The sequence below is a fragment of the Bacillus sp. TH50 genome (assembly GCF_016650565.1).
GTDB lineage: Bacteria > Bacillota > Bacilli > Bacillales > Bacillaceae_G > Bacillus_A > Bacillus_A mycoides.
In genome coordinates this window covers 1-57,671 of the sequence record NZ_JAEKFM010000008.1, presented here as the reverse complement: position 1 = coordinate 57,671, position 57,671 = coordinate 1, and the positions used below count along the sequence as shown (strand labels likewise).

Annotated in this window: 31 protein-coding genes, 17 pseudogenes and 2 riboswitches (1 of these 50 running past the window's edge); of the genes and pseudogenes, 32 read left to right on the top strand and 16 right to left on the bottom strand. The window is 32.1% G+C overall.

The window, feature by feature from the left end; translation table 11 throughout:
- The 3 genes and pseudogenes from JFU23_RS28315 to JFU23_RS28305 all read left to right on the top strand — a co-directional run.
- On the top strand, positions 1 to 306 hold the 3' portion of the coding sequence (locus JFU23_RS28315) for an alpha/beta hydrolase (RefSeq protein ID WP_201033539.1). Its footprint begins 1,209 nt before the window's first position; 306 of the gene's 1,515 nt are visible here — the last part of the coding sequence; its start codon lies off the left edge, out of view; the stop codon is at positions 304 to 306.
- A 107-nt stretch (positions 307 to 413) separates the two neighbouring features.
- Positions 414 to 1,400: a choloylglycine hydrolase family protein gene (locus tag JFU23_RS28310; RefSeq protein ID WP_201033346.1), complete on the top strand. Its 987-nt coding sequence runs from the start codon at positions 414 to 416 to the stop codon at positions 1,398 to 1,400.
- 600 nt (positions 1,401 to 2,000) lie between these two features.
- Positions 2,001 to 3,027 (top strand): annotated as a pseudogene (locus JFU23_RS28305) (serine hydrolase domain-containing protein).
- 233 nt (positions 3,028 to 3,260) lie between these two features.
- Here the strand turns inward: JFU23_RS28305 and JFU23_RS28300 are convergent.
- The gene (locus tag JFU23_RS28300) at positions 3,261 to 4,388 is read right to left on the bottom strand and encodes an FtsW/RodA/SpoVE family cell cycle protein (RefSeq protein ID WP_201033345.1); all 1,128 of its coding nucleotides are present in this window, start codon (positions 4,386 to 4,388) and stop codon (positions 3,261 to 3,263) included.
- A gap of 188 nt (positions 4,389 to 4,576) precedes the next feature.
- Positions 4,577 to 4,753: riboswitch (M-box (ykoK) riboswitch) on the bottom strand.
- 521 nt (positions 4,754 to 5,274) lie between these two features.
- Positions 5,275 to 5,442, top strand: a riboswitch (M-box (ykoK) riboswitch).
- 277 nt (positions 5,443 to 5,719) lie between these two features.
- Here JFU23_RS28300 and mgtE point away from each other — a divergent pair.
- From mgtE to JFU23_RS28285, 3 genes are all read left to right on the top strand, one after another.
- Positions 5,720 to 7,048 carry a magnesium transporter gene (gene mgtE, locus JFU23_RS28295; protein ID WP_201033344.1) on the top strand — a complete coding sequence of 443 codons (1,329 nt, stop codon included), beginning with the start codon at positions 5,720 to 5,722 and terminating at the stop codon, positions 7,046 to 7,048.
- A gap of 160 nt (positions 7,049 to 7,208) precedes the next feature.
- The gene (locus JFU23_RS28290; protein ID WP_201033343.1) at positions 7,209 to 8,306 is read left to right on the top strand and encodes a phosphodiester glycosidase family protein; all 1,098 of its coding nucleotides are present in this window, start codon (positions 7,209 to 7,211) and stop codon (positions 8,304 to 8,306) included.
- Between the two features lie 857 nt (positions 8,307 to 9,163).
- Positions 9,164 to 10,057, top strand: coding sequence for a cation diffusion facilitator family transporter (locus tag JFU23_RS28285; protein ID WP_201033342.1), 894 nt, complete (start codon positions 9,164 to 9,166; stop codon positions 10,055 to 10,057).
- Between the two features lie 977 nt (positions 10,058 to 11,034).
- On the opposite strand, the gene JFU23_RS28280 is transcribed toward JFU23_RS28285, so the two are convergent.
- The gene (locus JFU23_RS28280) at positions 11,035 to 12,684 is read right to left on the bottom strand and encodes an S-layer homology domain-containing protein (protein ID WP_201033341.1); all 1,650 of its coding nucleotides are present in this window, start codon (positions 12,682 to 12,684) and stop codon (positions 11,035 to 11,037) included.
- A 639-nt stretch (positions 12,685 to 13,323) separates the two neighbouring features.
- Here JFU23_RS28280 and JFU23_RS28275 point away from each other — a divergent pair.
- Positions 13,324 to 14,751, top strand: coding sequence for an S-layer homology domain-containing protein (locus JFU23_RS28275; RefSeq protein ID WP_201033340.1), 1,428 nt, complete (start codon positions 13,324 to 13,326; stop codon positions 14,749 to 14,751).
- Positions 14,752 to 14,900: 149 nt separating this feature from the next.
- Here the strand turns inward: JFU23_RS28275 and JFU23_RS28270 are convergent, their stop codons facing one another.
- A complete protein-coding gene (locus JFU23_RS28270) occupies positions 14,901 to 15,455 on the bottom strand; it encodes a helix-turn-helix domain-containing protein (RefSeq protein WP_201033339.1) in 555 nt (184 codons plus the stop codon).
- 197 nt (positions 15,456 to 15,652) lie between these two features.
- Between JFU23_RS28270 and JFU23_RS28265 the strand changes: the two are divergent.
- The 4 genes and pseudogenes from JFU23_RS28265 to JFU23_RS28250 form a co-directional block, all read left to right on the top strand.
- Positions 15,653 to 16,328 (top strand): annotated as a pseudogene (locus JFU23_RS28265) (D-serine ammonia-lyase); the annotation flags it as partial.
- A gap of 54 nt (positions 16,329 to 16,382) precedes the next feature.
- Positions 16,383 to 16,889 carry a DUF3902 family protein gene (locus tag JFU23_RS28260; RefSeq protein ID WP_201033338.1) on the top strand — a complete coding sequence of 169 codons (507 nt, stop codon included), beginning with the start codon at positions 16,383 to 16,385 and terminating at the stop codon, positions 16,887 to 16,889.
- Between the two features lie 73 nt (positions 16,890 to 16,962).
- A complete protein-coding gene (locus tag JFU23_RS28255) occupies positions 16,963 to 17,784 on the top strand; it encodes a peptidoglycan-N-acetylglucosamine deacetylase (protein ID WP_078204015.1) in 822 nt (273 codons plus the stop codon).
- Positions 17,785 to 18,203: 419 nt separating this feature from the next.
- Entirely contained in the window at positions 18,204 to 19,934 is a 1,731-nt protein-coding gene (locus tag JFU23_RS28250; protein WP_201033337.1) for a methyl-accepting chemotaxis protein, read from the top strand.
- A gap of 6 nt (positions 19,935 to 19,940) precedes the next feature.
- On the opposite strand, the gene JFU23_RS28245 is transcribed toward JFU23_RS28250, so the two are convergent.
- Positions 19,941 to 20,132 carry a hypothetical protein gene (locus tag JFU23_RS28245; RefSeq protein ID WP_201033553.1) on the bottom strand — a complete coding sequence of 64 codons (192 nt, stop codon included), beginning with the start codon at positions 20,130 to 20,132 and terminating at the stop codon, positions 19,941 to 19,943.
- Between the two features lie 747 nt (positions 20,133 to 20,879).
- Here JFU23_RS28245 and JFU23_RS28240 point away from each other — a divergent pair.
- From JFU23_RS28240 to JFU23_RS28170, 17 genes and pseudogenes are all read left to right on the top strand, one after another.
- Positions 20,880 to 21,722, top strand: a complete 843-nt coding sequence (locus tag JFU23_RS28240) for an arylamine N-acetyltransferase family protein (RefSeq protein ID WP_201033336.1) — start codon at positions 20,880 to 20,882, stop codon at positions 21,720 to 21,722.
- A gap of 293 nt (positions 21,723 to 22,015) precedes the next feature.
- Entirely contained in the window at positions 22,016 to 22,138 is a 123-nt protein-coding gene (locus tag JFU23_RS30975; protein WP_274606755.1) for a hypothetical protein, read from the top strand.
- 104 nt (positions 22,139 to 22,242) lie between these two features.
- On the top strand, positions 22,243 to 22,497 hold the full coding sequence (locus JFU23_RS31115; RefSeq protein WP_085313117.1) for a SunI/YnzG family protein: 255 nt from the start codon (positions 22,243 to 22,245) through the stop codon (positions 22,495 to 22,497).
- Positions 22,498 to 23,378: 881 nt separating this feature from the next.
- Positions 23,379 to 24,143: an ADP-ribosyltransferase gene (locus tag JFU23_RS28235; RefSeq protein WP_201033335.1), complete on the top strand. Its 765-nt coding sequence runs from the start codon at positions 23,379 to 23,381 to the stop codon at positions 24,141 to 24,143.
- 390 nt (positions 24,144 to 24,533) lie between these two features.
- Positions 24,534 to 25,901: a family 8 glycosyl hydrolase gene (locus tag JFU23_RS28230; RefSeq protein ID WP_201033334.1), complete on the top strand. Its 1,368-nt coding sequence runs from the start codon at positions 24,534 to 24,536 to the stop codon at positions 25,899 to 25,901.
- A 193-nt stretch (positions 25,902 to 26,094) separates the two neighbouring features.
- A pseudogene (locus tag JFU23_RS28225) lies at positions 26,095 to 26,202 on the top strand (IS6 family transposase); the annotation flags it as partial.
- A 315-nt stretch (positions 26,203 to 26,517) separates the two neighbouring features.
- Positions 26,518 to 26,704, top strand: a pseudogene (hfq, locus tag JFU23_RS28220) (RNA chaperone Hfq).
- A 585-nt stretch (positions 26,705 to 27,289) separates the two neighbouring features.
- Positions 27,290 to 27,574, top strand: a pseudogene (locus JFU23_RS28215) (integrase); the annotation flags it as partial.
- A gap of 66 nt (positions 27,575 to 27,640) precedes the next feature.
- Positions 27,641 to 27,892, top strand: a pseudogene (locus JFU23_RS28210) (helix-turn-helix domain-containing protein); the annotation flags it as partial.
- 128 nt (positions 27,893 to 28,020) lie between these two features.
- The gene (locus JFU23_RS28205) at positions 28,021 to 28,926 is read left to right on the top strand and encodes an alpha/beta hydrolase (RefSeq protein ID WP_063225932.1); all 906 of its coding nucleotides are present in this window, start codon (positions 28,021 to 28,023) and stop codon (positions 28,924 to 28,926) included.
- A gap of 1,375 nt (positions 28,927 to 30,301) precedes the next feature.
- On the top strand, positions 30,302 to 32,557 hold the full coding sequence (locus tag JFU23_RS28200; RefSeq protein ID WP_201033333.1) for an N-acetylmuramoyl-L-alanine amidase family protein: 2,256 nt from the start codon (positions 30,302 to 30,304) through the stop codon (positions 32,555 to 32,557).
- Between the two features lie 779 nt (positions 32,558 to 33,336).
- Positions 33,337 to 34,050 carry a response regulator transcription factor gene (locus tag JFU23_RS28195; RefSeq protein ID WP_002069741.1) on the top strand — a complete coding sequence of 238 codons (714 nt, stop codon included), beginning with the start codon at positions 33,337 to 33,339 and terminating at the stop codon, positions 34,048 to 34,050.
- Complete coding sequence (locus JFU23_RS28190; protein WP_016119293.1) at positions 34,047 to 35,126, top strand: sensor histidine kinase; 1,080 nt, start codon at positions 34,047 to 34,049, stop codon at positions 35,124 to 35,126. Before JFU23_RS28195 ends, JFU23_RS28190 begins: the two co-directional genes overlap by 4 nt.
- A 76-nt stretch (positions 35,127 to 35,202) precedes the next feature.
- The gene (locus JFU23_RS28185; RefSeq protein ID WP_201033332.1) at positions 35,203 to 35,700 is read left to right on the top strand and encodes a DM13 domain-containing protein; all 498 of its coding nucleotides are present in this window, start codon (positions 35,203 to 35,205) and stop codon (positions 35,698 to 35,700) included.
- A gap of 71 nt (positions 35,701 to 35,771) precedes the next feature.
- Positions 35,772 to 35,863: pseudogene (locus JFU23_RS28180) on the top strand (IS6 family transposase); the annotation flags it as partial.
- Positions 35,864 to 37,105: 1,242 nt separating this feature from the next.
- Positions 37,106 to 39,307: a M60 family metallopeptidase gene (locus JFU23_RS28175; RefSeq protein ID WP_201033331.1), complete on the top strand. Its 2,202-nt coding sequence runs from the start codon at positions 37,106 to 37,108 to the stop codon at positions 39,305 to 39,307.
- 138 nt (positions 39,308 to 39,445) lie between these two features.
- Positions 39,446 to 39,638, top strand: a pseudogene (locus JFU23_RS28170) (IS4 family transposase); the annotation flags it as partial.
- 319 nt (positions 39,639 to 39,957) lie between these two features.
- On the opposite strand, the gene xerS reads toward JFU23_RS28170, so the two are convergent.
- The 3 genes and pseudogenes from xerS to JFU23_RS31110 form a co-directional block, all read right to left on the bottom strand.
- Positions 39,958 to 41,031: a tyrosine recombinase XerS gene (gene xerS, locus JFU23_RS28165; RefSeq protein WP_002169382.1), complete on the bottom strand. Its 1,074-nt coding sequence runs from the start codon at positions 41,029 to 41,031 to the stop codon at positions 39,958 to 39,960.
- 2,446 nt (positions 41,032 to 43,477) lie between these two features.
- On the bottom strand, positions 43,478 to 43,708 hold the full coding sequence (locus JFU23_RS31280) for a DNA cytosine methyltransferase (RefSeq protein WP_372362960.1): 231 nt from the start codon (positions 43,706 to 43,708) through the stop codon (positions 43,478 to 43,480).
- A gap of 911 nt (positions 43,709 to 44,619) precedes the next feature.
- Positions 44,620 to 44,772: pseudogene (locus JFU23_RS31110) on the bottom strand (ABC transporter permease); the annotation flags it as partial.
- A gap of 162 nt (positions 44,773 to 44,934) precedes the next feature.
- Between JFU23_RS31110 and JFU23_RS28150 the strand changes: the two are divergent.
- The 3 genes and pseudogenes from JFU23_RS28150 (at position 44,935) to JFU23_RS28140 (ending at position 46,636) form a co-directional block, all read left to right on the top strand.
- Positions 44,935 to 45,167 (top strand): annotated as a pseudogene (locus tag JFU23_RS28150) (CGEA protein).
- 215 nt (positions 45,168 to 45,382) lie between these two features.
- Positions 45,383 to 45,628, top strand: coding sequence for a CGEA protein (locus JFU23_RS28145; RefSeq protein WP_085311207.1), 246 nt, complete (start codon positions 45,383 to 45,385; stop codon positions 45,626 to 45,628).
- A gap of 31 nt (positions 45,629 to 45,659) precedes the next feature.
- Positions 45,660 to 46,636, top strand: a pseudogene (locus tag JFU23_RS28140) (CgeB family protein).
- A 125-nt stretch (positions 46,637 to 46,761) separates the two neighbouring features.
- Here the strand turns inward: JFU23_RS28140 and pseI are convergent.
- The 9 genes and pseudogenes from pseI to JFU23_RS28095 all read right to left on the bottom strand — a co-directional run.
- Entirely contained in the window at positions 46,762 to 47,811 is a 1,050-nt protein-coding gene (gene pseI / locus JFU23_RS28135; protein ID WP_002169371.1) for a pseudaminic acid synthase, read from the bottom strand.
- Positions 47,804 to 48,364, bottom strand: coding sequence for a UDP-4-amino-4,6-dideoxy-N-acetyl-beta-L-altrosamine N-acetyltransferase (pseH, locus tag JFU23_RS28130; protein WP_201033330.1), 561 nt, complete (start codon positions 48,362 to 48,364; stop codon positions 47,804 to 47,806). The genes pseI and pseH overlap by 8 nt, the downstream gene beginning before the upstream one ends.
- Before the next feature lies 1 nt (position 48,365).
- Complete coding sequence (gene pseG, locus JFU23_RS28125; protein ID WP_201033538.1) at positions 48,366 to 49,451, bottom strand: UDP-2,4-diacetamido-2,4,6-trideoxy-beta-L-altropyranose hydrolase; 1,086 nt, start codon at positions 49,449 to 49,451, stop codon at positions 48,366 to 48,368.
- Positions 49,452 to 49,504: 53 nt separating this feature from the next.
- Positions 49,505 to 50,501 (bottom strand): annotated as a pseudogene (locus JFU23_RS28120) (glycosyltransferase family protein).
- A pseudogene (gene pseC, locus JFU23_RS28115) lies at positions 50,502 to 51,698 on the bottom strand (UDP-4-amino-4,6-dideoxy-N-acetyl-beta-L-altrosamine transaminase).
- A 12-nt stretch (positions 51,699 to 51,710) separates the two neighbouring features.
- Positions 51,711 to 52,674, bottom strand: a pseudogene (locus tag JFU23_RS28110) (dTDP-glucose 4,6-dehydratase).
- A complete protein-coding gene (locus JFU23_RS28105) occupies positions 52,671 to 53,696 on the bottom strand; it encodes a polysaccharide biosynthesis protein (RefSeq protein WP_201033329.1) in 1,026 nt (341 codons plus the stop codon). Before JFU23_RS28105 ends, JFU23_RS28110 begins: the two are co-directional and overlap by 4 nt.
- Positions 53,697 to 53,924: 228 nt before the next feature.
- Positions 53,925 to 55,329 (bottom strand): annotated as a pseudogene (locus JFU23_RS28100) (CDP-glycerol glycerophosphotransferase family protein).
- A gap of 6 nt (positions 55,330 to 55,335) precedes the next feature.
- Positions 55,336 to 56,099 (bottom strand): annotated as a pseudogene (locus JFU23_RS28095) (glycosyltransferase family 2 protein); the annotation flags it as partial.
- 309 nt (positions 56,100 to 56,408) lie between these two features.
- Here JFU23_RS28095 and JFU23_RS28090 point away from each other — a divergent pair.
- Positions 56,409 to 57,671: pseudogene (locus JFU23_RS28090) on the top strand (glycosyltransferase family 2 protein); the annotation flags it as partial.

The window sequence follows — 57,671 nt, the reverse complement described above, 5'->3', positions numbered from 1 at the left end:
GCAGTATTTTGGGATTCTATCCGTAAAATTAAAGCAGCAGAAATGTCAAAAGAACAAAAGACACCGCTTCTTATTATTCAAGGAGAAAGAGACTATCAAGTTCAATCAAAAATCGAAATTCCTCTTTGGAAAGAACAATTAAAAGAACGAGATAACGTTGATTATCGACTATATCCAAAGTTAAATCACTTCTTTACAGAAGGAGATGGGGAATTAAGTAAACCGGATGAATATTATAGTCCTGCTAATATCCCTGAGTATGTTATAAATGATATTGCTGCTTGGGTGCAAGGAAGATCGAAATAAAATTAGCAACCATATTTTTTAATAGAGGTCACGATGCATGCCTATCAACTTAAGGATAGAAATTAAATGGTTTTTGTTCATATAAACTAAATAAAGGGGTGTTCTTTATGTGTACCAGTTTGACATTACAGACAAAAAGCGGTCAGCATCTTTTTGCAAGAACGATGGATTTTACATTAGATTTCAATCAAGAAGTAATAATAGTTCCTCGAAGTTATCAATGGAACAATATAACTGGTGAAACCATCGATGCGAAACAAGCTGTTGTCGGGATGGGGATTAACCATCAAGGAAGGATCATCCTGGCGGACGGAGTAAATGAATCAGGTATGACATGTGCAACACTCTATTTTCCAGGATTCGCTAGTTATAGTAACAGTATAGATGACAATAAAACGAATCTGGCTCCATTTGATTTTGTGGCATGGAGTCTCACACAATTCAATTTTGTCGAAGAGTTAAAGAACTCTGTAGATAGTATTTCCTTTTTGGATGTACCATTACCTGTTTTAGGAGTTACTCCACCGCTACATTGGATTTTAGCGGATAAATGGGGAGATTGTATTGTACTAGAGCCGACAACTGAAGGACTAAAAATATATGATAATCCTCTTGGGGTAATGACCAATAGTCCTGAGTTTAACTGGCATTTACAAAATTTAAGACAATATATCGGTCTTAAATCGCAGCCATATGCGCCAACACAATGGGGGGATGTACCATTAAGTGCTTTTGGACAAGGTTCAGGTTCGATGGGACTCCCTGGGGATTTCACCCCACCATCAAGGTTTGTTCGGGCAGCGTATGGCAAACAAAATATTCAAGGTATAGATAACGAAGAAGAGGGCATATCGGCCATTTTTCATATCTTATCAAATTGTGAGGTTCCAAAAGGTGGAGTGATAACGGAAGAAGGTACATTAGATAATACCATTTATACAAGCGCAATGTGTATGGAGTCTGGTACATATTATTACCATACCTATGATTGTAGACAAATTATAGCTATTCATTTATTTCATGAAAATTTAGATACAGATGAAATTAAAACCTATCCATTTCAGCGTAAACAAAAGATATTTTATAAAAACTAATTAGATTTGGAATATCATATAAAAAAGCAAACTTAATTAAGTTTGCTTTTTTATAATAGGCGATACGACTCATGCTATGACTTTTATGCCAGGAATTGTTGGTGGTAAATCTATGTTGGGGGGCATACCGGCTGATTCAATAGTTAATAAATTGTTCCTCTTATAAAGAAGCCTTCATCTTCATTTCTATTATGATCATCGTATTGTTAGTTGAGAGCTTCAATTTTGATGAACAAGGAGCACATTCACCAAAGGTGGAGCGGCTTGTGGATGGTCAAATTGTTTAGAAAATATTGTGGGGACAATATGAAAAACTGTAAACTTATTCTAACAAGGATATTACAATGACCTTTAAAATAGAATTTCGATTGTCAATGGGGAACTTACAGATGATGCAGGGAATCACTATCCAATCCTGCATTTGAAACTACAATGAAAAATAAAGAGTTGGAAACCCTCTGCTTTTTTGAATTTAGTTTAAATGTAGTATTTTTTGTTATTTGGAGTAGAAATACAAAAGGGGTCCAATTGAATTCAATATGAGAAAGATAACAGGTCAATATATTTCTAATCATTTTAAGTGAAGGGTATGTGATTGAGATGAATAATACATATAATGAAAAGACACATACATCCATTAAACAATTATTTAACAAATTTTCACCAAAAGCTCCTGGCTTTGCATATATTGCTAGTTTCGATAGCGGAGTAACTTATAAAGGTGCAGTTGGCTTAGCTTCTAAAGAGGAAAATCTACCCATAACTACCAAAAACGTTTTTAATATTGCCTCAGTTTCTAAACAATTTACAGCGTTTTCTATATTACTCTTAGAACAAGAGGAGAAATTGAGTTTAGATGATTTAATTGTAAAGTTTGTCCCTTCTATAGAAGCATATGCTTAACCTGTAACATTGAGACACCTAATTCATCACACGGGTGGACTAGTTGATTATATGGAATTGGCTGAAGCAGCAAATATTAAATATACGGATACATTAACTGTGGAAGAATCGCTAGAACACCTTAAAAGTCATCAGATTGCAAGGTTCCCAGTTGGAACAAAATTTGAGTATAGCAATACAGGATATTTTTTATTATCACAAGTGGTAGAAAGGGTAAGTAGCAAGTCTCTACGTCAGTTTACAAAGGAGCGTATTTTTGACCCTTTAAATATGAGAGACACAACAATTGTGGATTACTACCCAACTACTATAGCAATTGCTAGTGGATATTCGAAGAATGAGCAAGGACTATGAAAGCCCTTGGGAACATTCAGGGGATGGGGCAGTTCATGCAACAGTTGAAGACCTGGTAAAGTGGGGAGAGAATTTAACTACAGGTACCGTAGGTGGAAAAGACCTTGTTAAAAGAATGAGCGAAATAGGTCCGAAAATTTCTCGAACTGGAGAGACGATTATTGACAATGAAGATTATGCTTTTGGGCTAAGGCTTGCAGAAGGTTTTTACTGTCGCTACCTGGAACATTCAGGAAGCTGGTCAGGTTATCGTTCACACTTCATGCGGTTTTCAAAAGAATATTTGTCTGTTGTGGTACTAAGTAACTATGATGAATTTGATTCTAAAAAATATGCTAATGAAATAGCAGAAATTGTTTTAGAAAAGTAAAAAAAAATAGAGCGTAGAAGACAGTATTTGGATTTGGTTTACCCCACGTTGTTTTAGGTGTAATTGATTTTGAGAACGAAAGGCAAGCATATATTAATGCCCGCCTTTTTTGGTATTAATATTAATACAATTAAAAACTTAATTAGAAATTCTTTGAATATAGATTGCTCAATGAGGTTAAATTTTATAATTTTTAAAAAATAATTATAAAAAATAGAATTACATATAAAAAATTATATATTATAATTATCAAACTTAATTTTATTGAAAATTGAAATATTAAGTAATATTCCTATTGCTATTAAATTAACCATTAAAGAACTTCCACCAAAACTTACAAATGGAAATGGGGTACCCGTAAGAGGAAGTATTCCCGTAATACCACCTAAATTAACAACAGATTGCATACCAATCATACACCCTATACCAATCGCTATAAAACTTCCAAATGGATCTTCACATAGTTGTGCAATTTTCAAGGAGCGAAGTACGATAGTCAAAACCCCAGCCAATATAATTAATACACCAATAAATCCTAGTTCTTCAGAAACTATTGCCATTATAAAATCAGTATGTGGTTCTGGAAGATAACCTGTTTTTTGAATGCTATTTCCGAACCCACGTCCAGTAATTCCTCCAGAGCCAATGGCAATAAAAGAATTTACAAGCTGATATCCATTTCCTTGCGCATCAACAAAGGGATTGAGAATCGTAGTAATACGTGTCTTTTGAACTTCTGACAAACTATATTGAATCAAAAAATATAAAATAGGTAACCAAAAAATAGAACCGATTATAGTTCTTTTGATTAATAGATTTATATTTATTCCAGAGCAAAGAAATATACTAAAACCTATACCTAATATTAAAATTGCAGATCCTAAGTTTGGCTGTTTATAGATTAGGGAAAAAATTGTAGCTAAAAAAAATAAAAGTTTTCCGCCTCCAATCCAAATTTGTTTAGCTGGTCCCTGTCGCAATGCAAAAAAACGGGCTGTTACAAGTATTGTTCCTAATTTAAGAAATTCAGCTGGCTGTATTCCAAAGATCCATGATTGAGCATTATTTACCACCTTTCCTTTCCATAAAACCATAATTAACAAAAAAATCCCCCCAATCATAATACAGATTGAGACTATTCGTTTTTTCCATATTTCATATGGGAGAATAGCACAAACTATTAGCCCAATTGTTCCTAAAAATAGCTTTGTTAATTGAGAATCAACAAAGTGCCTACTGTTATAACCGTAATGTTGAACAGCAACAATGGAGCTCGCGCTATACAACATGATAATACCTAAAGTACATGTTATGAATAGAGGGAGGAGCAATAGATAATCGAGTTTTAATATTTTTTTCATTTTAATATCCTCCTGATTTACATTAACACTTAATATTACATTTGCTAATGAATAGAATCTTGTTCTCACCAATTACTAAATAGTATTTTTGTTTTGAGAGATTCTATCGCTTACACCCTGTTTTCTTACGTAAAAATCCCCCCTAGTTACATACTAGGGGGGATTCAAAATGGCATGACTAAATAAAGCTTTTCTCCCCCTAGTAGAGCTTTGGCACTATACAACGTAAAGTAATGGGAATTCATTACTTAGCTATCTTAAGAAGAGCCTTAATCCGACAATTCCTGTTCTACCCATTGGCGTCTTTCGACATTTTTGGGCAATAGCCTGTGTTTGTATAGGAGCCTCACCTAACAGGTTTAGCAATATAAATTTTATGTATTTGTTTCGTGTAGCCAGCATAAATACTTTTTTTTTGCTTGTCAAGTAAACGTATTGCTAATTTTATATTCTTTATTGCTTTATAAATCTTTGAGAAATGATGTGAGAAATTGTATTTAATCGTCTCATATAGATACATATTTTCGACTTGGAGTGTATAATTTGATTAAGTAGTTTAACCATATAAATTTGATAAACAATAAAGAAGATTTTAAACATAACATAAGATTTTTTGAAGAATGTTCTTTTGAAGTCCGGTATGATTAATGATTCAACTTCTGCTATAAAGTTACAAATTTATTATAAACAATAAGTTTTTTATACAAAATTTCATATGTTTTATAACGTTTCTTCGAACTAATTGTATTTAAATTTTATATCTTTTAAGCAGAATTTCAAATTTATAATAGAATCTAATTACATTTCTCTAAAAAGAATTTTTTATGAATCGAATCGAAAGTTAGTTGACAAATATTAAATTCTGGTTTAAATTTTGAAGTAATTCAATAATCTTTGTTAGGTGAGGCTCCTGTATAGAGAAACGCTGCTGCCCAAAAATGTCGAGAGACGCCAATGGGTCAACAGGAACGGTCGGATTAAGGCCCTTTTTAATGTAGCTGGTTATAAAAACCTATGCTATACAGTGCTAAAACTCAACGAGGGAGTGGTATACGATTTGATAGAAAGGCACCTCTTTGATTTTTGCAGAGCTGTCTTAATAATCATTTATTTGTATTGTAAAAAACCTTTACTCCTTTTTGAGTAAAGGTTTTTTTGTTTAATGTTATTTAATTTTATCTTGTCTATATTCAAAAAGGAGGTAGTTCTAAATAATAAATTGATTGCAATGTAACTATTAATACTCTAATAAAAATTTTAGACAAATAAAATAACACAAAACCACTCATGAAACTCTAGAGTCTCCCTTAGCAGTATGAGGAGGAGTTAACATGAAGAAATTATTAAATGAATTACTTGTAACCCAAAATAATTTGGATGCAGAGAAAGTTTTACGTCATCCGTCGTATGATGTTGCGCAAGAAGTAAAACGGTTTTCAATTGAAGATCAAGTCATTTTACTAGATAAGATACCCGTATTAAAGAGCTCAAAAATTCTTCAACATTTGAGTACAGAAGAAAAATATAATATCTTAATTCACTTATCTGAAAACAAAGCTAAAAAGTTACTAAATTTACAACCGATTGATGAAACAGTAGATCTACTTCTAGCGGTTCACCCGGAAAAACAAGCTAAAATAATGGCGTATCTAAATAAAATTACAAAACATAATGTGAAAAAATTAATGGCATTCAAACCTGAAACGGCAGGAAGCCTTGTCACAAGTGATTTTGTTGCAGTTAGAGGGAATTGGTCAGTAAAAATGACATTGAAGTATATTAGGGAACATTCAGAAAATGTAGAATCAATATCTTATATTTATGTTCTTGATAGTCATGGTTATCTTAAGGGAATCGTTTCCATACATGAGTTATTACTAGCAGCAGATGAAGAGATATTATCTAATATCATGATTCAAGAGGTGATTTCGGTACACGCTGAGGTTGATCAGCAAGAAGTTGTAAAAAAGCTACTGAATTATAATTTAGCAGCAATACCCGTAACAAAAGCAAATAATGAAATAATTGGTATTATAACATTTGATGACGTAATGAATGTTATGGAAGCAGAAGCTACAGAAGATATCCAAAAGTTAGGCGGAAGTGAACCATTAAATCAATCTTACTTTGAATCTAGTATTTGGAGCATTTTCTTTAAACGTCTACCATGGTTATTGCTTCTTTTTGTTGCTGAGGCATATACAGGTACAGTACTAAAGTATTTTGAAGACGAAATTGAAACAGTAGTTGCCCTTGCTTTCTTTGTTCCATTATTAGTAGGTACTGGAGGGAATACAGGAACACAGGTTGTAGCAACAATTACTCGTGCAATCGGTATTGGAGAGGTGAAATTTAAAGACATTTTCCGTGTAATGAAAAAGGAATTTGCAATTGGCATGCTTCTCGGACTTGCACTTGGGGTAGCTGGGCTCATTCGTGCTTATATGTTAGGAGTTGGAACAGAAGTTGCACAAGTTGTAGCAATCACTTTATTATTTATTGTTATTTGGACTTCGCTTGTCGCAGCTGTTTTACCTTTGATTTTGAGAAAATTAAAATTAGATCCTGCAGTCGTTTCTGGTCCATTAATTACAACATTTGTTGACGGAACAGGGTTAGTAATATATTTCTTAGTTGCAAAAACATTATTAAATTTGTAAATATAAACTGAAATAAATAAGAAATGTAGAATAAGTATTTTGCCTTGCTTGTTAAGACATAGTGGGGAACTCGGGAATGAGGAAAACAAACACTTTTGTCTTTAGGTAAATAATATTTTAAAGGATTCATTGAATGTAATTAATGCCGGAGGATAAAACTATGAAACATCTAAGAATAATCTTCAAACGAATTTTGCTTCTTTTTTCTATTTTCTTGCTTATTGGCATAGGAATATTATTTGGTACTAACTATGGCCGAGATCTTCGTGTAACAATCGCTGGGAGTATACTAACTTCTCAGCATCCACAATATGCGAAATATACATTCCTATCCCAAAAGGAACTAGATAAATTACAAGATAGAATTAATCATCCAAAATGGTCAAATAGTGATGAGAATATTTATAAAAAAATAGCAGGAAAAAGATTAGAAGAATTAAAAAATCAGCCATTAAAAATTGACGTAGAAACGATTAAAAGTAACAAAGATAGTCGCTTTCTTTTCGAAGGAAAATTAGTCACTATTAGTAACCCTTTCAATGTTAAACTTGTTAGCCATCAAGGAACACAGGGCGATAAAAGAGGAGAAAAAATTAGCGTAATGGCAAAACGTAATAATGCACTTGTTGCTGTGAATGCAAGTGGATTTGCTGATGAAACAGGAAGGGGTGGAGGAAATATTGCAACTGGAATAGTAATAGAAAATGGGAAAGCAATTGATACAAATATAGATAAAAATACCCCTACAATTATTACGGGCTTAACAAAGTTTGGACAAATGATAACTGGGAATTATTCTACCCAACAACTTTTGAATAAACAAGTCGTTTCAGCAGCAGGATTTATGCCACAGTTAATTGTTAATGGAGAAAAAATGATTACAGAAGGAGACGGTGGTTGGGGCTCTGCTCCGCGAAGTATTATGGCACAAAAAGAAGATGGCACAATAATGTTTCTAGTGATTGACGGTAGGCAGACACATAGCATAGGAGCTACGTTAAAAGAGTGTCAAGATATTCTATATGAAAAAGGAGCAATAAATGCAATGGCTATGGATGGAGGTTCTTCTGCTACGCTATATTTAGGAGGAAAGGTTATAAATTCACCTTCTACATTATCCCATGAAGATCGTTATTTACCGAATGCTTGGATGGTAACAGCAAACCAAAAACAAGAAATAAGGGTGACAATAGATGGGGAAAAAATAGATACTAAAAAATCAGATGAATTTGATGCAAATATTTCAATTGATTTATGAATTCTTAAATAAATGAAGGTTTAATTAAAGTTTAAAAACTAACATACAAAGAGTGTAATGAAATTGAAAGTTCTATCATTTAACATTCATTAAAGAAAAGCGTATAGAGATACTCAATCATATGGAAAATCTCCAAGAAGTTAAAAGAAGGTTAAATAATGTATACAGCTTACACTCATACTCAATTATATGCTTTTAATCTTATAGTATTTGCTACAGCTATGTGAAATGGACAACCTGTAAAAATAATTGTTGTGATCAGATGAGTAAAGATTAATGCGCAGAATGAATTAGTAATCATACCTGAAGACATTTCATCAAACATCAAAGCAACACATTAGTCGCTTTGATGTTTGTAATGATAAAAGGGTGATAAAAAACATAAACAATAGGTGTATCAAGCAAAGGGATAATACACCTTAAAACTACATTGTTAAACAACATGCGTCATCGTGTAGTATATCTTATTTATCTTTAATTATTTTAGGTTCAGTATTACATCTTATAGATCGTTTTTTCTATGATCTCCTAATTTCCAACTCTCGTCTTTTTATTCAATCATAATTACTATTTTAAGGATGTTAAAGTAACTCCAATACTAAACGTAAAAGGAATAATAAAAGGCATCGCATTTTGTGTCACTCTTTTTTACACTTCATAACAAATAAGGATAAAAGAACAAAGTAAGTTATGCTTTTAACCTTTACTGATAGGAGAAAATGTTTGTATAGACCCACACACTTATTATTTGGTAATGTATGAAAGAAATTAAAATGATGAGACATAGACTTATAACTACACAATTGAATTAAACAATAATATTTTGAAACAAGAGTAAAGTTAAGGTGGGGATAACTATGAATGCTAACCAAAAAACGTCCTTATTGGCAGCATGGATTAGTGTAATTAGCAATATATTTCTGACTCTTATCAAAATTATAGTTGGTTTACTTTTCAAAAGTCAGGTATTATTAGCCGACGGAATTCATAATGCTGCCGATGTTGTAGCATCCGTAGCCTCATTGGGATCAATGAAAATTTCAAACCAGCCAGCTGATGAAGGTCATCCTTATGGACATGGTAAAGCAGAAGTTATATCATCAGGAATTGTAGCTGTGATTTTAATTTTAGCGGCTTTATTTATGGCTTATGAATCAATAAAGTCATTATTTGAACCAGCGACAGAACCCCATATAATTGCTTTTATAGCAGCGATTATTTCATTAATATGGAAGCGAATTTTATATGTATACACAATACGAATTGGTCGAAAAACAAGCAGCAAAGGGCTTATAGCAACTGCTTATGATCATCTTGCTGATGTTTATGCCTCAATTGCAGCTGTAATTGGAATTGGTATTGCTTTGATAAACAATATCTATTCCATTCCATATGCAGCTTATGGGGATCCTTTAGCTGGTATTATCGTTTCCTTTTTCGTATTAAAGTTAGCGATTAGTATGGGGAAAGAAGCAATATATATATTAATGGAAGGTGGTATTCCTACCGCGAAATGTAGTGAATATAAGAGAGTAATTCAGGCCCATCCTTTTGTAAAAAGAATTGATAGAATGCGCGCACGTGATCATGGTCACTATGTATTAATTGATATTAGAATTAGTGTTCCGGCACATTTAAGCATCCAGCAAGGACATGATATTTGTAGGGATATAAAAACTACTATTATAAATCAGAACCCAGAAATATATGAAGTACTAATTCATTTAAACCCATGGTATGAGGAGAAGTAGGTTTATTGAATTATAGATAGATATAAGTAAGTAGTTAAACCGTTCTTTTTAGATATTGGAGAATTGGTCGACTTGTATAATGTCCATAATTAAAAAACATTTATAGTTATGAGTACAATACATCTCAAATGCATTATTTATAGAAGAAAAAACGTCCTATTAAAATATAGGACGTTTTTTCTATGATTTACTAATTTCCCGACCTTCGCGTGTTTTCTCTAATTCAATTACCTTTTTAGAATCTTTTTTATACAAAGCATCAACAAAATCTGAAAGATAAATATCATTGAGGGGAATGAATTAATAATGGAAACTAGTCCTTTTTAGGATTGTACTTGTGCCTTAGACAGTGTAACTAATACTTATAAATTAAGCCATTCCTATTTTTTAAACTAGGAAATCAGCAAAATGGAATACTATAGAGGAATCTGCAACCGAAAGACCAGGATTCGTAGGATTAGAAAGGCCAGACCCACTGACTATTTACGTAGTCACAGCATATCAGAAGCCAAATCCATGGTGATGTACATCGCGCATACAATTTGCATGTCTTTCTATGTTGTACAAGTGTAGAAAGACATGCATCTCTATACTAAAGTCTCATGAACAATCGTTGATAAATAGCCATTATCATAAATTTTGTAGGTACTTTCATGTCTCAATAATGTGACATGAAAGTCTAAACTTTTTGAACTAGGGACAAGAAACCTTAAACTACTTAGCTTATAATAAAATATCCATGAAAATATTCTAAATAAATAGATTTATAGGGGATAAAATGTTCCATTTTAATAATTATAAATCCTATTCACTTTACAAAAGACAAGAAGCTTCTTAATTTTAAGAAGCCTTTTGTTTTTAGCTTTAGACAAAGCAAATTTATATCAATTTTAAATAACTAACACAACCATAGATATTAGAGAAATTGCATCTATATACTTATTAGTATGGGGATTTTCCCATTGGAAACCTAATATTTATTTTGCCAACTTTTCAATGATTGGAGCTTTAGCAGATAATTCATCATTTGATGGATTTCTCATAAAATCTGCACCATACATAGTAACCGTATCCCCAACTTGAATATTCTCAAGCACTTCAGAAGAAACAACAGCAGTAACGGTCAGGCCTTCAGTAGAAATTTGGATAGTGTCCTTTGTTTTATTGATTACATTTCCAGTGTGCATTTTATATTGGTTTTTTAACACGTTTTCTTCATTTTCTTTTTGAACAATTGCATATTTAGCTGTTGCTGGTTCACCTGGTATTGATCCTATAAAAACAGGAGCATAAATGGTAACGGTATCCCCAATCTGAATATCTTTAAGTATCCCAGGGGAAGAAACGATAGCATATACACTTGAGTTTTCACCGGAAACCAACAATCCGTCTTCTTTTTTTTCAATTACTTTACCAGAACGTTTTTGGTGTTGATTCAGAGCATTTTGTTCTTTTTTATCGAATTCTGATATAGAATTCGATTTATCTACACTTGTATTAGGAGTCACTGTCTTACTTGCCAACTTTTCGATGATTGGAGCTTTAGCAGACAATTCACCAGTTGCCATATTATTCATAAAATATGCCCCATAAATAGTAATGGTATCTCCAATATTTATATCTTGTAAGATTTCAGGAGAAACGATAGCACTAACAGTCGAATCTACACTAGAAATTTCAATAGCGTCATTTGATTTATTGATTACATTTCCAGTGTGCATTTTATATTGTTTTTTTAGCACGTTTTCTTCATTTTCTTTTTGAACAATTGCATATTTAGCTGTAGCTGGTTCACCGGGTATTGAGCCTATAAAAATAGGAGCATAAATGGTAACGGTATCCCCAATCTGAATATCTCTAAGGACCTCAGGGGAAGAAACCATAGCGTATACACTTGAGTTTTCACCTGAAACCACTAATCCTTCTTCTGTTTTTTCAATTACTTTACCTGAACGCTTTTGATGCTGATTTAGAAGAGTATTAGTATTTGTATAGTCTTTTTCTTTTAATTCACTATTCATCTCTCTAGACAACATATCAGTTTTAGCAGTAAGTTGAACAGCTTCAACACGTGTTATCACTCTATTTGGTTGCCAACCATTATCAGTACCAGCGGAAATTTTTAAGTCAATCAAAATATTGGCATATTTTTCTCCACAATGTCCTTTTAAATCTTCAAATTTACTTTGGCCATTATCATTTGTTGTACTCTGTAGTTTATAAGCATTTACTAGCATAGTAGCCATGGCAGCACGAGTAACTTTTCCGGATGGATTGAAGAGTCCATTCCCTTCACCTTTAATAATGCCAGTTTTTTCAGCTGCAGCAATATAGGGAGTAGCCCAGTGGTCTTGGGTATCTGTAAAAGATGGTTTTGCATCGAAGTCAATTTGTATCCCTAAGACTTTTGTTATAATTGTTGCGGCGGAAGCTCGATCTAACGTAGCGTTTGAGCCAAAGGTACCATCTGGTAAACCTGATATAGCTTGTTTTTCCAATAAATAATTAACAGATTGCTCTGCCCACTTTGGAACATCAGGAAACTTTTGAGTATCCGCAAAAATACTAGAAGAATAGGATAATATAGCCCCTGCGAGAAGACCTGTTGTGATTAATTTGCGCTTCATAAAAATATACACCTCTACCAATCTATTGTATTACCAAATTGAGATTTCTTATTTTTATATTTATATGTTTGTGATGATGCTGACATCTATTCAATTTGGTGTAACGATTATAGTTACTTATATGCACGAGTGTCAATGAATAACTTTAACATAAATGTATAATGTTTACATAAAAAATCAATATAAATTAATTTTATTTACTAAAATTTAATAATGCATTGACTTATTAATGTATACTTAATTATAATTAATTGATACTAATTCTCAAGTGTATTTACTAGTTTAACAATTATACAAAACCAACTTGAATTTAATAAAAAAGTTGAATATAAACATATATTTATTCATTGACACTTATATGTAAATAACTACAATCATTGAACTAAATGTATGTTACGCTTATAAAATTTTAAGAGATGTATATTGATAGAGAACTTTTTCTCTATATACTCTGTTGAATAAAGAGCTTTTGTTTATACAATTCCTTATATATATATTGTCCATTAAAAATATGGTTAATTATTCAATAAACATACCAACATTCATTGCAATTTCTTATTATTAATTCTTAATAAAGGAATAACGTAAATTAATTGCATGAAAATGGATAGAAATTAAGATTTAGAAGGAGAATATTTTATGAGATCCAAGTTAATTGCTACAGGAATTATTGCAGGTAGTCTACTATCCTACACATCTAATACATTTGCAGATACTCACAAATTTCCTGATATTCCAAAGTGGGCAGAGCAATCTGTAAACTATTTAGTGGATAAACAAGTCTTAATTGGTTATCTAGATGGAACTTTTGGTTCACATGATTCATTAGACAGAGCTTCCGCCACGAAAATCATGACAAAAGTATTAGGTATACAAATTGACTTCGATGCAAAACCATCCTTTACAGATACCCAAGACCATTGGGCTACCCCTTATATTGCTGCAGCTAAAAAAGCTGGCATTATTAAAGGAGAAGGGAATGGAATCTTCAATCCATCCGGAAAAGTTACTCGTGCTGCCATGGCTACTATGCTAGTAAATGCTTATAAATTACAGAGTACAGCACATGATAATGGCCAAAGTAAATTTGAGGATTTAAAAGGACATTGGGGTGAAAAATTCGCCAATATTTTAATTGACTTAAAAATCTCAGTTGGGACTGATAACGGTTGGCAACCAAATAGATACATAACACGAGCTGAAGCCACTCAACTTACTGCTAAAACTGATATGTTGCAACAAAATCAAAACAATGGTTTAGAAGACAAAGAAATCATTACTGCTACATCATATGAAGATTTAAACTTAACAGTGGCTTCTAATATTACTGCCCAAGAAATTGATAGTTTTATTGAACAATACCATTCAGATAGTCCATTAGTTGGACATGGGAAAGACTTTATCAACGCACAAAATAAATATGGTGTAAATGCTCTATATTTAGCCGCTCATGCAATTTTAGAATCTGGATATGGAAAATCAGAAATTGCATATCAAAAACATAATCTATTCGGATTACGTGCATATGATGGAGATCCGTTTAAATATGCAAAATATTTACCAACCTACAGCGACAGTATTGCTTATAATGCTAATTATGTGCGAGAAAGATATTTAGAAGAAGATGGTATGCATTATAACGGACCAACGTTAGCTGGTATGAACGTGAAATATGCATCAGATAAAGGATGGGCTAACAAAATTGCAGGTATTATGGGGCGTATTAAACCGTTCCGTGCAAAAGACTATACACATGCAAAAAAATTACCGAAGAACCCTGAAACATTAGATGTCGAAGCGTTATCTAATGAAATACCGTATAAAATGTATGAAGATGGTTCGAGCGCAAATATTGTATCATCAGCCGCTTACTATCATGTACCTTATCCATTTCATTTAAAAATTAAAAGTAAATCAGATGTAGCAGTCGATGAAAATAAAGTTGGTACAGTAACTCCTGGAACAAACATCTTTATTTATCGTGAAGATCCAAATGGATGGATAGAATTCTCTTTTGAAACTAATGGAGAAAAATACTGGGCATTAAAAAGTAATTTAAGTATGTAATTAGAAAGGTCTCTCTCACTACTCTTAATCGTTTAGATAATAATCTCATTTAATTATGAGACAAGTTTTTTACTTTTTTTAAATATAGTTATGTATACAAAAAAGTTAGAGAATTATTTCCTCTAACTTTTATGCGCTAGTATTTAAAATTAAAAAGATGGTGGGGTTACTCCAAATATAACAGTGACTTTGTGTAAAGAAGTGTTTTCCCATTTATGTTTTGCGTATGGTGGGATTTTAACACTATCACCTGGATTAAGAAGTAGAACCTCATCATTTAGATATAGTTTTACTTGTCCTTCCATAATAAATGCTATTTCTTCACCTTTATGTGCCACAGGCTCAATAGATGAAGCGGTTTGAGGTAGCAGATTCATTAAAGCCAATTCCAGTGATCCATCTAAATTAGGAGATAATAACTCATACGAAACATTACCGCTTTCAGGGAAAGTTATTTTTTTTCTTTGATCCGCTCTTACAACTAATTCTTCTGTATTGGTATCTTCCAAGAAAAAATTAAATAAAGGAATATTTAATGCTACAGAAATTAATTTTAGTGTTTGTAATGATGGATTCGTGATCCCTTTCTCAATCTGACTTAACATGGAAGGTGTTATATCAGATAATTCAGCTAAACGTTTACTAGTTAATCCGGCACCTTTTCTAAATGCCATAATTTTTTGACCAACATTAATATTGTTCATATACATAATCCCCTTTAAATGAGTGAAATTTATTAAATTAAAATTAATATTATTTACTTATACTTAACGAGTTGTTAATATATACTTAATTATAATAAATTATGATTAATTTTCAAACGTTTATGTCGCTGTAAGAATATTAAATACGACGAGAAATAATTGAAATAGGTCAATTATATTTTCAAGGGGGGTTATGAATAAGTGAAATTTCAATAGAAACAAAAGAGAAGTTGAAAAAGAGGTTTCCATTGATTCAAAAATTAATTGAAACCGAGGAAGTTATTTGGCTTAATCCAAATAAGACGAATTTTGAATCTTTCATTCAAAATAGTAATTTAACTAAAGCTGATGTTATAGATGCAGAAGATCGATTTAAACGATTTGCTCCATAATAATGCAAAAGTTTTTCCTGAAACACAAGAGGCGAATGGCATTATTGAATCGCCACTAGTAAATATTAATTCCATGAAACAATATCTGCAAGAAGAATATAAAGAGGAAATACCAGGACAATTATTACTAAAATGTAATAGTCATCTTCCCATTTCAGGATCTATTAAAGCAAGAGGCGGAGTATATGAGGTATTAAAACACGCCGAAGATTTAGCTTTGAAACATCATTTATTAACTAAACAAGATGATTATTCCGTATTAGATAGTGACAGGTTTAGAACATTCTTTTCAAATTATTCAATTGCAGTAGGTTCGACCGGAAATTTAGGGTTAAGCATTGGAATTATGAGTGTAAAGTTAGGATTCAATGTAACTGTCCATATGTTAGCTGATGCGAAAACGTGGAAAAAGAATCTACTTAGAAGTAAAGGGATTACTGTTATTGAATATACAACAGACTATAGTAAAGTGGTAGAAAAAGAAGAATACAAGTTAATAATGTATTCTTAAGTTTTTAAAGGATGTGAAATGAACATGAAACCAGTTTTAAAAAATATAATTATTTCCTTTGTTTTTTCAATAGTAGGGGTGTGTTGGTCGCTGTTTGTCTTATTTAAGTTAGATGCAGACTGGCTATTGTCTTGGATAGGTGTATTAATGGCATATCTATCGTTGTACACTGTGATAGGTCTATATAGCAGAAAAACGTACGACTCAAAATTCGCTAAAGTGCTTGTAAAAACAATAATTACATCCTTTAGTTTTGGAGTATTAGGAATATCATTCGGAATTGTACACCAGATATTAGGACCATTGAGTCTTACTTTAATGACATGGTATTGGTTGCTAATGCTATTTTTATATTTAACAACCATATTATCATTATTCATACTAGTAATTGAAAATAGTAATGACCAAAACTATACTTGGCTATATAGGTACCTTATACTTTTTACTCTACTTCTTACAGTAGGGCCAGTATTATGGCCAGTACTTTATACTATTATCGGAAATGGTATGAATGCAAGTGCAGGATGGTAGTAGCATTTAAATAGTATAAAAGTAGATAATCCAACATGAACTCAGTTAATAAATTAGAAAGAAGAATTATAGAATGAGAATTAAGCTTAAGAAAAAGCGAATTATAAGTGTATTATTTGCCATTATATTAGTATCAATAGGTTATTACATGTTTCAATCTATTACGAACCCTAAGCTGGTAAATGCGAAAGAGGTAAACAGTGTTCAACAAGTGAGCAGTCTACCTAAAAATGAATTAAAAAAATCGATACCTAGTCGTTTTGATGGTAAAGAAAGAAAAGTTGTATATTTAACTTTTGATGATGGACCAGGAAAATATACAGCTAACCTATTAGATGTATTAAAGAAAAATAATGTAAAAGCAACATTCTTTTTAATTGGTGATAATGTGAAAAGGTTCCCAGATTTAGTGAAACGAGAGCATGTAGAGAACCATTATGTTGGCATGCATAGCATGACACATGATTTTAAAAAGTTATACACCAATAAGGAATATGTTAAGGAAATGAAAGAGGATCAATCTTTAATTAGAAATGTTATTGGAAACGCACCGAAATTAACACGCCCACCATATGGATCAATGCCTGGCTTAAATGAATTACTTCGAAATGAAGTGGTCGTGAATAATTTAAAAGTTTGGGATTGGACAATTGATTCTTTAGATTGGAAATACAATAAATTACCCGTTGATGTAGCAGCCGCAAAAACTGTTCAAAATGTATTAGCAGGTGCGACGTCTTCAAAAGAAATTGTTTTAATGCATGATATTCATCCACAATCTGTCGCGGCAGTTCCAGCAATTATAAAAGGATTAAAAGAAAAAGGTTATGAATTTGAAGCTTATGATGAGAATAATCATTTTCCAATAAACTTCTGGCATGATAACCGAATATAAAAAAGAATATGTATTAATTATAGAATGGAATAAATGATATAGGGTTTAAATATATGTAAGAGCGTGTTTAGTTAATAAATGAAAACACGCTCTTTTAACTGGCTATTTTTTTATTAATTTAATTTAAGTATAGGCTTTTTTATTTAAATAATTTGAGGTTTATGTCACTGCACAGTGATAGGAGGGGAGATTAACTTACACCATGCAAATAGTAGTTAAATTCAGATTTAACTACTACATTATCACTACAGAAATTGATTAAACCTAAAACATGTATCAATTCTAAAATAAATAGTTACGTTATTTTAGAAAAGCTTTTACGGATTTTCCAATGGATATAAATAATTAAATGTCGCATTTTGTCGTTTATTTTTATATAATTATCATTTAATCAATATATAACAATGAGGGGGATTTAATTGTCGTTTTTAAAAAACAGTAAAATTGGCACAACATTAAACGTATTGGTAGTTATAGCAAGTGTCGCTTGTATAATATTATCTATACTAGGATTTTGGGGTCTTAAAAAAGGTGAGTATGCTTCTACTACTATGTATGAAGATAGTTTATTACCAATTCAGTGGATAGGAGCAATAGAGTCTAATTATTATCTTATCAATATGAATGTAAAGGAAACTATTCTATCAAAAGATGAAAAAAGAATAAAAGAGCTTTTGACAGAAATAGATGTAGCTCGTACAGAAACTGATCAATTATTAAAGAAGTTTGAGACTAGAGTTAGTTCTAATAAAGAAAAAGAATTGTATACAACATTTTATACAACATTTAAAGAATTAAGAACACAACTGAAGAAAGTACAAGATTTGGGACAATCTAATAATGAAGAAGCATATGCTTATTACCTAAAAGAGGTTGATCCTAATATGAAAAAGTCAATTCAGGCAATTCGTGAACTTATCCAATTTAATAATAATAATGCAGATCAATTACAAAAAAATAATACTGACAGTGCAACAAATACCATGATGCTGTTTATTAGTATCTCCATTATAGCAATTGCAATCGTTATTTTTATTGGCTATATCATTAAAAGTGCTATTAAACAACCAATTGTATTATTACAAAGAGATATGGAGCGGGTATCAGCAGGCGATTTAACGATACGTACTTCTTATAAATCAAATAATGAATTGGGAAGTATTGTACAGTCTTTTAATAGTATGTTGGATAACTTACAACAATTAATTGGAGAAGTGAAAATCACAACACAAGAGGTTATTTCTTCTACCGATGGTATGTTGCAAGATACAAAACGAGCATCTAATATATCAAGTGAGGTTGTTCAAACTATTTCCGAGGTAGATAAAAAAATAGAAGGACAAGTTACTAGTATTCAAGAAAGTTCATCATCAATGGAAGAAATTGCGACTGGAGTTCAAACAGTAGCTGAATCTTCAGCAACGGTTACAGAAGTGGCTGTCACAACAACAGAACAAGTCAATTTTGGTAGTGAAGTGATAAAACAATCTATACTTCAAATGATTAGTATTCATGAGGTTGTTGAAGAAACATCCAAAGTAATAGATAGGCTTGTTACACGTACGCAGGAAATTGATAAAGCTCTGTATGCTATCACTAATATTGCTGAACAAACAAACCTTCTTGCCTTAAATGCCTCAATTGAAGCTGCACGTGCTGGAGAAAATGGGAAAGGATTTGCAGTGGTGGCGGCAGAAGTGGGCGATTTAGCTGAGAAGTCTAAAAAATCCGCGAGTGAAATCAATAATTTAATACAATTAATTCAAAGAGATACAAAAGATACAGTTGATGCAATGCAAAAAGGCCAACAAAAAGCTTCGGAAGGAAAAGAAACTGCTAATAAAGCAGATCAAGTATTCTCGTCTATTATGGTGGCTATTAATAAAATCACTAGCCAAATTCAAGAAGTATCTGCAGCGACAGAAGAAATGTCTGCCGGTACAGAAGAAGTCAATGCCTCTATGTCGAGTGTTTCTGAAACTGCAACGCAAGTAGCTAAGGAAACAACTCAAACTGTACAGTCAATCCAATCACAAGCAGCATCAATTGAAGAGATATCGAATCAGTCTAAAAAAATAAAAGAAAAAGTAGAAGCTTTATCGAAATTAGTTTCAAAATTTATTGTTGAGAAGCAAGATAATAAGAAATAAAATATATCAAATAAAACAAAAAAGTACAGGTCCTTTATCAATTAAAGACCTGTACTTTTTTATATGTTTTGTGTTACCGCCTTTTGCACCTTCAAAATTTGCTTCAGTAAATTCTTTTGGGTCACCATTATCTCCACATGCTGCAGGTACTGTAAATGAGAAAGCTCTTACTATCATTAACGTACTTGTTATGTACAAATTTATTCCTCATTTTACCCCTGAAAAATAGGACATGGTCTGTATTTCATTTCCATTTAGATAGAAGGAAGACCGTTTTTCGTTTTGGAGAATTTTTTTAACTTAATAGCGATACGTTAGTACCTTCTTGTAGACAAGGGTTGTAATAACTAACAGAAAATTAAAAATGATCAGAAAATTTTATATCAATTTACTTTATATTCCATTTATGTGAAAATAATTGTGAATACATTTTTTAAAACTTTCCCCTAATAAAGTTTTGAAAGAGTTGTCTCAACATTCTCCATGTTGTAAGTATGCCAAGGAAAGAGAGCCTATATGGGTTCTCTTTTCTTATAAAATTAATTTTTCACCCTCATATTTAAGTAATATAAGACTCTATTAAGGATACCATTACTGTATTGAACAACAAGGGTAGATAAAACCAATAGTATTGTTTTCGCCTTTTTCATAAATGATTATTAAAGATACTATATAAAAAAAGGGATGAATAAGTATATTTTTCCAAAAAATAAAAAAGTAGCTAGCAAAAGTTAATTGCCCTGTGAATAAGAAGAACATCAATAGAAGATGAAAGTTTGCCCGAATTATGTCTAAGCTTACAATTTTCTTTTTTTGATATGGTGAGGTTTCTTATGTAAAAACAAGCCATAAAATAATTTGATTTTATTACACTTGATTATATATTTATTTAGTGTATCATTATGTGAGATGGTTAAATATTCCACAAATGGAAGGTGATATGTGATGTTGACTGATTTACAAAAAAATTTTTTCTCACGGCTACAGATAACTCCAAAAAAAGATGTAAGCTTTGAAAATTTACATGAAATTCTTCAGCAAATGGCATATGTAATACCTTATGAAAATTTAGACGTTATGAACAAAAATATCCGGAAAATTACTAGAAAGAATGTTCAAGAAAAATTACTATTAACTCAACGCGGAGGACTATGTTACGAGCTCAATACCGTATTATATTATTTTTTACTTGATTGTGGATTTGATGTCTATCGCATATCTGGTACGGTCTACGATTTAGGTGGTGATAAGTGGAAGCCTGACGATGGACATGTGATTATTATTTTAAATTATAATAATCAAAAATACATCATAGATGGGGGACTTGCCTCACATCTTCCATTACACCCAGTTCCATTTAGCGGTGAAGTGATCTCATCTCAAACGGGAAAATATCGTATTCGTAAACAGAATACTGAAAAAGGAACTTACCTACTAGAAATGAAAAAAGGAGAAAATGGGGAGAGTGCCCAATTCCTTAATTCTGAACCTACTAATACATGGTGCACTGGGTTTGCGTTTTCATTAGATGAAATAGATACAAACAAAGTAAATGCTATACAAAATATTATTGTAGAGCACCCCGAATCACCTTTTAACAAAGGATACATTGTCTGCAAATTAATTGAAGATGGACATATTTCACTTACTAAAAAAAGTTTTACAGAAACAAGAAAAGGCCAAAAAAGTAAACGAACTATAAATGAAGAAGAATATCAGCAGATTCTTAAAGAAGTATTTAATATTTCTCTAGATAAATACCTCGATAAAATTTTAGAAAGAGGCTAGCTTAAACTAACTCATATAAAATTTCTTTGTCGTTTAAAAATAGATTTGTTTAAATAAAATTACATTTTTATACCTTTATATAATTTCAATTGAGATAGTTAGTATACTTTATTTACAATATGTTTTAAGAGTGGAAAAGCATAATTTTTTATGCAGTATTAGAAAAAGCACTCGAAAGAGTGCTTTTTTCGTTCATAAAATTATAAATTAATATAGCTATAAAAGTAAATGATTTGTATTTTACTTTTAATAGAATAATTTCGAATAATATTGTATTTTAAGGAGTGTTAATCTTGAGAAGAACAACAGGATACATATTAGGACTTACCGGTGGAATTATGGGTATCTTATTTTCTATTTATGTTATGTATTTTTATGGAAATAAGGAATTTGTACATGTAATTTTGCATACATAAGCACAAATTTTTAAAATCCGTATATCATAATAGATAGTTTAATTTAAAATAATTTAGATAATTGGTTAATTATTTATCTAAAACTAATAAAGGATTGATATAAAATGTCAAGAATTAGCATAACAAAGTCCCAAGATAGTATAATGATTGCATGGCAATCAGCAGAGATTACCATCCCTTTAAAAGATATAATTACTATATCTACGAATGACGTTCCTCATAATAAGCTCGATCATGTTGTTTATATTGGAACTCCATCTTCCTCGAAGAATAGAATACTAATACATACTACAAACTTAAACTTCATTATATTTGTTGTTAATCCATCTATAATCTTAGAAGAAATTAATATTGAGTAATACAGTTCTAATAAGAAGTGTAGAACGGCATGAAAGTCTAAACTAAAATCTCATTAACAAACGTTGATAAATAAACATTATCAAAAATTCTGTAGGTACTCTCTTGTCTCAATTACAGGACATGAGAGTCTAAACCTTTTGAACTTGCGACAAGAAACCCTAAACTACTTAACCAATAATAATGTAATGTTCGTGAAATATACTGATTTCAATTGTATAAACTAGTATAAAATCGGATTTACTGATATGAGAAATAATAGCCCTCCTATAATTAGGAGGGCTATTATTTTTATGTTTAAATGTATTTCATTTTTATGAACTCTTACTAACATGCAACTATCAATGACATAAGTACATTAATAGTTTGTCCGGGCATCAAAATTAATAGCTACATTTCTTGGCCAAACCTCTTGTCAAGATTCTCCTATAAAAATAGTGGGAAATATAAAATCAGACGAATGTTGAACATGTTTTTTGGAGTCTATTATTTTTTATCTTTGTATTTCTTTTATCTGGGAATCATAAAAGGATATTACTATTACATTATAGTTTTTCATATACATAAAACTATTTCTCAATTAATTCCTAGAAAATATGTATAGTTACCCTAACTTCATATTAATATTTAATTAATTTGTATAAATATCAAGATAATTAACGAATAATGACTTTAATTCTCTTATGTATTCCTTCTCATTTATGTTGAGTTTCGTGAGTATCAGTTACTGTAATCTTCGAAAATTATTTATATAAAATATCCTATGTTATAAAAATATAAAAAACATATCAGGTCAGACTTCTTTTGAAAAATATTTAAAAGTATTACGAAACTAAAAAAAAAAGAGTACGTTTGTTATGTAAATAAATTTTAAGGAGTGGTAATGTTGAAACGTTCACTAGGTTTATTATCAACTGCTGTTGTAACAGCATCAATGTTATTCGGTGGAAGTGGTCACAGTGCATATGCTGATTCACTTTCAGAAGAAAAAGATATGTATCAAGTAGCGGCAAAAGAATCAACTGAATGTAAGAAACAAGGACAGTATAAAGTGTGTGAAACGCCAGAACAAGCAAAAAAATGGGGAGAAAAACAATACAATAAATGGAAACCAAACAAAAATGAACAGACTGTTTTAAATAGCTATACAAAATATGCTGGGAAATTTAATACACCACTTAGAGATAACAAAGGAGACATAACAAAGATTAAAAATCCAAACGACAAAAATAATATTCTAGCTTTAGACAGCGTATTAAGTAGGGGGGAGATACCTGAGGATGTAATTTTATTCAGAGGAGATGACCCTATTGCATTTATGGATGACCCTAATAAATTAATAAAAAATGGTAAAATCGATAAAGAAGAATTTAATAAATTGAAAGAAAAATATAAAGGGAAATCTAAAACGGAATATGGATATATAAGTACTTCTTTGCTATCTAATACTCCAATAGTTAGCACAAAAGTTTTCCAAATAGAATTTAAAACATTAGCTGGAACACACGGAGGATATATAGAAAAACATAGTTCTTATCCAGGACAATATGAGTTTTTACTACCTAGAAATACAACTTATATTATAAGTAAAATGGAATTAAGTAATGATGAAAAGCATATAAAGATTGAGGCATTAGTAAAAAGGTAATAACAAAATCACCTTCGTATTATTCAAAGCTTCCTTCTAATATAAGTTTTGAAACTTATATAAATAGACAGTAACGCGACTTTAATTGATGGAATGGTATGAATATATAAGTTGACGGATGTACAGCAGCACTACATATCTTACGTTAACATGTTATGAAATTTGATAGAGTTGTTATATTGAAAGTACATTTGGTCTATTAGTGGCTGCTGTGATAGCGGGAACACATGAGCGTATATAAACTTACGTGGTTATTATCCATGATAACTTGAATTTCTATTACAGGGACCATAACTTACATCATAAGTAAAATGGAATGGAAATATTAGTAGAGTAGTGTTCATAGGATCGTGTCTGTATTTAAAAATATTTTTTTAGGGAGCAGAAAAAATGAGCAGAAAAAAACAGATATTCACCGTTATATGTGCATTTGGGATAGGATTAGCAAGTTATACTAATTGTACTTCTGCAGAGGTTTTAGACAGTACTTCATTAAGAAACACTTCAACTATATCAAATTATTCCCAAGTATCAGCTGTTGCTAAAGAGATGAAACCCTTTCCACAGCAAGTAAACTACTCTGGTGTTATTAAACCAAATCATGTTTCGCAAGAAAGTTTGAATACCTCAGTTATAAATTATTATAACAATTGGAAAAAGAAGTATCTAAAGAATGATCTTTCTTCACTACCAGGTGGCTACTATGTCAAAGGAGAGATTACAGGGAATGCGGATGGTTTTAAACCGTTAGGAACTTCAGAAGGACAAGGTTATGGTATGATAATCACGGTCTTAATGGCAGGTTATGATTCAAACGCCCAAACTATTTATAATGGCTTATTTAAGACAGCGAGAGCTTTTAAAAGTTCCGAAAACCCAAATTTAATGGGTTGGGTTGTAGCCGATAGCAAAAAAGCGCAAGGGCATTTTGATTCTGCGACAGATGGGGATTTAGACATTGCTTACTCACTTCTTCTTGCTCATAAGCAATGGGGATCAAATGGCACAATCAACTATTTGAAAGAAGCTCAAAATATGATTACAAAAGGTATTAAGGCTAGTAATGTGACCAAAAATAATAGTTTGAATTTAGGTGATTGGGGTTCCAAAAGTACATTTGACACTAGACCTTCCGATTGGATGATGTCTCATTTAAGAGCGTTCTATGAATTTACAGGGGATAAAACTTGGCTTCATGTTGTTGACAATCTCTACAATACTTTTACACAGTTTACAAATAAATACTCTCCAACTACAGGATTGATTTCTGATTTTGTTGTGAAAAACCCACCACAACCTGCACCTAAAAACTTTTTAGATGAATCAAAACATACCGATGCATATTACTATAATGCGAGTCGTGTACCACTCCGAATTGTTATGGACTATGCAATGTATGGAGAAAAGAGAAGTAAGGTGATTTCTGAGAAGGTTACTACATGGATAAAAAATAAAACAAAAGGTAATCCATCTAAAATTGTAGACGGTTATAGCCTAGATGGAACAAATATTGGTGATTATCCAACAGCTGTATTCGTTTCACCATTTATTGCCGCTGGTACAACCAATAGTAACAATCAAGCTTGGGTGAATAGCGGTTGGGATTGGATGAAGAATAAGAAAGAAAGCTATTTCAGTGATAGTTATAATCTATTGACCATGTTATTCTTAACTGGGAATTGGTGGAAGCCGATTCCTGATGAAAAGAATATACAAAGCCAAATAAATTCAGAAGTTCAGTCTGAATTTAAGGAATAGCTTATAAAAAAACGTAGGACTACATACTCCTACGTTTTTTGTTCACACATTTTCTTGTTTATATGAGAGGGAGTACTCATCACTAACAACTTAGCATTTCTGATTCTGGTGCAAAAACTTTGAAGTATACGAAAATGGTCTATCAAACTTGGACATACTGATAGTACTACTCTATAAAAGGTACGTGATCAGTATGGAAAAGGAGAATATATTTAAGTGGAAACATTATCAACCGGACATCATCTTGTTAACTGTACGTTGGTACCTACGGTACAACTTAAGCTTTCGTGATTTGGTGGAGTACATATTGTATCTGTCCATGGTACCGGACTGAGCGTTCTTTACGAGGGAGGATAAGGAATGGACGGATTCGCCTATCTCAAACGCTTGAACCTATGCAAATAGGTTTGAAGGTCTTTCAAACCTGTTTGCCTGGCTAGCGCCGAGCGAGTCCCTTCCAAGCTTGGAAGGGGTTGGGGATGGTTGCTTTTCTTTTATAATAGATCCTTCAATGGAGCATCATGTTATTTTTAATTCCTAGTGGCCACAGTCGGAATTAAGCTGATACAATTATTATTATGAATTGATTGTTTATTTAAAGGAGATGGAGAAATAGATGTGGGACTTTCAAGAGGAAAGCTATGAGCGATTAAAAAAGAAAAAAGAATATTACTCTATTTTTAAAAAGCGGCGTCAGAATACCAGGACAAATTGTTGGGGTAGATCGTTTTACTGTACTTATGTTGGTTAATGGGAAACAACAATTAATTTATAAACAAGCTATATCTACAATTGCTATGTAAAAATAGTGTCTTCTTAATAATTAACAAAAGAGAACAGGAGTCAATTTTGACTCCTGTTCTCTTAAAATTTTGAAAGTATTGTCTCATAAAATATAGCGATCCCTATAAGGGGTCACCATATCATTTTAAGAAAATTGTACGCTAAGGAATTTATAAAGGTTGTCGAGACTTAATAAACGTTTATAAATGCTTTTTGATATGTTTATAAACGTGATAAACTTTGATTTTATAAGGATTAAAGTTATTTACCTGTTTGTAAAGGTATACCTTTACAAACAGGTAAATAACTTCAAATTAATAAAGTAATCTTCAGGACTATCTTTATGTTTTCGCAGTTACCAATAATAAGTATTATGTAGATTTTATCAACACCCAAGTTGGTTTCTGTCAATTGTTTTTCCCTTATGCTTAAGATAAGATTGTATTCGCCGATCTTATCTTTTTCATTTATTAAGGTTTACTTTAGTAAACGAAGACGTTTGTTTAAAATATTTAGGAACGATACGTATGAATTTAGAAGAGCTTGTATACTTTAAGCGATTTTAAATTTGATATACTAAAAGAAAAAATGAGGATGATAAGGTTATGCCAACAAAAGAGTTCCAAGACACAGTACAGCATTTTTCTTTTTTCTTATTAGATAAAGGAAGAAAACCTTCCACAATTAAACGATATGCTTATGATATTGAAGATTTTGGTCAGTGGTTGCAAAAGTCTAAAAAGCTTCCATTACGCAATATATGGACAACACTTAGTAAAGAGGATTATGAAGAGTATTTTAATGATTGGGGTAGCATCAGGAAAATGCGGATTTACAACGCTAAGCACATTTTCCTGACGATGCACCCGTTTTTTACAACGTTAAGAAAGTTTTAGTGGTTTTAACGAATCTAAAGAGACCATTTTCTCCGCATTAAAATGGTATTCACCTAGTAAATTACGTTAATGGCTGGTGTTAACCAATTAGAGCGAGATCTTATTCGTATGCGACAACGTGAAGGGATTGAGTTGGCTAAGAAAGAAGGGGAATTTAAGGCTCGGTTAAAGAAATATCATAAAAATCAAGCAGGAATCAATTATGCAGTAAAGCTATACAAAGAAGGAAATATGACTGTAAATTAAATTTGTGAAATTACAAATGTATCTAGAGCTTCATTATATAGAAAGCTATCTGAAGGGAACAAATAATCACTCCTTATTCCATTAAAGAGGCAGATTAATAGAACAAGAATAAATTATTTCTTCTATCGAAATATAATCCCAAAACAAAATAATCTGTTAAGTAATTCTCATTTTACAAAAAGAGGTGTGAAGAAATGTCATTAACATCAGTTTTATTAAATGTGTTATTTAAAAAGGGGGATGCTAAAAGAGATAAAGGGTTAACTACCCCAGAAAATATTGAAAGGTTTGACAACCTTGATTACTACGGGGATAAAAGTGAAGACCATTTGCTTGACGTGTATTATCCAAAGGATACGGAAAAACCTTTGCCAGTAATTATATCGATTCATGGTGGTGGCTGGGTGTACGGGGACAAGGAAGCTTATCAATTTTACTGCATGAATTTAGCCCAGTACGGGTTTACGGTAGTAAACTTCAACTACCGTCTTGCACCAAAGTATAAATTTCCAGCGGCTCTGGAAGATGTAAATTCAGTTTTTCATTGGGTGAAGAATAATTCAACAAAGTTTCATATGGACTTAAATAATTTGTTCATTGTAGGTGATTCAGCGGGAGCACAGATTGCAAGTCAGTATGCAGCAATTATAACTAATTTAAAGTATGCAAAACTGTTTGACTTCAAAATGCCTGATATAAGAATAAAAGCAATGGGATTAAACCACGGAATGTATGATCCTCTCGATAAAATAAAAAACAAAGAAACGAAAAAATGGTACAGGAATCTTTTAAATGCTTTGATGAAGGACTACCTTGGAAAAGAAATTCATAAATATGAAAAGGAAATGGATTTTCAGTCAAACATTACTTCATCTTTTCCTCCGTCTTTTGTGACTTGCAGTGTTAATGATGGATTGGTTGGGATTCAACCTGTTTTCCTTAGTAAATTAGAATCTGAAGGACTTCATTATATTTACAAGGAATATGGTCATAATGACAAAGCGAGCGGTCATGTATTCCACCTGGACTTAAGAAAAGACGAAGCAACAATACTCAACAACGAACAAATAGAATTTTTCCACCAATACATGGGCAAATGAGTGGATATCCAGTAAAAAAGTAATTAAAACAAGCTGAAAATGGGGTCCCGCCAACTAAATAACATAAAACCCACGTTAAGACATTTTTGGGAAGCGAAAACCTTAATTTTTGTACGCTAAGGGTTGTAACTAAAATGAACGCTTTTGTTATAACATTGGTTTCATGAAGCGTTAGCCTTTATTTAGCCAATTTAGCTGTAACAAAGTACTCTATCAAAAATAATTCGTAACATTATTTATCATAATCCTTTTTGTTACGTTAGAACGCCTTTTATATCAATCTTTCTTTTCCTTAGCGTGGGTTTTATGTTAGTATGCTGGCAGTACCCAAAGAAGAGCGAATCCATTTGGGTTCTCTTTCCTTTTAAATTTTCTAAATCTCGATGTATTATATTTTTGTATTTTCTCACTTTCCTAAGCCGAGAAAACATCATCACTTCTGAAAGAACCCAAACTCCAGTGGGTTCTTTTATTTACCTGAACACATTTTTGAGGAATTTTATTATATTTTGGGTCTTACTTATATAAATCATTATCAAGAGCACCTGCACACCTGCAGGTGCTCTTTTCTTTGTAACAAATATAAATAAAAATTAACATTAATATAATAGGATTTTAAAATGCTTGTAATCTTTCCTCCCTATTATTTGAGTAGGGGGGTGAAAAGTATGTTCAATTGGACAACACCAGGTGAAGTAATAGTTGGCATATTGCTTTTAGGGGTAATCTCAATTGCAACCAGATACACAATTAATCAGATACAATAAAGTACCTATAAAAGTAGGTGCTTTTTTCTTTGTTATATAGAAATTACACATTAATTCATATTTGAGCCACTTTAAAAAGAAAAGATGTTGGAGACTAATCGAGACGGATGGATATCCTTATGATTAATAGTTACGTATAGCTATATGTACATTCCAAACATATATATTATTTTTAAATATAGATAGATATCTTACAGTAAGAATCCTTTATTTTTACTCAAGATTAAATGGGTATAGTTCTTTAAATCTATAAAAATTTAGTTTAGACTTTCTTGTCCCAACCAATATCTAAAAGTGAAAGTTTAGACTTTCTTGTCTAAATGGTTTGGAGTTTCATGTACTTGTACAACCGCATTTTGTTGATAAGACCCCAATTAGTTTCACTCAAACTACCCCCATAAAAGCAACATAATATACATAAAATAAAAAAAGATTTATGAAAGACTTTTGTAACATTTGTGAAAGAGAAATGAAAGATTTTTAAACTAAGATGAACTTACTGATATTGATGTTATATCAGTCGTTAATAAAAAGTACAAGTAGAGAGTGAGGAACAGCATTGTGTCAAAGCAATCTGAACTAAATTCTACTAAGAGAGGAAAACAAAAATGAAAAAAAACTTTAAAACAATTAGAATTGGTAAGAAATTAATTCCTGCCACAGCGGCATTAGGCATTCTCTTTTCTTTAGCCCCTGTTGCAGAGAACAAAGCTAGCGCAGGTTTAGCCACGGTGTTGGATGTGACTATTACTTCATTAGGTATTGTAGCTGATATTTATGAAAAGCTTGGGATATCTGTAGGGGAGCCTGACTTATCTAATTACACTGGCCCCTATGCAGAGAATGTGTCTTACAGAGCTCCTAACTTTAAATCTGGGGAATTTAATATTTCTATGCATCATACGAAAGGAGATTCCAATTTCACTAGAACGATTAAAGTACTATATCCAGATGGAAAAAGTGAGATGAAAGACTTAAAATCGGGGCAACAGCTTAAGATTACAGAACCCGGTACAATTGTAGATTTGAAACCCTTTGCAGAATCTGTATCAGAGCACGATCTTCTTTACATTACAAAAGCGCAATTGGATGAAGGAAAAACCGGGGTTGCGCTTAATCAAGGTATCACCATATACGTAGAAAAAACATCCGGTGAAAATAAAGTACTTGTTGACGAATTTTATAAGAAGAAATTTGGAGCAGATTCTCTTGACGGTTTTAAAGGATTAGGGGTGGACCGCTTTTCTTACTTAACAGATGAACAAAAGAAGGTAGCAACATTGACTTCACATCCAGTAGGTAGAGAAGTTCTTTCTAATTATGTTACGAATAACCCTACAGCTCAAGCAGATTTTAATAATCGGTCAAGTAATGTATTCGCAGAGATCACCAATACCCTAGAGACACCTATTAAAGCAGCATTTGGCTCACTAAATCACGGTGAATCCTATCAAATTATCCCCTATAAAAAAGGAAGCAATAAAGTATTGGTAAAAGCAGGTTCAAAATATCTTTCAGGGAAAGAAGGAAATGTTCTTCAATATTCCGATTCGATTGGTGACGATGAATTGTTTGAACTTGTCTCAGCCCCCGCTTTTCTTAATAAATGGCAGTTTGATTTGGTAAACAAGAATGGAGTACGTCTGACTAGTAATCCATACATTCAAGGCTTCCTGAAGGAAAACGATGGTGCTAATTCTTTCAGATCTGGAATTAGTTTCACTGCAAAAACCAATGATGAAGTTCACAACTGGTTAATAGACTGGTACCCTGGTAAAGAACATGATAGACAGAAGTATGATGGAAGAGTAGAGTTCAAAGCTAATGATAAAAGTGATGGCTCTATATGGACTGCATACGATTCTTCTGGAAAATTAATAACGAATAGTTGGATAGAACGAGATGGATCATATCATTATGCAGATGCTTCAGGAGTTCTTTTGAAGGGGTGGCAGGAAATTAAGGGTAATACGTATTATTTTGCTCCGCATTCTAACTCCCTGGTAGTGTCGTCAAACTCATCTGATGCACAGATTGAGGGTAAGGTCTATCATTTCAAGGATTCTGGTGTTCTGCAGCGATCAGCCTGGAAAGATGAGCAATATTCTGATGCTTCTGGAGCGTTTGTTAAAGAAGGTCTGAAAGAAATAGAAGGTAAAATTTACTATTTTAAAGATTTCGCAGTTACAAAGAATGAAATGCGTCTAGAAGACCAACATGTCATTCTTCACTTTTCCAACAAAGGCGTGCTTGAGAGGGCTTCAGATCTGAATGGGAAAGCATTAGCTAGTACTACTACTGTTACTCTTAACGGGAAACACGTAGTCTTTGAGAAAGACGGTTCTGTTAGAAAGCCAGGACTCACTGGAAAGAGACCTTTCCCCCAATCAGATGGAACTGAAAAGGTCACAATGCACTATTATAGCTTAGAGGATGGAGCTTCCTATTCGGGTTGGAAGATAATTGATGGAAAGAATTATTATTTTAAAGATGGTAAGCACTACACTTTTGATGGTTATGAAAATATTGACGGAAAAAAATATTATTTTAATAATGACGGACAAGCTATGTTGACAGGGTTTAAAAAAGAAAATGGCAAAATATACCACTTCGATGGTAAAGGCGTAATGCAAAAAGGGTGGCAAGAAATCGATGGTAAATGGTATTACTTCGATGATTCTGGAGCAGCTAAGATAGGATGGTTCTCTGTTGGTGGTGGATACCATTTCCCTTATTACGGGTACTTTACTTATTATGCCAAAGAAGATGGTTCAATTTATCAAAACACCACTGTTGAACTTGATAATGGGAAAGGTGTTTGGAAGACTTATAAATTTGACAGTCATGGACACAAAGGTTATTAATAATCCAAAAAGAGTCTGTTTTTTATAAATATGACTCTCTAAATGAGATCCCTCAACCTAACTGGATCATATAACTCTGAAAAACTAAAAACAAGGCTTCCAATCAGTGAATGAGAAAATGGGTTAAAGAGTGGGCGTTGATATTCTTTTAAGAATTTAATCATGTGAAGAAGTACATTTCTAATGTCCATGAAACAACAAGTCGAGAATGGCCGTAGGACCTTCGTCTTTGATAGTAATGGATATTACAAGGTGAAAAGTTAGTTAATAATAGGCTAGTACTGTTGCAGATAATGGTAGCGCCCCAGTTGTAGCTTCTAGTGAATTCATTTTAAAACCTGAGAATACAACTGCACCAGGCAATAATCACAAATGGGAGTTAGAAAGTATTAAGTAAAGAGTCATGCAATATATGTACCCTCTATCCATATGAATAGGGGGTATATATAGATTTCTAAATATAACAAGTCTTTCTATACATTTGTTACCCCTACTCCATACGCCACAAACTGAAGACTCCTCAGTATTTATTCTTTTAGGAATGGTATATAAACAGAATTTACCTAGTCATACAAGTAATCAAGTGTTAAAATTACCTTCTGAATTATAGAATCACCTTTAATAATTTTTAATGAATATAAGATCAAAGTGTTGGATTCCGACTTACTAATACTGTCAGTGATAACATCTGCATCTCCAAGTTCCATAGATTTATTAGATGAAAGCAGATAAAAGAAACATTTCAATTGTGATTTATGCACAAGAAGCGAGGATTATATATGAAAAAAAGGATTTTAATCGTAGAAGATGAAGAAAACATTCGAGAAGTATGCAAACGGTATTTAGAAAGAGAAGGATACGAAGTATATACAGCTATGAATGGAATGGAAGGCTGGGATGTATTTCATCAATATCAACCAGATTTAATTATTTTAGATCTCATGATGCCGAAAAAAGATGGATGGGAATTATGTGAGGAAATTCGTCAACAATCAAATGTTCCTATTATTATGTTAACTGCTAAGGGAGAGGAAAGAGATCGAATTTTAGGTTTAACAATGGGAGCAGATGATTATGTAACAAAGCCGTTTTCACCTCGTGAATTAGTATTAAGGGTTCAAATTATACTAAGAAGAGGCAATCAAATACCGATACAAGCAAAAGAATCCCTATCAGAAGTAATAGAATTTCCAGATTTGAAAATTTATCCAAAGACGAGATGTGTACTTGTTTGTGAAAATAAAGTGGAATTAACGGTGAAAGAATTTGAGGTACTTTATGTCATGGCACAGCATCCAAAACAAGTATTTTCTCGTTCGCAACTTCTTGAACTTATTTGGGATTTTGAACATGAAGGGGGCACAAACACAGTAACCGTGTTAGTGAGTCGTTTACGTGACAAACTGGAGAAGCATACGATAAAGAATCGTTGGATTCATACTGTTTGGGGAATAGGATATCGCTTTGAGCCAAATGGAGGAAATGAAACATGAGATTACGCATTCAATTGTTATTGATGAATTTATTAAGTACCAGTATCCTGGTAATTGCTATATGGTATAGTGAAACGCAAATGTTACTTGAACCAGAACAAACACGGTTATTAACAGTAATTGCGGTTGTAGGACTGATTATTTCAACGTTTATTTACTGGTTAATGACACGCCCTATCATGAGGTCCATTCAAAATTTAATTGAACTAACGAAACAATTTAGCGATAGACAATTTGAAACGAGGTATATAATTGGAAAAGAACCACGGGAGTTTAAAGAATTAGCAACAGCCTTCCAACAGATGGCCAAAAATTTGGAAGAAGGGTTTACTAAGTTAGAAGAAGGGGAAAAAGCACGTAAAGAGCTCATTACGAATATTTCACACGACTTACGAACACCTATGGCTAGCATACAATTGATGATAGAAGCATTACAAGATAATCTGATTGAAGATCCTGAAATGAGAAATCAGTACTTAGTTACGATTTTAAAAGAAATAAAAAGATTAAGTGGATTAATCAATGACTTATTTGACCTTTCAAAGTTAGAAATTGGGCAAGTAGATTTTCATCCAACTTTAATACATATGGACAAAGTCCTATTGAATGTACTAGAGGCACATTCTGTCTTATTAGCAAACAAACAGATCGATTTACAATTGGAGGTTCCTGAGACATTACCTCGACTTTTAATTATGCCGTGTAAAATAGCACGGGTCATTAGTAATTTGTTAGATAATGCAATCCGGTATTCACCTGTCTCTGGAACAATCCAGCTGATTTTAGAGGAAAATAAGCAAAAGCAACAAGTCCAATTCATTTTGCGTGATGAAGGAGAAGGAATTACTCCAAATGACCAACTACGCGTATTTGAACGGTTTTTTAGAACAGATCAATCAAGAAGTTCACAATCTGGAGGATCCGGTCTCGGACTAGCCATTACAAAATCATTGATTGAAATGCATAGTGGAGAAATTGGTGTGAGAGATCGTTTAGACGGCAAACAAGGAAGTGAATTTTGGTTTACTCTTCCCATCACATCAGAAAAAAATAAGACCGCTGAAAGACTTTTGTAATACTTATATTATAGAAATGAAAGACTTCCTTGTTAACATACTACTACACAGTATGTTACAGGAGGTTTTTTATTTTATGAGAAGAAAACATGTATTGCTTATAGGAGGTTTTATTATTGTCGGGGGAATTTTATGGTCTTTGTTCCGCCCCGAGAAATTATTTATTGATAAGCAAGTGAATGAAGCATTGCCACAAACAGAAATACAATCAAACGAAACAAAACAACAACAAGAACGAGTAATAAGTGAAGGGCAGTTTCAAAATGGTGTCCATGAAACAACTGGAAGAGCAACAATCCATCAATTAGCGGATGGAAAACGCGTTTTACGACTTTCCAATTTTTCAACATCTAACGGGCCAGATGTTCGAGTTGTATTAATTCCTACAAACCATTTGAAAAATAATGAAGACGTGAAAAATCATCAGTATATTGAATTAGGAAAATTAAAGGGAAACAAAGGAGACCAAAACTATGGAATTCCTGAAGGAATAGATGTAGGTACATACGGTTCGGTTTCTATATGGTGTAAAAGGTTTAATGAAAACTTTGGTGCGGCTTATTTTGAAAAATAAGAAAGAGGGTTCTGTTGCAAAGTTTTTAAAGTAAGCTAAACTCTGTAACAAGCAAACGAGGAGTATAACAGATGAGATATTTTAAAGGAAAACAGTTCAAGAAAGATATTATCGTGGTAGCCGTTGTTTTTCTTTAAGCTATTGCGATGTGTCTGAAATTCTATAGGAACATGGTATTTCTATAAAAAACAATGTGTCAAAAAGTTCGAGATAACATTTTAAAGTACTTCAAAAATATATAGACCTTTTGAATCATTTGTGAGTTTTTCTAAACGATTTCTTTCAAGTTGATTTAATTCTTATTATTCACCAGAAGTAAATGAAAATATACAAATAAATTGATATAGATATAGTATAGATAAATAGAGAAGAATGAATAATTCTTTAATATATTTAAATTATATATAACTGAAGCAATCCCTTTATAAAAAGTACCCATTTTCATGTCTTTTTACACAAGATTAAATGAATATAATTCTGTAAATCTATAAAAATTCCGTTTAGACTTTCTTGTCCCAGCCAATATCTAAAAGTGAAAGTTCAGACTTTCTTGTCTAAATAGTTTAGAGTTTCTTGTCCTTGTACAACAACAAGATAAGTGTAGAAAGACATGAAAGTAGGAACTAATTTTCTAGCGTAAAATGTTGAATTACCAACAAATGTAGTTCATTTAGTACCCACTTTTTTGTCCGCATATCGTGACAAGAAAGTGGGTACTTCTTAATATGAAGACACCAAAGTGGAGATTTCCTGAATGGAAATGAACTATCCTGGGGTACAGCCGAGATATGTGTAAAAATAGGTTACAGACTTACTTTTATTTCTAATATAATTTAAAATCGGATTTTTGTTTTTTGATAAAACCCCTTCATTCGTCTAAGAAGTACGGCGACGATTCGTATATTGACCCGCCATATCTATAAAAAATAAAATTTCGTAATCTTTTTTACTTTTATGAATTTAAAATACTCTATTTAAAATATTTTTTAACATCATATATATCTATTAAATTTATCCCCATATAACACTTTATTTTTCAGTAAATGTTAAAAATTTTAAGCGCGTGTAAATTTTTAACATTTTTTATTTTTCTCAATTGTATAACTTTATTTTTGAATTATACTTAATGCGTAATCCTAAAATTAGGAAAGGTGCTTTGAGATAGGACATTTATCTTAAATTCTTACTTAGAGGAGTGACTTAAGAAATCAATGAAGGTAATGTGTTTCTAAATTAATTAGGAAAAGAATTTGAAGTGTTACTATGCTTTTTTGTACTCATCCAAAAATATAATCAACATTGCTTAAAATAAGTGTGCATTTAATAAATCCACTTTTGGCATTAGTGAGAAAACTGATATTTCGTATGTAAGTAATAACGAATTTGAACGAAAGGAATGATTTATATGAACAGAAGGGAAAATGGTAGATTACAAAAAACAATAAAGGTGTTTGCGACATCCGCTATTTTAGCAACCACGTTATTTGCACCTATTATGACAAACAATTTAGATGTACATGCTGAAACTACACAAACTGTAACTCAATTTGAACAAAGAGAGTTCGACCTTCCAGGTACAGGAAGTTTTTGGGATGAAGCAAAAAGAGAAAAAAGAGGTGAACAAAAAAATTATATGCCAACAGGAATTTATGTAAAACCTAATGAACAGGTTACTATTACAGTATCAGGAACGCAAAAGATTAGAGCCATTATTGGGACACATCAATATGATAAAGAATGGGGAAAAGAAATTGATCTTTCTCCTGGCTCTAATACCATCTCTTCTCCAAACGGCGGCGTATTAGGATTTGATAATTATCAAGGTACAGGAACAGTTAAGGTGCAGGTAACACAAGGTGGTAGTCCTATTCCATTCTTTGAATTAGGGAAACACACGAAAGAAGACTGGATTGCCATGATGAACAAATATCCAGATGCACATGCAGTACAATTGAAATCAGAACGAGCAGTACTAACTGTAACTCGTGATAGTGCCAATAAATATATTGTAAATCAAGATCCTGTGCCACTATTAAATAAATATGATGAAATGATTCGAGCGCAAGACAATATATCGGGGCTATCTGAAACAGATCCTAATCCTTTACATCGTTCAACTCGTCGTATTTGGGCCTTTGTAGAAAACCCTAATGCACAAAGTTGGGACATGTATGCAAGTAGGGATGGAGCCGTATTTACGACTGCTGGTGAAGCTATCAAAAGTACTTTAAATGTCAATGAGTTTGGATGGGGACAAATGCATGAAGCAGGACATGCGCGACAACAATATCCATGGACGTGGAATGATTTAAGAGGGATGGGTGAAGTAACTAATAATCTATATTCTTTAGCGGCATTCAAGAAAATATATCCAAATAAACCAACACGTTTAGATACAGAGGGAGATTATAATAGAGCTTTTGCGTATTTAAAACAAACCAATAAAGAATATAAAAATATTGACGACCTGTTTGTAAAACTTGTTATGCTTTGGCAGCTTCATTTGGCATATGGGGATGATTTTTATCCAAATCTTCACAAATTATATCGTGAGATACCAGAGGATCAACTTCCCAAAACAGACGAAGATAAAATACAGGCATTTATTTACAATACATCGAAAATAGCAAAACAAAATTTACTTCCGTTTTTTGATCAGTGGGGATTAAAGGCAACCCAAGAAACGAGACAAAAAGTAGAAGCTTTAAATAACCCAACATTAATTGCACCTATATGGGCAGCGACGGATGCTAAACCTGTAAAACCACTTGCTGTATTGTCTAAAAAAATAATGAAGGCAAGTGCAAATAGTGAGGAATCAACGGGTTCAGCTGGTAAGGCGATAGATGGAAAAACAGATACATTTTGGCATAGTAGTTGGACACCAAATCAATATCCTTACAATTTGACACTAGAACTTGGTGATACACGCACCATTTCACAATTGGCATATCTTCCAAGGCAAGATGGGTCAGAAAATGGCCGTATTTTAGCTTACAATATTTATACGAGTGTAGATGGCGTTAAGTATGACAAAATATCATCAGGAACATGGGAAAATAATAGTGATAAGAAAAACGCAACATTTGATCCTATTACTGCAAAATATGTAAAAGTAGAAGTAACGAATGGACAGAATGGATTTGCCTCAGCAGCTGAAGTAGATATTCTAACTGATTCTCCATCTGTTAAACCATACGTATTGCCTAAAAATACGATGAAAGCAAGTTCAAATAGTGAGGAATCCAGTGGTTCAGCGAGTAAGGCAATCGATGGAAAACCTGATACACTTTGGCATAGTAGTTGGACACCAAATCAATATCCTTACAATTTAACATTGGAACTTGATAAAAATCAAACAATTTCAAAAGTTGACTATCTCCCAAGACAAGACGGGTCAGAGAACGGCCACATTTTAGGCTACAATATTTATACGAGTGTAGATGGCGTTAAATATGACAAAGTATCATCAGGAACATGGGGAAATAATAGTGATAAGAAAACGGCAACATTTACCCCAGTTACTGCAAAGTATGTAAAAATGGAAGTAACGAATGGACAAAATGGATTTGCTTCAGCAGCTGAAGTAGACATTTGGGGATATTAATCGTTTACACAAATGGCTGGGGGATCTTCAAATGATTGAGAAGTATAGCACGTCGCTATCAAGCTAAAAAAGTGTATCCATAAAACAAAAAAACGCTATTCTTTTTGTAGAAATATACAGAAAGGATGGCGTTTTTGTATGAATCTATCGATTCGGGATGAGTTTCATTTGTTCGCTAAAGAACTACAGCGATTCTATTACTTGATTATGTAGTCAGCTTTATGCAAATACAGCTACACTTATGAGTTCAGAAGGACTTAATCAACATTTTAATCGATGTGCTGTTTTATTTCTACAGAGTGTATTACGTAGATATATAACTGAAGCAATTTCTTTATAAAAAAGTACCCACTTTCTTGTCTAAAAAATATCCATTTTCATGTCTTTCTACAAGAGGGGAGAAAATAATTTACAACGTGCTTTCTCATCTTCACGTTAAATACTGATTTAACGTAAACAACAATTGTAGAAATCTAAAATTTTTATTTATATCTACTAAGAGAGCGTTTTTATATTCCAATTAATGTAGATTTCAAACTATATATTTTTTACATAATAAAATCAAATGCGAAACGAATAATACATATCATTTTAACCCTAGTATAGGGAAAATAATAAAAGTTCAGCAATGTAAAATTGCTGAACTTTTATTATTTATTCTTTCCTATTCTGCCTAAGCTATCTTTAATAGTTGTTTCTCCAAGCTGTGTGTATAATAAGGCCGTATCTTGGCTAGTATGCCCAAGTTGCTGCATCACTTGTAACGAGTCTTTTTCTTCCATATATAACTTATTTGCCAATGTATGTCTTAATTTATGAGGAGACATTCTTTTACCAAAGGCCTTAGTATATTTTTCTACTATATCTTGGATAGCCCTAACTGAAAGAGGCTGTGCAGTATGTTTATACTTCGATAAGAATACATTTTTTAATTCTTTCCCTGGAGCATATTTTTTATCTCTAATTTCCATATAATTTTCAAGATCATTCAATGCAATTGGAGTAATCCATACAGAATCTTCTTTGTTTCCTTTTCGTATTACATCAATTAGCCTTTCTTTTAAGTTTATATCTTCCATACGAAGATCGGCCAATTCACTTACACGAATACCACTACCAAGAAAGAGAGAAAGAATAGCTACATCACGATCTTTATCTCTTAGGAAATAGAACAACTGATGTTTTGTTAAAGATTTTTCATGTTCGTACTTAATGTAATTCAAAAACTCTTGATCGTCATCATTATGAAATATTTTAGATCTCATACGTTTTGCACGGGCATTTAATGTTTCCTTATCTTTATGTATTTCAATTTTAGCCATTACATTTCTATAAAAATAACATTCTCCATCATCATTCTCTGATAGGGAGGTAAGGTACTTAAATAAAGACTTTAAGGCTGAAATTTTTCTGTTAACAGAGGAATTCTGCATATTTTGTTGTAGTTTTAAAAACCTCATAAAGTTCTCAACATCTTTTTTCTTTAAATTCTCCAAATCAGAGAAGGATATGTCTTTAATGGGCTTAAATTCAATAATTTGTTCAGATAATAGCCAATTAAAGAAAACTCTAAAATCATATACATAATTCAGTAGGGTGGAGGGAGAGGCATCATGCAATTCTTTGTACTCCACAAATTCTTCTATGTAAAAGGGCATTTCATTTAAATTCTCGTATAATTTCTTACGATGTACTGATTTTTGACGTTGCTTGCTGTAATCCATAAAAATCACCTCATATATACTATAACAGAAAAAATACACGAACACAAGTTCGCGTTAAATTCAATTTTTACACGAACTTATTTACATAATTAAATTATGAAATACTAAAATTCACTCGAAATTGAATGGGAAAGTGTAATTATTCTAATAAAATTTATAGATAACCAAGTGATAAATTCATATTTGGCGATAAAAATTATATATGTATATAAAATAAAACGATTTTCAAATATAAATTCTAACAAAATGAATACATAAACACAGTTTAAAAGTCGTTATAAAATGTGAATTGGTTAATTTAATCAAGGTTAATCAGGAGTTAGTTAGATCAACACAAGAAAAGCTCTTATAAATTAAAATGTAATTCACTATAAAAATTGTTTATGAGTAATTCAGCATTTGATTATTCTTATATAAAATATGAATTATATGGCGTATACCAATATACTAAGATTCATGCACTTGGGCTTGAAATCCCTAGTTACTGTATTTGATTTTTATATAATCGTATTATTGTGCGTAAAATTGGTATTTCGTGCGAAGTTGCTGAGGGTTTGTTTTTTCTCCCTTTTTTCAATTCTTTTATGTTCATCCAACAGAACTCATTATTCACTTTTCATCAGTAAGTAAAATTTTTTGGTTCCAGATCTGTCCGCTTTTACATATCTTTGTTTATTGTACGTTTACTATTAGAGTGCAAACAACATAACAACACACATTTAGTTAAATTTAAGACAAAACAGCTAAGTTAATCCCTTAGGGGTAAATCGGCTGTATTATATTCGAAACTAAGGTGTTTATAATTCTATATGCCAATAGAATATTTTCTTTTGATATGATGTATTTATATAGATTTACACCTTTAGTAGCGTTATTTTCACTACGTTGGTATAAATCATCGAACACTTTTTGTATATCGTAATATTCTGCATGTTGTAATGTTGTACTCACCGATGTATTATTCCCCTTTCTTATGAAAAGTCCCATCATCTTACTCGATCCTGTGAGTTACATCTAGTTAATTTAGTTTTCAAAGAACAAGACTAGGGACTATCCCTCCACATTCGTTACATGCTTCGTCGGTACTTTGTCCCCACCTTCACAAGAATGAAGCAATTTCGGTTCGTTAGAACCTTATATGCATCTGTCCGCTAGTAGGCGTTGGTGACAGTTTCTTACTTACCACGTTCCGATTGACTTAGCTATACATATATCCTTAGGTGCTTGCTTTAAGCCTGTTATCTTTACACCCTCATCGTTAGATGTTCCGAATTTCGTATCCTTTACTCTTACTTTTCGGTAGATAACGTCATCATTGACGACATACAAATTTCTATTGTATTAATAATTTAGACCCGTACATTCGCAAGTTCGCCAGTCCGTTATTTTAGACATTCTCACCATAGATATTTTGTAGCATCCCGACCTATCCATTACCATATGATTTCTCACTTAGGTTTTGTTCAGCCGACTTCACCTAGCTTCATACAATTTGTGACTACTATCACGCCTTGCATGTAGGAGTATTAGATAAGTAGTTTCAGCTCAACCTGACGGCTTTCATTCCTACTTTCAGTCAAACAGTTGTTGTTATCAAATTAATAACCCTCCTACTTCGTGTTTGCACACTTATGAGGAAACGTGTCGCACAAAGGATTATTTTGTTCAGATTCTGGAAAAGTGTTAATATTCTTCATAAAGGAGGTCTACTAATGAAAAATTTATGGAGGAAAGTTTCTTTAATTGCTTTCATAGTAATTGTCCTTTTAATAATTTTCTATTTTGGCGGTATGTCACTTTTCTGGAACCAACCCTAAATTACATTCAAAAAATAAGCTCCACTTGGATAAAACTCAATATACTGTCAATACTGTATATGACACTTGATTTTCTCCTTGTTCCCCTTTGGAGATACCGAGCAGTTAGTGAAAACTCACTGCTCTTTTTGTTTGTCTGAATAAAATTATAAATCCCGGCCACTCTATAGATAGGCTGTTAAACAGCTATAATCGATTTGTAGAACCCAAACTCTTTCTCTCTTTCCTTGGAGGCGAGCAGTTAGCTTTTGCTAGCTGCTCTTTTTATTTCACTGTCACCCATTAGATAAACGTTCATATATTATTTTGTGCCATCCTTTTTATGAGTAAGCTCTTCATTTTATTTCCGCATAACCTTCATGAAAGAGCACTGTTCGAAGGTGCTCTTTTCTATTCGTCCGAATAAAATTCTGAATTATGTCCTATACTATAAATGGGCTGATACAGCTTGAATTCACAGTGACCTCTGTAATGTTCTTTTTCCCTTTCTCTGAGGGTTGAGCAGGTAGCTTTTGCTAGCTGCTCTCTTATTTTTTATTAGCTTGTCACCTTTTAATAAGGCACGTTCACTCATATACCCTCTCATTAAAAGAGGGCTTTTTTATTACATACAAAATGAATTTTTATAATTAACTAGCTATCAATTGACCCTGCAGCATATCAAGCAACTCTTCAAATATCGCTTCTAGAACATCAACTACAATACTATTGCCAGCTAATGCATATAACGTTGCATTTCGCTTTCCTGGCTTTGTTGGAAACTCCTTTAGCATAAGTTCATAATCTTCATCATTGAATCCTAGTAATCTCCAACACTCACGTTGTGTTAAATAACGATACTGTGGTTCGTTTAATCGAATAATTCCTGCATTTGGACAACGATCTTGTCTTTCGGTTATGGTATAACAATATTCATCAATTACATCTAGCTACCGTTTATAACTTCCCGTTGGATTGGGATTAAATTCTTTAATTTTATTTAGCATCGATGGAATGAGGAAGACAATTTACGATATACAGTGTTTGCGTATGACAATGAAATGCTAAAATCTAAATGATATGGAAGTTTAGCATTTAAAAGATAGGACTAAGAATATGAATGGAACAAAGTAATATTAATGATTACACTTGAAAACTATCTGAATTTTCGTTAACTTGTATATATTGTGAGCAGAATGAAAAATATCAAAAAGTTGATTTAGAAAAAGCACTGCCAAAATCTTCAGCAATGCTTTTCGATTAGACGTACTACGATAATGAGCGTCTACTTTCTTCTATATGTTTGCTCATGAATAGAATACAAATTTGTATTTAACATAAGTTCTGTATGTTTATATATATTTACTTTAATTTCAAAATACGTTCTATTATCCTTATTGTACATAAAGAAAGGTAGAGCATGCAAACAGGCTCTTATGCTATCTCACATAAGAATCTGCCCAAATCCTTGAACTACTCACCACTTAACGTCCTAACGGACTATTTGAAGTGGTGAGTAGTTCAAATATGTGCTCTTTTTATTTAATTTTGTTTACACACTTAAACGAAATTAGCATATATTATTATATACTAATCCAAGACTCATATAGTCTACTTTACTAAGAGCGCTCATCTATGCGCTCTTTTTTTGTTTTCAGATAACACTTCTGTTTAGTTTTCTTTTTGCTGTAAATGAGTTGCATCCCAAACTTCTCTTCCTAGCCTATATATTTCTCACATATCAGTCGGCCCTGTCCATTTCCCTGTTTTATCCCATTTCTTTAAGAAGGAACTCATTTTGGAATAAGACTTTAACAAAAGTATTTGCTGGTACATTTTGATTAACTTTACTCACAGCTCTAAAAGCAGATGCTCTTACAAGCTTATTTTTTTTATCATCACAATAATCCACTTTTAGATTAACACAAGGTTCTTCCTCATGTTTTTTTATTACATTTTTCATATTAGTGATACCACTTACTGTTTTTACGTTTTTATATAATTCTAGTTTTTTATTAGTCCAAACAGTTCATATTGCTACCACATACAATATAAAATGTTTGGACTGTATTATTTTAATCAAAACTTAAAGTTAGGAGGATTTAATATGGCAGATTGTACAGGTTTAGCCTGTTTTTTATTCTCTTCGTGGCCAACGGGAACAGTTGTTACAGTTACTACTAGATCAGGTCAAATTATTGGACCTGCTATTTTTTCACTGTTCTTTCCGAATATATGTGCAGTAGTATTGGTAGAAGAAGATGTGATAACCCCTCTTCTACCAATACTATATTCATAAGTTGTGAAGATATAGAAAGTGTTACTTTAATCACTCCTTAAGATGATTCATATTGTTCTAGCTTAATCCATATTTAAGACATTCTAATGAATGTCTTTTTTCATGAAAAATCTAATCAGCGTACCCTAAAATGTACCATTCTATTGTTTCAATAAATTGCCTTAATTTCATTTTTTCTCTTCTAAAGGTTACTTGTCTACACATCGTTCTACAAACTTTCATATGATATAGTATATTGTTTAAAGGAGGGATAAATTTGTTCTTATGCAATTTATTTGGTTGTTCAGGTGGAGTATGTAGTATTTTTAAAAATTTACAACCAGGCGAAGTCGTTACTGTTACTGGTAAATCTGGAAATATTATTGGACCTGCTATTTTTACAAATTTCAATCCTACTACTTGTATCGTCACATTAGAAGAGGAAAATTCAGTTACTCCTCCTACTACAAGTATTACTAAGATCAGTTGTAAAGAAATAGAAAGTGTTACGTTTATCTCATAATATATTTTAAACCTAAAGCAGGGATTGAAATATGAAACTCTTATACATTACTTCTGGTTACTCAAAAATCTATCAATATCTAGATCAAAGCATACAGAGAGCATTTATCGATCAAAATTTTGAATGGTTAGCAGTACAGCCGTGTGAATTACTCGAACAATTGGATTTCATTACGGCAACATTTCATCCTGATATTGTTTTCACCTTATTAGGGAATCATCTACCACAAAAAGCAATTCATTATTTTAAAAAAGGAACATTAAATTAGCTGTCTGGTTAACTGAGGATCCATTTTATATAGATACTTCGCTTCTTCTATTAAATAACTTTGATTTTATATTTACTATTGATAGCGAAGCACTTAAATATTACACAGCTTTAGGATATATCAATGTATATCACTTACCATTAGCAACTAATATAGATGTATTTAAACCTAGTCTAAAAAATCCAAAATATAAAAGTGAAGTTTTGTTCATTGGATATCCTTATCCAATCCGTGTGAAATTGATACAGTTTCTTTTGGAAAAAACCCCTTATCACTATACCATTATTGGTAAGCACTGGAGAAATAAGTTATTAAAAAAATGGAAAAATCACCGAAGAATTAAGATTATAGAAGAATGGATTCCACCTCAAGAAGTTGCTCTCTATTATAATAACGCTAGTCTTATATTAAATCCGCATCGTAGTCATCTATTTCCACAGAATAAAAATAAAAATAGAGTGAAAAATAATACTATTAATAATCGTACCTTTGATATTGCAGCTTGCCAAGGATTTCAAATTATTGAAGAAAAATCTGACCTTTCATCTTTCTTCAATAAAGATGAAATTATATCCTATAACAGCTTTGAAGACTGTTTAAATAAAGTATCTTTTCATTTGAATGATACGATTTCGAAAAGATTAATAGTCGAAAAAATTCATACAAAAGTTATTACACAGCATACTTTTCATGAGAGAATCCATTTTATTACGACTATTTTACAATCACAACTTCATTAGGTTATTAAATTAAAAATATCTTTTCTTCTATAATCATTCTGAATAACTTAAAATGCCTTTTCATTAAATTGAAAAGGCATTTTAAGTTATTCAACGAATTCCTAGTAGTATCTAATTGTACCCTATCAAATAAGATCCCACGAAACAGGCGTTCCTTTTTCAATGTCCTTATTCGCTTTCTTTCCGATAATTTTGGATAGGTGTTTTGGTAATAAGCCATTACCTGGTCTAATAGCTTTAATATTTTCTATCGTGAAAGCCTCTCCCGCTTTTATGTTTTCTACAACATATAATGACCTTCTAAATTTTAAAGAATCTTTTTCTAAATCAGTAGGGCCATAATATACTTTCCCCAAAGATTCCCATGCTTTTTCAGTTTCGCTTACTAATAATTTAAATTCAGCAGGTTCCATTGAAAAATCAGCGTCAACTCCTCCATCCGATCTCGAAAGCGTTAAATGTTTCTCAATTACTGTGGCTCCCAAGGCGACACTCGCTACAGATACTCCTACCCCAAGTGTATGATCAGACAAACCTACTTCACATTTAAATAACTCCTTCATATGAGGTATCGTAGCTATATTTGTAGATTTCGGAGATGCAGGATACGTACTTGTACATTTTAATAGAATTAATTCTTTACATCCCTCTTCTCTCGCAGCTCTTACTGTTTCATCTAATTCAGCAATAGAAGCCATACCTGTCGAAATGATTATTGGTTTTCCTGTCGTTGCTACTTTACGTATGAGGGGAATATCAGTATTTTCAAAAGATGCGATTTTATAACAAGAAACATTCAATGATTCTAGAAAATCTACAGCAGTTTCATCAAATGGAGTACTAAATGGTATCATTCCTAATTCTATACAGCGATCAAAAATGGGTTTATGCCACTCCCATGGTGTATATGCTTCTTTATATAAATGATAAAGTGTTTTACCTTTCCATAAGCTTTTCGTATCCTGAATTAAAAAATCACCATTTTCTATATTTAAAGTCATTGTATCTGGTGTATATGTTTGAATTTTAAATCCTTGTGCTCCAGCCTCTGCTGCTGCCTCTACAATTTGCAAGGCTCTATCTAATGATTGATTATGATTCCCTGACATTTCTGCAATAATAAATGGTGGCGAGCTATTGCCAATCTCTCTACCCCCGATATATAAATTACTCATATTTTTCACCTTCAATTTCTTTTTTTATAGCTTCTTTCCTTTCCATCCATTGTTCATAAAAAAGGGTCATTGTAATAACGTCGATAAATTCATTATCCCTGAAAATATGGTTCACATATCTTCCATCTTCCTGGAAGCCGAGTTTCTGATGAAAGTTTAAACTAATACGATTTGATTCTAATATTTCTGCACATACTTTTTGTATGCCATTTGTTTCAAAAATATAGTCTAATGCTACTATACCTAATACAGTTCCAGCACGCCTTACACTCTGTTTGCCTCCTATATAAAATCCCCAATTACAAGTTCGATCTATTTTATTTATTTTTGTAAAATTAACAAATCCAATTGGCTTTTCTTTATATATTAGTAATCTTGCAATCATTGTTTCATCATATTTTAGTTTTTCAAACCATTTATAGTGTTCGTCTATTGTTATTTTATGATCTTCGTACATAACAGAACGAATTTCTTCTGTATTCCTCCACTTTAAAATAAGATTTAAATCTTTCTTTTCTATACATTTCAAATGGAATTTTTCAATGTTTAACATACTATCCTCCTAAAATAATTTTTGTTATTTCATCCGAATTACTGGCACACTTTATGGCAAGAGCTTTATTAGACATTTCTCTCACTTTATCTGAATCTGTTAAAAGTTTGTTTAGACATTTCGTAATGGTTTCATCTGAAACACTTTCAGCTGTACCGATATTCCATGTAGCTCCAACCTTCGCTACAGCCTGGGTTACTTCAATTTGATTTTGGGCAGTTGTAATTGTTATAGAAGGTAATCCAAGAAAGCAGCGTTCCCATGTGGTTGTGCCCCCAGCTCCTATCCCAAAATCAGCTTGTACGAGAAGCTCTTCCATATTCTCTATTTGACAATAAAATGAGGCGTTACAAACACTCTTACAATAAGTTTGAATCTCCTCTTTATGCGGATTTTTGCTCCCTACCACCACGTCTATTTTTAAGTTATCTTTATTTATATTTTGTAAGGCTCTTAACGTTTTTAATGTCTCATTTGTTACATCATGTCCACCAAAAAAAATAAAGATTCTCTCAATTTCTCCTGTTCTTTTTCGTGAAAATTTCTTAGCGGCATGAAACTCTGGCCGTAGTATAGCGTATTTAGGCCCCAATTTTACTAATGAGTGCTCTGGTATTAAATCTTTATAGCGACCATTAAGGTTATCGTATAAATTTTGGTCTAGTAACAAATCACAGTCGTGCATTCGATCTGCAAGATCATCAATTACCATAATCTTTTTTACAGTTTTTCTTAAAACAGTTTCCCATTTTTTATCTAATCCATAATGATCAACTATTAACCAATCAAATCGTGGGAGTTGTGACAATATATCATTGGTTTGTTGTGCATCAACAAACCAATGATATTTTAGCCAATTTAAATAACTTCCATATACTGCATTTGAGTATTCAGTATTTTCATCATTTGTATCTAATAAAAATACGTGGAATCCCTTACTTAAAATATATTGCTGAAGATCACCTTGTAGCTTACGACAAATGAAATAAATTTGCGCACCTTTATTCTGTAACTCCTGAGCCAGTGTTAAACAACGCATAATATGACCAGTACCTATCTCAATAGATGCGTCGGCGCGAAAGGCAATTTTTTCTCAAGCAAGTTACTCCCTCCTCACTAAAAGCACTACAATTTATTAATTTATAATTTTGTTTCTCTATTTAGCTCATCTACTAATGATTGTTGATTTGCCCATTTCAATTTCACATGACTATTAATTTGAATAAGTTCAGAATTTCGAAGGATGTAATCTTTTATTTGATGAAAAAATAAAGGTTTAGATTTTACATTCAAAATTTTATAAAGTTTATTGAACATATCTAGATCTGGTTGTTCGTCTAATGTTAACCTCCAAGTAGGATAACAAAATGCTGGGGGAGTTTCACTATATTGATACGGAATAAATGTGGATTATTAATAAAATAAAACGGAAGGTATTCTGCATAGGTTAAAGGTTTTTGGGTTTGTAGTAGTCGTTCGATTGCCTCTAATGTAAAAATATCGCCTGCTGTTCCGACAGGTAACGTACTTAACTCTGCCTGTGTATAATCTGCACCGCTTTTTAAATGTTCATCTAGTAAAAAAGCATTAATTTCTGGTGACACAGCTGGGCAATCCCCTGTAATCCGTATGACAATATTTGCATTTTCTTGTTTTGCAGCTTGGAATATGCGATCTGCGGTATTTTCTGGATCGCCCCTAAAAATCTTAACTTCCCCATCTAAATCAAATTTTTCCAAAGGATCATCTTGCGTAACATCTGAAGTAGCAAGTATGACCTGGTGTTTTCCTGGAATAGCTAATGTATTTACTAGACATCGTTCAATGGAAGGAACTCCGTGTATTGGCAATATCGCCTTTAAAGGTAACCTAGTAGATTTTAACCGGCAAAGTACAATTATTACTACCTTTGGAGGTTCAATCACCTCTTTTGTTAATGGGGTACCTGCTAGACAAATTATATACAGCTACCTGAGGTAATAATTCCTCTAGCTTCAAGCTCGTTCAGTGCATTTTCAACAATATCTAGTTCCATATCAACTTTATTAGCTGTAATGATTTCTCCTTTTTTTATATCAACTTTTGTTACTGCTCTTAACAACTTTTTGTTTCGCAATTCTAATAACACCCCTTTCATTTAATGTTTAGCAACTCTATAAAACGAAAGAACTTTTCTTACTGCTTTTATTACATCCCATACATCATCCTCTGCCATTTTAGGAAATAGAGGAAGAGTAATAATTTCCTCGTATAAATTTTCTGCTTCTGGACAAAGGCCCTTTTCATAACCTAATTTTTGATAAAACGGTTGTAAATGTACGGGAATATAGTGCACATTCACACCAATATTTTCTTTTTGTAATGCCTCGTAAATTTCTTTTCGATTACATTTTAATAATTTAGTATTTATACCGGATGATATAAAGGTGCCAACTTGAATCGGTTTGAGGCAATTGCTTTGGTATGATGATTTCAGGTAAACAACTAAATTCTTTATTATAGATGTCTACATATTTCTTTCGAATCTTAATAAAAGACTCTAATTTACTTAACTGTGATAAACCAAGAGAAGCTTGTATATCCGTTAATCCTGTAGTTGTAACCTAAGAATTGCATTTCATAATACCAAGGCCCATGATTTTCAAGGAGTTTTTGAGGATTCCTTTCAATTCCATGCGTACGAAATTGAACAAGTTTTTCATAAAACAGAGGATTATTTGTGGTAATTACTCCGCCCTCTCCGGTAGTAATATGTTTCACCGGATGAAAGCTAAACATTGTCATATCACCAATTGAACCAATCTTTTTATTTTTATATGTGGCTCCTAATGCGTGAGCTGCATCTTCAATGATAATCAAATTATTTTCTTTTGCTATTTTTTCTATTGCATCTAACTCTACAGGCTGCCCAGTAAAGTGTACGGGAATGATGGCTTTTGTTTTGTTTGTAATCTTTTCCTCTATAGATTTAGGACTAATGTTATATGTTTCATTGTCAATATCGGCGAAGACCGGCTTTCCACCCTGGTATAAAATACAATTTGCACTTGCTACAAATGTCATTGGAGTTGTAATTACTTCATCTCCCTCAGTTATGCCAGCTGCATAGCAGGCAGCATGCAATGAAGCTGTACCATTTGAAAAAGAAACAGCGTATTTTGCTCCCAGCATATTTCGCTATAGCCTCCTCAAACTGTTGAACCATTGGTCCTGTTGTTAAAAAGTCTCCTTTTAATACGTCTACAACAGCTTGAATGTCACATTCATCAATTTGTTGCTGACCATATGGTAAATATGTTTCTCTAACAGGTTTTCCTCCATGTATACCGAGAATTTGCCTTGACCATTATTCTTTCTCCTTAGGATAAATTTTTAAAGATTTAATCCACTCTTCTGTTTTATTAACTCCATCTTCTAAAGAAACTTTCGGTTCCCAGTTTAATATTGTTTTTGCTTTTTCATAGTTACATAATAATTTTTGAATTTCACTTTGTGGATGGATATGAGTTACATGTTGAATATTTACTTTATTTCCCGAAATCAATTCTGCTAATTTATTAATGGATATATCTTGTCCTGTTCCAGCGTTGATAATATGCCCATTTGCTTTTGCAGAGTATCCTGCTGCCACAACAAAATCTGCACAATCTTCAACGTATAAAAGGTCTCTCGTTTGTTTTCCGTCCCCATAAATATTTAGTGGTACTTTATCTAATTTATTATTTATAAAAATGGCAACAACCCCACCTTCACCACCAGTTTTCTGGAATGGGCCATACGTATTAAATGGACGAATAACCACAACAGGGAGCTTATAAGCATAATAGTAAGATAACACCATGTTTTCAGCAGCTATTTTTGATCCAGCATATGGAGAAGCTGGTTTAATCGGATCTAATTCTGATATCCCTTGTATATTAGTAGCTTTATCATATACCATACAAGTACTCATAAAGACCATTTTGACATTATACTTATGACATTGTTCTAACAAATTAAAAGTACCTATTGTATCATTTTCAAAAGTCGTTCTAGCATCATCTATACTATCTTGAACATTAATACTTGCTGCTAAATGATAACAAAGGTCAAATGAATAATTTTCAAATAATTGAGTCAACTAATTTTTTATCTTTAATATCTCCTTGAATGCATTGCTTTAAATTTAAATCGTGTGCAAACTCGGTAATATTTGCAGTAGTTGAATTTGCTAAATTGTCTAATATCCACACTTCATGCTTATCCTGCAACAATTTCTTTACAACCCACCTACCAATAAAACCTGCACCACCAGTTACTAATATTTTCATAGTTTCTCCCCTCCTGCTAATAGTTGCTGGTTTAAAATTAAATTTCTAAGCTCTTCTTTTGAAATCGCATTTTGATGATCAGAACGGTAAAACCCTGCCTTCGCCCTTTTTGCATTTTCATATTGAGTACCCTTTTTTAATGGACTAGGTATGATAAACATATCTGGTAATTCAAAAGCCTGTAAAGATTCATCATATGTCATAAGTTCTTCATACATTTTTTCACCAGGTTTTAACCCAATCTCTTCAACCTTAATATTCTCCTTGGGCAACCCATACAACTTTGTGACTTCTTCTATCATCACTTCACTTAAATCATTTAATGAAATGACTGGCATTTTTAATATAAAAGTTTCACCACCCGTTGCTATTTTCATTGCCTCAATTGTTAACATAGTTGCTTGGTTCAGTGTCATCATAAATCTACTCATACTAAGATCCGTTACAGTTATTTTTTGATTTTGTTTAATTTGGTTTTCAAATAAAGGAATAACAGAGCCTCTTGACCCCATAACATTCCCGAAACGAACACTTGCGAATATCGTTTCACTTGAACCTTTTGAATATTCCGCTGACGTAATCAATCTTTCAGCAGTCAGTTTTGTTGCACCGTAATTATTTGTTGGTGAAATTGCTTTATCAGAGCTTGTGAAAATCACCTTTTTTACTTTCTGGGCAATTGCTGCTTTTATTACATTTTGTGTTCCCAAAATGTTGGTCAATACCGCTTCAAACGGATTATATTCACAAAATGAAACATGCTTCATCGCCGCAACATGGAACACATAATCAATATTTTCCATTGCGCTATATAGGCGATCATAATTTCGAATATCCCCAATTAAATAGCGAATATTTTGATTTTTACCCCTAAACTCTTCTTGTAATAAAAATTGATTATATTCACTTCTACTAAAAATTCTTATAACTTTTGGCTTTCCCTCTAAAACATTAGAAAGAATGCTTTTTCCAATTGTTCCTGTTCCACCAATAATTAAAACGTTTTTATCTTTAAAAAACATAGAAATGTATACCTCCTCTTATTAAAATAACTTTTAGCCAAGAATATTCTCTCCTCAATTCGTGTGTAGTTCTATAGGCAAACAATTAAGTGAGAGATAAACTAGCTTTTGCATATTGAAACATACGTTTTTATTGCAAATTTATGTTACATATTGATCATTAAAATCTGAGGATATGGTGTTGTTTTAGGAATCCCTTACTTCAAAAATAAATAAGGGATGATGAGCTCAATCTTTTTCACTTTGAATTAAATTTATCAATTTTTTAGTGCATGCTTCTTGCGGATAGTTTTCATTAATAAATTTTCTTCTTAATTCTTTCGCTAGATTTGATTGTGAAGAATCATTTAGGACCTTTTTAACTGTGCTAAGCATATCTTCAATAGAGTGATTTACAAGCCAATCTAGTGTATCGTAATATTTATAATCTCTATCTTCTAATAGCGATTTATAAACAACTACAGGTATATCTAATAACATTGCCTCTAACCCTACTGTTGAATTAGAAATAACCACAAGATTCGCATGTAAAATAACATCATACATGTTCACTTCATTTGTTATATATTTAACATTAGGATATAAGTTACTTAACCTAATATATTCTCCCACTAGGTTACGCCCTTTTTCCCAAGGATGAGGCTTTATAATAACCGTAATATTTTTGTCCTTCACTAACTTTTCTGTCAGTTCAATATAAAATGAAGTTTTAAATGGCTGGGTTGCAATAAAAATTACTTTTGTAGTGGGATCTATTTTTAATGTTTTAAAAAGCTCTTTCTTATCCATATATACCCTATTGAAGATGTCATCAAATCTGGGGTGCCCTATAATCTCAATTTGAGATTCACTGACCCCTTTTTGAAGGTACCAATCTCGTTCATATCTTCCATATACAACCTGTTTTGTAGCGAAAACTGGAAAGTATGCTTCTTCACCCATTATCGCACCATGCTGAAGACAATAACTCGGTATCCCTTCACTTTTAGATAGAAAAGTAAGAGCTCTGCTTGCTATATCCTCCGTTGTGCCAACAATCACACCAGAAATAACTTGTTCTTTAAAAATGAAATATGCCATATTAAGTTTCTCAATCATAATAGGGAGGTCGCTGAGTAATTTTTTTTGAAAAAACATGTTTGAAAATAGTGGATGTTTATTAAACTTTGAATAGATTTTTTTAGCCTTTTCGATAAAAACATGTGCAGTATTAGGGGCTTTATTTATATAATCTGGTGCACAAATTGTAGGAAGACCATAAAGTTCTGTCTTTTTTGATCTAGTTAATATCTTTGTATGATTTGGATTAAAGTGAGTAAAATTACTTACTGAAAAACGGAGATAATCTGAATTTAGAAGGATTGCTCCATTTCGATTTATTCTTTTTATTTTTGCTTGAAATGAAGACATTCTTTTTTCAAACTCTAACTGTAACTGTGTTTCCTCTATGGGCTCAATTGACAGTTGCTTATAAAAATCTATTTTCTTTCATTTTATTTTTAACATCTGCATCTAAATATTGATAAAAATTACTTAGTAATGGTAAAGGAATGTTATAATGCTTTAACTCTGAAAAAATATTTATATACTCTAGATTTAATAACCAGTAATTTTTCAAATAAATTTCACTCAACTTTTCACCCTCTTTTTTTCTTAAGTCTTCTCTTAATTCTTTACATGTTCTTTGTGGTGGTAATAATTGTACAAATTCATTTTTTTCTTCAGCAAATAACTGCGCATGTATTGAATGAGGAGTTATATAATTGATATCTAAAACTTCATCTAAAGGATGAAAATCCCAATAATGATTTAATCTCCAAAAAAGCGTGCATCTCCTATCCGATAAAACTGAGGATCTTCATCCCAGTAAGAATTCCACCTTTTTTCAAGAATTGGTAAAACAGAGGCTCTATGCATAATAGAACAATGATCAATTGTACATGGGGCATTATTAGTAACTTTTTTAGCAGGCCTTTCAACAATTTTGATTGGCAAATCTGATTCATCTATATGAATCGTTTTTGATGCAGAATATACAATTTGAACATCTTTATTCTTATCAAGATAACTAGACATCTTTTCGAGTCGTTCTTTTTCATATTGATTATCATCTGTAATATAAGTAATATATTCCCCTTTCGCATGTTTAAGTGCCTCATTAATTAAAGCAGCATATCTGACTTTTTTTGTCCGTTCAGAAATATGGGCTACATTACTTTTATAAAAATGTACATTTTCCTTGTTTATAAATGGTTGAATTACTTTCTGAGTCATTTCATTAGAATCATCGTCCATTATAAAAAGTTCAAAATCTTGAAAAGTTTGGTTTAATACACTTAATATCGATTTTGCTACAAATGTGGGCTTATTATAACTCGTCATTATAACTGAAATTTTAGGCAAATCTTCCTCTCCTCCTTATCAACAAATACAAAAACAGTTACGTTATTATATAAACAAGAAAGGACGAATCCGTTCCGATAATTTTTAAAAAGATTTATATATCTATTAAAATGATTAAGTAGCTATTTTATTTGCCCATATATCTTTTCCACTCCACTATAATCCATACCATATCTATTACACAAGTAATAAACTATTCAAGTATAAATAAGAAAGTATCAATAGCTAGAAACAGCTAACTCTAAGATTCAATTAGATTTCACCTAGAAAATACCAGCTATTCAATATTCTCAAAAGAGGTGACAGACTTTGCAACCCCTAATATCAATTATCCTTACTAGCTATAATAAACCATCATTAATCAATCAAGTTATTGAAAGTGTCCTAGATGCAAACTTATAAAGAATGGGAACTTTTCATTATGGATGATAACTCCTGTCCGGAAACTATAAATATTATAAAAAATTATTTAGATGATCCTCGAATTAATTATAAAAATAGTATTATACAAGATAATGAGAGATATAAAACTACAAGATATGCAACACTTATCAATGAGGCACTTCCATTAACCCATGGGGATTATATTTGTTATTTAACGGATGATACTATGTATCTTCCAAATAGATTAGCTGAAATGTTATCTTTCTTAGAAAAACATCCTGAAATAGATGTAGTGTACTCTTCTCAATACGTAAAATATGTTGATTATAACCTACAACCTACTACATGAATTTGTGAGAGAAGCTTCAAAAATTTTATATACAGCTGCAAATGTTGTAGATCACTGTTCAGTTATGCATACTAGAAGAATATTATTAAAGGTTTATGAAAAATATTGCGAATTATTGGGATACAAATCCTATATATTGGTTTGTTGGAGATGCAATGTTTTGGAAACGCCTAAATACATTCCAACCTTTTTATCCTATTAGCAAAGTGCTCGATATTACTTTTAAAACACCATTTTCTTTCCAAAACCTATATGCTAACCTCCCTTCAAAGGATTTAAATGGTATTTTGTTTAGTAATTCACAAGGTGAAGTATTTTTAATTGATAATTTTAAACGTAGGCTCATTTCAAAAGACATGCTTTCCTACTTCAAATATAATCAAAATGAAATTGTCTTAATCCCTGATCCATTCATCTACAAATATACAGAAGGTCCCCCCATAACCCTTGCAGAATCAATTCCAAATTTACGGGTTGTACAAAACGAAAAAAAGAGTTGTTTTATATAGAAAATAATCAAAAACGTCTTTTCATTAACACGATAGCATTTCGCAAATTTAAATTTACAGCTCAAGAAATTATTAAAGTTTCACAAAATAGTTTAGATCAATTTTCAGATGGACCACCTATTCATCCGAATTTATCCAATCAAACGATCCTCCCTGAAGGAAAAGTATTTATTTATCATCACAATTATTTCATTATGACAAATCACATGCTTCATCCAATAGATAAAGACATATTACAAAAACTTTATTTATTAAAGAACTGTATAGCAATTTCAAAGACCAATTTAGCCCACTTTAAGATTGGCCCTCCTATTTCATCATATCCCTCTC

Excerpts from the sequence above, each read along its gene's own strand:
- JFU23_RS28310 (WP_201033346.1), top strand. The coding sequence starts at position 414 with ATGTGTACCAGTTTGACATTACAGACAAAAAGCGGTCAGCATCTTTTT.
- JFU23_RS28300 (WP_201033345.1), bottom strand. The coding sequence starts at position 4,388 with ATGAAAAAAATATTAAAACTCGATTATCTATTGCTCCTCCCTCTATTC.
- mgtE (WP_201033344.1), top strand. The coding sequence starts at position 5,720 with ATGAAGAAATTATTAAATGAATTACTTGTAACCCAAAATAATTTGGAT.
- JFU23_RS28290 (WP_201033343.1), top strand. The coding sequence starts at position 7,209 with ATGAAACATCTAAGAATAATCTTCAAACGAATTTTGCTTCTTTTTTCT.
- JFU23_RS28285 (WP_201033342.1), top strand. The coding sequence starts at position 9,164 with ATGAATGCTAACCAAAAAACGTCCTTATTGGCAGCATGGATTAGTGTA.
- JFU23_RS28280 (WP_201033341.1), bottom strand. The coding sequence starts at position 12,684 with ATGAAGCGCAAATTAATCACAACAGGTCTTCTCGCAGGGGCTATATTA.
- JFU23_RS28275 (WP_201033340.1), top strand. The coding sequence starts at position 13,324 with ATGAGATCCAAGTTAATTGCTACAGGAATTATTGCAGGTAGTCTACTA.
- JFU23_RS28270 (WP_201033339.1), bottom strand. The coding sequence starts at position 15,455 with ATGAACAATATTAATGTTGGTCAAAAAATTATGGCATTTAGAAAAGGT.
- JFU23_RS28260 (WP_201033338.1), top strand. The coding sequence starts at position 16,383 with ATGAAACCAGTTTTAAAAAATATAATTATTTCCTTTGTTTTTTCAATA.
- JFU23_RS28255 (WP_078204015.1), top strand. The coding sequence starts at position 16,963 with ATGAGAATTAAGCTTAAGAAAAAGCGAATTATAAGTGTATTATTTGCC.
- JFU23_RS28240 (WP_201033336.1), top strand. The coding sequence starts at position 20,880 with ATGTTGACTGATTTACAAAAAAATTTTTTCTCACGGCTACAGATAACT.
- JFU23_RS31115 (WP_085313117.1), top strand. The coding sequence starts at position 22,243 with ATGTCAAGAATTAGCATAACAAAGTCCCAAGATAGTATAATGATTGCA.
- JFU23_RS28235 (WP_201033335.1), top strand. The coding sequence starts at position 23,379 with ATGTTGAAACGTTCACTAGGTTTATTATCAACTGCTGTTGTAACAGCA.
- JFU23_RS28230 (WP_201033334.1), top strand. The coding sequence starts at position 24,534 with ATGAGCAGAAAAAAACAGATATTCACCGTTATATGTGCATTTGGGATA.
- JFU23_RS28205 (WP_063225932.1), top strand. The coding sequence starts at position 28,021 with ATGTCATTAACATCAGTTTTATTAAATGTGTTATTTAAAAAGGGGGAT.
- JFU23_RS28200 (WP_201033333.1), top strand. The coding sequence starts at position 30,302 with ATGAAAAAAAACTTTAAAACAATTAGAATTGGTAAGAAATTAATTCCT.
- JFU23_RS28195 (WP_002069741.1), top strand. The coding sequence starts at position 33,337 with ATGAAAAAAAGGATTTTAATCGTAGAAGATGAAGAAAACATTCGAGAA.
- JFU23_RS28190 (WP_016119293.1), top strand. The coding sequence starts at position 34,047 with ATGAGATTACGCATTCAATTGTTATTGATGAATTTATTAAGTACCAGT.
- JFU23_RS28185 (WP_201033332.1), top strand. The coding sequence starts at position 35,203 with ATGAGAAGAAAACATGTATTGCTTATAGGAGGTTTTATTATTGTCGGG.
- JFU23_RS28175 (WP_201033331.1), top strand. The coding sequence starts at position 37,106 with ATGAACAGAAGGGAAAATGGTAGATTACAAAAAACAATAAAGGTGTTT.
- xerS (WP_002169382.1), bottom strand. The coding sequence starts at position 41,031 with ATGGATTACAGCAAGCAACGTCAAAAATCAGTACATCGTAAGAAATTA.
- pseI (WP_002169371.1), bottom strand. The coding sequence starts at position 47,811 with ATGAGTAATTTATATATCGGGGGTAGAGAGATTGGCAATAGCTCGCCA.
- pseH (WP_201033330.1), bottom strand. The coding sequence starts at position 48,364 with ATGTTAAACATTGAAAAATTCCATTTGAAATGTATAGAAAAGAAAGAT.
- JFU23_RS28105 (WP_201033329.1), bottom strand. The coding sequence starts at position 53,696 with ATGTTTTTTAAAGATAAAAACGTTTTAATTATTGGTGGAACAGGAACA.